At 50.4% G+C, this 57,671-nt stretch carries 50 protein-coding genes (1 of these 50 running past the window's edge); 20 read left to right on the top strand and 30 right to left on the bottom strand.

Going from position 1 to position 57,671, the window contains the following annotated elements:
• From M0L20_RS21280 to M0L20_RS21265, 4 genes are all read right to left on the bottom strand, one after another.
• On the bottom strand, positions 1-1,097 hold the 5' portion of the coding sequence (locus M0L20_RS21280; protein ID WP_232558613.1) for a DUF6056 family protein. 334 nt of this gene lie to the left of the window's left edge; only the first 1,097 of its 1,431 coding nucleotides appear in the window; its start codon is at positions 1,095-1,097; the stop codon falls past the left edge of the window.
• A 10-nt stretch (positions 1,098-1,107) separates the two neighbouring features.
• Complete coding sequence (locus tag M0L20_RS21275; protein WP_248478928.1) at positions 1,108-2,040, bottom strand: DMT family transporter; 933 nt, start codon at positions 2,038-2,040, stop codon at positions 1,108-1,110.
• A gap of 58 nt (positions 2,041-2,098) precedes the next feature.
• Positions 2,099-3,175, bottom strand: coding sequence for an LptF/LptG family permease (locus M0L20_RS21270; protein WP_232558611.1), 1,077 nt, complete (start codon positions 3,173-3,175; stop codon positions 2,099-2,101).
• A 78-nt stretch (positions 3,176-3,253) separates the two neighbouring features.
• The gene (locus M0L20_RS21265; protein ID WP_232558610.1) at positions 3,254-3,907 is read right to left on the bottom strand and encodes a metal-dependent transcriptional regulator; all 654 of its coding nucleotides are present in this window, start codon (positions 3,905-3,907) and stop codon (positions 3,254-3,256) included.
• Positions 3,908-4,102: 195 nt separating this feature from the next.
• On the opposite strand from M0L20_RS21265, the gene M0L20_RS21260 reads away from it, so the two are divergent.
• The 3 genes from M0L20_RS21260 to M0L20_RS21250 all read left to right on the top strand — a co-directional run bounded on the left by M0L20_RS21260 (position 4,103) and on the right by M0L20_RS21250 (position 9,749).
• Entirely contained in the window at positions 4,103-5,437 is a 1,335-nt protein-coding gene (locus M0L20_RS21260) for an Nramp family divalent metal transporter (protein ID WP_232558609.1), read from the top strand.
• A 1,206-nt stretch (positions 5,438-6,643) separates the two neighbouring features.
• Positions 6,644-8,596 carry a KUP/HAK/KT family potassium transporter gene (locus tag M0L20_RS21255; RefSeq protein WP_232558608.1) on the top strand — a complete coding sequence of 651 codons (1,953 nt, stop codon included), beginning with the start codon at positions 6,644-6,646 and terminating at the stop codon, positions 8,594-8,596.
• A gap of 91 nt (positions 8,597-8,687) precedes the next feature.
• Positions 8,688-9,749, top strand: coding sequence for an NAD-dependent epimerase/dehydratase family protein (locus M0L20_RS21250; protein ID WP_248478927.1), 1,062 nt, complete (start codon positions 8,688-8,690; stop codon positions 9,747-9,749).
• Between the two features lie 133 nt (positions 9,750-9,882).
• On the opposite strand, the gene M0L20_RS21245 is transcribed toward M0L20_RS21250, so the two are convergent.
• The 4 genes from M0L20_RS21245 to prmC all read right to left on the bottom strand — a co-directional run bounded on the left by M0L20_RS21245 (position 9,883) and on the right by prmC (position 14,055).
• Positions 9,883-11,319, bottom strand: a complete 1,437-nt coding sequence (locus M0L20_RS21245; RefSeq protein WP_262923972.1) for a carboxylesterase/lipase family protein — start codon at positions 11,317-11,319, stop codon at positions 9,883-9,885.
• 201 nt (positions 11,320-11,520) lie between these two features.
• A complete protein-coding gene (msrB, locus tag M0L20_RS21240; RefSeq protein ID WP_248478925.1) occupies positions 11,521-12,066 on the bottom strand; it encodes a peptide-methionine (R)-S-oxide reductase MsrB in 546 nt (181 codons plus the stop codon).
• Between the two features lie 58 nt (positions 12,067-12,124).
• The gene (locus tag M0L20_RS21235) at positions 12,125-13,099 is read right to left on the bottom strand and encodes an AAA family ATPase (RefSeq protein WP_232558604.1); all 975 of its coding nucleotides are present in this window, start codon (positions 13,097-13,099) and stop codon (positions 12,125-12,127) included.
• Between the two features lie 107 nt (positions 13,100-13,206).
• Positions 13,207-14,055, bottom strand: coding sequence for a peptide chain release factor N(5)-glutamine methyltransferase (gene prmC, locus M0L20_RS21230; protein ID WP_232558603.1), 849 nt, complete (start codon positions 14,053-14,055; stop codon positions 13,207-13,209).
• A 126-nt stretch (positions 14,056-14,181) separates the two neighbouring features.
• Between prmC and ribD the strand changes: the two genes are divergently transcribed.
• Positions 14,182-15,192: a bifunctional diaminohydroxyphosphoribosylaminopyrimidine deaminase/5-amino-6-(5-phosphoribosylamino)uracil reductase RibD gene (ribD, locus tag M0L20_RS21225; protein WP_248478924.1), complete on the top strand. Its 1,011-nt coding sequence runs from the start codon at positions 14,182-14,184 to the stop codon at positions 15,190-15,192.
• Between the two features lie 59 nt (positions 15,193-15,251).
• Here ribD and M0L20_RS21220 read toward each other — a convergent pair whose 3' ends face one another.
• Together M0L20_RS21220 and M0L20_RS21215 are read right to left on the bottom strand one after the other, a co-directional pair.
• Positions 15,252-15,758 carry a hypothetical protein gene (locus tag M0L20_RS21220; protein ID WP_248478923.1) on the bottom strand — a complete coding sequence of 169 codons (507 nt, stop codon included), beginning with the start codon at positions 15,756-15,758 and terminating at the stop codon, positions 15,252-15,254.
• A gap of 14 nt (positions 15,759-15,772) precedes the next feature.
• Entirely contained in the window at positions 15,773-18,727 is a 2,955-nt protein-coding gene (locus M0L20_RS21215) for a TonB-dependent receptor (RefSeq protein WP_248478922.1), read from the bottom strand.
• A gap of 486 nt (positions 18,728-19,213) precedes the next feature.
• Here M0L20_RS21215 and M0L20_RS21210 point away from each other — a divergent pair, with 486 nt between their 5' ends.
• The gene (locus M0L20_RS21210) at positions 19,214-20,644 is read left to right on the top strand and encodes a tetratricopeptide repeat protein (protein ID WP_248478921.1); all 1,431 of its coding nucleotides are present in this window, start codon (positions 19,214-19,216) and stop codon (positions 20,642-20,644) included.
• A 3-nt stretch (positions 20,645-20,647) separates the two neighbouring features.
• Here M0L20_RS21210 and nagA read toward each other — a convergent pair whose 3' ends face one another.
• The 5 genes from nagA to M0L20_RS21185 all read right to left on the bottom strand — a co-directional run bounded on the left by nagA (position 20,648) and on the right by M0L20_RS21185 (position 24,506).
• Positions 20,648-21,826 (bottom strand): N-acetylglucosamine-6-phosphate deacetylase, encoded by a 1,179-nt coding sequence (nagA, locus tag M0L20_RS21205; protein ID WP_248478920.1) that lies wholly within the window; start codon positions 21,824-21,826, stop codon positions 20,648-20,650.
• Between the two features lie 55 nt (positions 21,827-21,881).
• Positions 21,882-22,166, bottom strand: a complete 285-nt coding sequence (locus M0L20_RS21200; protein WP_232558597.1) for a putative quinol monooxygenase — start codon at positions 22,164-22,166, stop codon at positions 21,882-21,884.
• Positions 22,167-22,249: 83 nt separating this feature from the next.
• Complete coding sequence (locus M0L20_RS21195) at positions 22,250-22,996, bottom strand: shikimate dehydrogenase family protein (RefSeq protein ID WP_248478919.1); 747 nt, start codon at positions 22,994-22,996, stop codon at positions 22,250-22,252.
• Positions 22,997-22,999: 3 nt separating this feature from the next.
• Complete coding sequence (locus M0L20_RS21190; RefSeq protein ID WP_232558595.1) at positions 23,000-23,653, bottom strand: DedA family protein; 654 nt, start codon at positions 23,651-23,653, stop codon at positions 23,000-23,002.
• A 91-nt stretch (positions 23,654-23,744) separates the two neighbouring features.
• Complete coding sequence (locus tag M0L20_RS21185; RefSeq protein WP_232558594.1) at positions 23,745-24,506, bottom strand: phosphosulfolactate synthase; 762 nt, start codon at positions 24,504-24,506, stop codon at positions 23,745-23,747.
• A gap of 131 nt (positions 24,507-24,637) precedes the next feature.
• Between M0L20_RS21185 and M0L20_RS21180 the strand changes: the two genes are divergently transcribed.
• The 6 genes from M0L20_RS21180 (at position 24,638) to recG (ending at position 30,524) form a co-directional block, all read left to right on the top strand.
• The gene (locus tag M0L20_RS21180) at positions 24,638-25,087 is read left to right on the top strand and encodes a PaaI family thioesterase (protein WP_232558593.1); all 450 of its coding nucleotides are present in this window, start codon (positions 24,638-24,640) and stop codon (positions 25,085-25,087) included.
• Between the two features lie 102 nt (positions 25,088-25,189).
• Positions 25,190-25,507 carry a 50S ribosomal protein L21 gene (gene rplU, locus M0L20_RS21175; RefSeq protein ID WP_232558592.1) on the top strand — a complete coding sequence of 106 codons (318 nt, stop codon included), beginning with the start codon at positions 25,190-25,192 and terminating at the stop codon, positions 25,505-25,507.
• A gap of 70 nt (positions 25,508-25,577) precedes the next feature.
• A complete protein-coding gene (gene rpmA, locus M0L20_RS21170) occupies positions 25,578-25,892 on the top strand; it encodes a 50S ribosomal protein L27 (protein WP_232558591.1) in 315 nt (104 codons plus the stop codon).
• Positions 25,893-26,037: 145 nt separating this feature from the next.
• Positions 26,038-26,640: a NifU family protein gene (locus tag M0L20_RS21165; protein ID WP_248478918.1), complete on the top strand. Its 603-nt coding sequence runs from the start codon at positions 26,038-26,040 to the stop codon at positions 26,638-26,640.
• Positions 26,641-26,813: 173 nt separating this feature from the next.
• Positions 26,814-28,238: a DUF5723 family protein gene (locus M0L20_RS21160; protein ID WP_232558589.1), complete on the top strand. Its 1,425-nt coding sequence runs from the start codon at positions 26,814-26,816 to the stop codon at positions 28,236-28,238.
• A 177-nt stretch (positions 28,239-28,415) separates the two neighbouring features.
• On the top strand, positions 28,416-30,524 hold the full coding sequence (gene recG / locus M0L20_RS21155; protein WP_232558588.1) for an ATP-dependent DNA helicase RecG: 2,109 nt from the start codon (positions 28,416-28,418) through the stop codon (positions 30,522-30,524).
• A 113-nt stretch (positions 30,525-30,637) separates the two neighbouring features.
• Here recG and M0L20_RS21150 read toward each other — a convergent pair whose 3' ends face one another.
• The gene (locus M0L20_RS21150; protein WP_248478917.1) at positions 30,638-31,675 is read right to left on the bottom strand and encodes an aldehyde dehydrogenase family protein; all 1,038 of its coding nucleotides are present in this window, start codon (positions 31,673-31,675) and stop codon (positions 30,638-30,640) included.
• A gap of 134 nt (positions 31,676-31,809) precedes the next feature.
• On the opposite strand from M0L20_RS21150, the gene M0L20_RS21145 reads away from it, so the two are divergent.
• The 6 genes from M0L20_RS21145 (at position 31,810) to M0L20_RS21120 (ending at position 37,476) form a co-directional block, all read left to right on the top strand.
• A complete protein-coding gene (locus M0L20_RS21145; protein ID WP_232558586.1) occupies positions 31,810-32,160 on the top strand; it encodes a 4Fe-4S dicluster domain-containing protein in 351 nt (116 codons plus the stop codon).
• A gap of 330 nt (positions 32,161-32,490) precedes the next feature.
• Positions 32,491-33,648, top strand: a complete 1,158-nt coding sequence (locus tag M0L20_RS21140) for a porin (protein ID WP_248478916.1) — start codon at positions 32,491-32,493, stop codon at positions 33,646-33,648.
• A gap of 68 nt (positions 33,649-33,716) precedes the next feature.
• Complete coding sequence (locus M0L20_RS21135) at positions 33,717-35,051, top strand: ammonium transporter (RefSeq protein WP_232558584.1); 1,335 nt, start codon at positions 33,717-33,719, stop codon at positions 35,049-35,051.
• A 200-nt stretch (positions 35,052-35,251) separates the two neighbouring features.
• Positions 35,252-35,668: a GNAT family N-acetyltransferase gene (locus tag M0L20_RS21130; protein ID WP_248478915.1), complete on the top strand. Its 417-nt coding sequence runs from the start codon at positions 35,252-35,254 to the stop codon at positions 35,666-35,668.
• 33 nt (positions 35,669-35,701) lie between these two features.
• Positions 35,702-36,073: a DUF3471 domain-containing protein gene (locus M0L20_RS21125; RefSeq protein WP_232558582.1), complete on the top strand. Its 372-nt coding sequence runs from the start codon at positions 35,702-35,704 to the stop codon at positions 36,071-36,073.
• Positions 36,074-36,162: 89 nt separating this feature from the next.
• Positions 36,163-37,476 (top strand): PQQ-dependent sugar dehydrogenase, encoded by a 1,314-nt coding sequence (locus tag M0L20_RS21120; protein ID WP_232558581.1) that lies wholly within the window; start codon positions 36,163-36,165, stop codon positions 37,474-37,476.
• Positions 37,477-37,570: 94 nt separating this feature from the next.
• Here M0L20_RS21120 and M0L20_RS21115 read toward each other — a convergent pair whose 3' ends face one another.
• Both M0L20_RS21115 and M0L20_RS21110 read right to left on the bottom strand, forming a co-directional pair.
• On the bottom strand, positions 37,571-39,256 hold the full coding sequence (locus tag M0L20_RS21115) for a hypothetical protein (protein ID WP_248478914.1): 1,686 nt from the start codon (positions 39,254-39,256) through the stop codon (positions 37,571-37,573).
• Complete coding sequence (locus tag M0L20_RS21110; RefSeq protein WP_248478912.1) at positions 39,246-39,854, bottom strand: RNA polymerase sigma factor; 609 nt, start codon at positions 39,852-39,854, stop codon at positions 39,246-39,248. The genes M0L20_RS21115 and M0L20_RS21110 overlap by 11 nt, the downstream gene beginning before the upstream one ends.
• Before the next feature lie 172 nt (positions 39,855-40,026).
• Here M0L20_RS21110 and M0L20_RS21105 point away from each other — a divergent pair, with 172 nt between their 5' ends.
• Entirely contained in the window at positions 40,027-40,785 is a 759-nt protein-coding gene (locus M0L20_RS21105; protein ID WP_248478911.1) for an SGNH/GDSL hydrolase family protein, read from the top strand.
• Positions 40,786-40,865: 80 nt separating this feature from the next.
• On the opposite strand, the gene M0L20_RS21100 is transcribed toward M0L20_RS21105, so the two are convergent.
• The 4 genes from M0L20_RS21100 to M0L20_RS21085 form a co-directional block, all read right to left on the bottom strand.
• Positions 40,866-44,012: an efflux RND transporter permease subunit gene (locus tag M0L20_RS21100; protein ID WP_248478910.1), complete on the bottom strand. Its 3,147-nt coding sequence runs from the start codon at positions 44,010-44,012 to the stop codon at positions 40,866-40,868.
• Positions 44,013-44,070: 58 nt separating this feature from the next.
• Positions 44,071-45,222, bottom strand: coding sequence for an efflux RND transporter periplasmic adaptor subunit (locus M0L20_RS21095; protein WP_232558576.1), 1,152 nt, complete (start codon positions 45,220-45,222; stop codon positions 44,071-44,073).
• Between the two features lie 362 nt (positions 45,223-45,584).
• Positions 45,585-46,214: an NUDIX hydrolase gene (locus tag M0L20_RS21090; RefSeq protein ID WP_248478909.1), complete on the bottom strand. Its 630-nt coding sequence runs from the start codon at positions 46,212-46,214 to the stop codon at positions 45,585-45,587.
• A gap of 78 nt (positions 46,215-46,292) precedes the next feature.
• Complete coding sequence (locus M0L20_RS21085; RefSeq protein WP_248479164.1) at positions 46,293-47,885, bottom strand: NAD(P)/FAD-dependent oxidoreductase; 1,593 nt, start codon at positions 47,883-47,885, stop codon at positions 46,293-46,295.
• A gap of 209 nt (positions 47,886-48,094) precedes the next feature.
• On the opposite strand from M0L20_RS21085, the gene M0L20_RS21080 reads away from it, so the two are divergent.
• The gene (locus M0L20_RS21080) at positions 48,095-49,303 is read left to right on the top strand and encodes an acyl-CoA dehydrogenase family protein (protein ID WP_232558574.1); all 1,209 of its coding nucleotides are present in this window, start codon (positions 48,095-48,097) and stop codon (positions 49,301-49,303) included.
• A 47-nt stretch (positions 49,304-49,350) separates the two neighbouring features.
• On the opposite strand, the gene M0L20_RS21075 is transcribed toward M0L20_RS21080, so the two are convergent.
• The 5 genes from M0L20_RS21075 to M0L20_RS21055 all read right to left on the bottom strand — a co-directional run bounded on the left by M0L20_RS21075 (position 49,351) and on the right by M0L20_RS21055 (position 53,060).
• On the bottom strand, positions 49,351-49,734 hold the full coding sequence (locus M0L20_RS21075; protein ID WP_232558573.1) for a VOC family protein: 384 nt from the start codon (positions 49,732-49,734) through the stop codon (positions 49,351-49,353).
• Entirely contained in the window at positions 49,731-50,150 is a 420-nt protein-coding gene (locus M0L20_RS21070; RefSeq protein ID WP_248478908.1) for a DUF3224 domain-containing protein, read from the bottom strand. Before M0L20_RS21070 ends, M0L20_RS21075 begins: the two co-directional genes overlap by 4 nt.
• A 25-nt stretch (positions 50,151-50,175) precedes the next feature.
• The gene (locus M0L20_RS21065) at positions 50,176-50,628 is read right to left on the bottom strand and encodes a GyrI-like domain-containing protein (protein ID WP_248478907.1); all 453 of its coding nucleotides are present in this window, start codon (positions 50,626-50,628) and stop codon (positions 50,176-50,178) included.
• Positions 50,629-50,757: 129 nt separating this feature from the next.
• The gene (locus M0L20_RS21060) at positions 50,758-51,723 is read right to left on the bottom strand and encodes a helix-turn-helix transcriptional regulator (RefSeq protein ID WP_232558570.1); all 966 of its coding nucleotides are present in this window, start codon (positions 51,721-51,723) and stop codon (positions 50,758-50,760) included.
• 50 nt (positions 51,724-51,773) lie between these two features.
• Complete coding sequence (locus tag M0L20_RS21055) at positions 51,774-53,060, bottom strand: WD40/YVTN/BNR-like repeat-containing protein (protein ID WP_248478906.1); 1,287 nt, start codon at positions 53,058-53,060, stop codon at positions 51,774-51,776.
• An 80-nt stretch (positions 53,061-53,140) separates the two neighbouring features.
• On the opposite strand from M0L20_RS21055, the gene M0L20_RS21050 reads away from it, so the two are divergent.
• On the top strand, positions 53,141-53,452 hold the full coding sequence (locus M0L20_RS21050) for a GNAT family N-acetyltransferase (protein ID WP_248478905.1): 312 nt from the start codon (positions 53,141-53,143) through the stop codon (positions 53,450-53,452).
• Positions 53,453-53,485: 33 nt separating this feature from the next.
• Here M0L20_RS21050 and M0L20_RS21045 read toward each other — a convergent pair whose 3' ends face one another.
• The 3 genes from M0L20_RS21045 to rho form a co-directional block, all read right to left on the bottom strand.
• Positions 53,486-54,187, bottom strand: a complete 702-nt coding sequence (locus M0L20_RS21045; RefSeq protein WP_232558567.1) for a hypothetical protein — start codon at positions 54,185-54,187, stop codon at positions 53,486-53,488.
• Positions 54,188-54,243: 56 nt separating this feature from the next.
• On the bottom strand, positions 54,244-55,152 hold the full coding sequence (locus M0L20_RS21040; protein WP_248478904.1) for a sterol desaturase family protein: 909 nt from the start codon (positions 55,150-55,152) through the stop codon (positions 54,244-54,246).
• A gap of 129 nt (positions 55,153-55,281) precedes the next feature.
• Entirely contained in the window at positions 55,282-57,573 is a 2,292-nt protein-coding gene (gene rho / locus M0L20_RS21035) for a transcription termination factor Rho (protein WP_248478903.1), read from the bottom strand.
• Positions 57,574-57,671: the final 98 nt, after the last annotated feature.

The following is a 57,671-nucleotide window of genomic DNA, read 5'->3' as shown; positions in this document are numbered from 1 at the left end:
TGCGGATGGATGCGGTCGCGTAAAACGGCTACCCAAAGCGTCAGGTTATACCCCCAACTCAGCCAGAACACTAAATTGATGAGGTTAACCAGCCGATAGGCGGGTGCTATGCCTACTGCGTAGAAGTGCAGCGAAATCAGTACCAGTACCGTTGCCGAACCATGCAGCAATGCGAGCAAGGGGTGTAAGCGCAGGTAAGCTGGTAAAGGCCGGTTAGCCGTAAGCCGGTAGGCGATAGGAATGTACAACAGCGATAAGGGGAGCAGAGGAGTTAGAAAAATCTGACGCGTCACGTACCCTACCGCAAATCGGAGCGACGACAGCAACGTAAGCGGAATATCCCGGCTGTTGGGGTTCGAGCCCATCCGAACGGCATTACCCGGTGCGGAGATCAGGTAGTAACAACCAATGGCTCCCACAACCAGCAGCGTCAGCGTCGTAAACGATAAGCGACGACGCTGGATCAGTTCGCCCAGTGCCAGCAAGCCCAGGACCGACATAACCATAACCATGCTTGTCTCGCTGGAGCCAATAATACCCAGAATAAGCAGGCTCTCGACGGCTATATAGCCGATGTGCCAGCCAAAACCGCTTCGTTTGTGCGCGAGTAGTGTGGCTAACAAAAATAGCAGAAAAACGCTGGACAGACTGTAGCAGGCCATTCCCGCGTACCAGTACAAATATTCGGATAGGCTCGTCAACGTGGCGACAAAGCCCACAAAAAGACCGGCAGCTAGTGCTAGTTTGACCGTGGCATCAAACGGGTTGTGTAGCCACTGACTCGCGAAAGCGTAAAAACTTAGTGCCAGTAACGCCAGCAAAACAATGGGGTAGATCTTGTAACCAGCGTACCAGCCAAAGGTCAGCGGGCTACCATGAACCAGAAAGTTGTGAAAAAAACGACCGCTCCATCCGTCATAATAGATTTGCTGTGATTGCCAGAAACCGTATCGCATCGACGTATTGGCAAAACAATAATCGTCGGTGGGTGAGGGGTGATTGTAAAACGACAAGGCAATCAGCGGCAACGCAATGACAATCGAAAAAAACAAAAGCAAGAACGAGACAGAACGCGCCAGTGGCGAAGATGTAGTCATGAACAGGCTATTAAAGCGGTGTTGGCTGTTGGGATTTTACTTTTCTGGGACGGTTGTTCCAGAGAGGGTAAGCGACCACGGCCGCCAGGATGACCAGCGTACCCAAGTAAAAGCCTGCTGTCATGCGTTCGGCGTTGCCGAAAATCAGTACAGCGAGTAAAATCCCATACACCGGCTCCAAATTTACAGTTAAAACGGCCATATACGGTGAAAACTTACGCAACAGCCGTACCCCAACCGTATACGCGTATACCGTACAGACCAATGATAGGATCAACAGCCAAAGCCATTGCAAGGGTGTGTGCGGTACGTATTGAATCGGAGGATTGGCTTCGAGGGGGTCGGCCATCCGGGCAATGAACCACAAACCAAGCGCCCCGACGGAAGCTCCGATCATCTCGTAAAACGAAATGACCAGCGCATCGTATCGTTGCGTGAAACGGCTGTTAATGATCGTAAATAATGACGACAACATAGCCGCAGCCATAGCCACGACCAGACCCGCTATTTTGTCGAACTCAAATTGAAAGATCAGGTACAAACCCGCCATAACAACTCCACCCAGCACAACCTCAATCAGTTGGATGCGTCGGCGCAGGATTAGCGGTTCCAGCAGACTTGCCCACAAGGAACTGGTGGCCATACCGGCCAGACAGACCGACACGTTTGACAGTCGGGCCGCTGCGAAAAACAAAACCCAGTGCAAGCCAATAAGACCGCCGGTTGCCAGCAGTCGCCAGCGGTCGGTAGAAGAAACGTGCAGATTCTGGCGACGGACCACCAGTACAATTCCTAATCCGAGTACAGCCAGTAGGGTTCGGAACAAAACGACCGCCGACGAATTGAGGGGTTCCAGAAGCTTGCCCAGAATGGCCGTGAAGCCCCAGATCAGCACAATGAAGTGAAGTTGAAAATAATCGGTAAACGTGGGCTTTTGGGACATAATGAATAGGCGGGAGAGGGCCGTTCTGAGAGTCAAAACGGGTTCTTCCCGCGCATGATTACCTCGGAATTGTATTATACAGAAATACGCCGACGACCGTAAAAATAGCATTTGGCAGCCAGACTGCCACAACCGGATTCAGGTTGCCCGATTCGGCAATCCCCTTCGCCAGCATGAAAAACAAAAGATACGTAAAGGCCAGGAAGAAGCCCAGCGCCACCTGCCAACCCACGCCCCGGCGGCTTTTACGCGCCGACATGATGACGCCAATTACCGTCAGGATGATAATGGCAAACGGGCGCGTATCGCGGCTGTACTTCTCCAACAGGTAGGTTTCTACACCGTCCGAACCACGACTGACGAGTAAGTCGATGTGTCTGTTTAACTCCGGACGAGTCAGTGTTTCGTATAGGTTGAAATCGGAGCCGAAATCGTCGGGCTTCAGATTGAGCGTGGTATCCAGTCGGGCACCGGGCGTCAAGGTTTCCTGTAAGCCGTTGATCGTCCGAATTTTATAGTCGTACACGCCCCACTTCTTTTTCTTCTTATCCCACTCAATGTGATCGGCGGTAAGTTTTTGCTTTAGCTCATTTCCTTCAACGCGTTCCAGCGTGAATCGATAACCCGTATTACTTTGGTTGTTATAACTCTCCAGATACGCGTAGGTATCGGGCGCAATCTTGATATGAACATTGCGACGGGAGTAGGTGAAAGCGTCGTTGATGTATTTTATCTCGAAGTTAATTCGGGTTTTATTGGCCTTCGGAATGACGTAGTTGACCATAAAATACGTCACTACTGCCAGTATCGACGCGCCGAGCACGTACGGAAACAGCAAACGAATGAAACTGACACCACTGCTCAGAATTGCGATAATCTCGGTGCGGGCGGCTAACCGTGAGGTCAGGAACACGGTCGCAATAAAGACCATCAGCGGGCTGATGTAGTTGGCCCAATAGGGAATAAAATTAAGGTAATAACTCCCCAAGATTTCGCTGGCGGGGGCATTGTTCTTATGGAAATTGTCCACCTTTTCGGTGTAATCGATCATAACGACAACCAGCACAATCACCATCACCACGAAGAGATAGGTTTGCAGGAAACGTTTGAGTATATACCAGTCTAACAGTTTCATCGTATAGGAAGTCGGCTTCTTTGAAGCGACACAGAACTTAGCTTAGCCTTTCGGTTTCTTACAACCGACATTGCACAATTAATTGACTAACAAATTTCGGGCAACTTCGTGACTGACAAACACCGGTCGGCCACCCGTAATCTGAAGTAAAACCGATTTGTCGAAGGCGTTGATTTCCGTCACAGTCACCAGACAGCCAAGCGTCAGTTGGGAATGATCGAGGTGCTGCAAGAACTCGGTCGAATGTTCGAGCACACCCATCAGTCGGACACCCTCGCCCGCAACCACGTCCGACAATTTTCGGTAACCGGTCTGGGGCATGTGTCCAGCCGGAGTCGGAATTGGATCGCCGTGCGGGTCAAACTTCGGGTTACCCAAAAACGCATCCAAACGGCTCACCAGTTCGTCCGAGCGAATGTGTTCCAGTTCTTCGGCGATGTCGTGCACTTCATCCCAGCCGAAGCCTAGCTTCTCAACCAGAAAAACCTCCCAGAGCCGGTGCCGTCGGATAATTTGCAGCGCCAGCCGTTCGCCTTCGTCTGTCAGCCGGACACCCTGGTATTTCTTATAATGAATCAGTTGCTTATCCGCCAGTTTGCGCAACATGTCAGTCACGGAAGCCGCTTTAGTGGCGGTCATTTCAGCCAACGCATTCGTGCTTACCTCTCCTTCCTGACGGGTGGCGAGGTAGTAAATGGTTTTCAGATAATTCTCTTCGGTAAATGACTGCATAACGATAGCTACCTAGTAGAAACGGATAAGTAGCATGGAACAGTTTAAAGGCAAAGATAGTTTTTATGTTAAACTTTCTAAAAATTTAGACAAGTCTAAATTTTTATTTCAACAATGCTTATATTTGAATGTTATAGCTGTAGCCAGTAAAACATTTCGGGTTGGCGACAAGTATCCATTAGTGTATCGAATAAAATGGAAGCAACAAATACACCCATGAAAGGATGGCAGCGAGCCAGTACAGACAATTCTCTGCCGGATGTTCATAGCTCCGTTCACGTTCCTAAGAACAGTGGTTTTTTCAGGACGTTGATGGCTTATTTCGGGCCGGGGCTCATGGTGGCGGTTGGTTATATGGACCCCGGTAACTGGGCAACCGACATCGCAGGGGGCGCTCAGTTCGGCTATCGGTTGCTGTCCGTTGTGCTGATTTCAAATCTGTTTGCTATTCTGCTTCAACACCTTTCGCTCAAATTAGGCATTGTTACCGGACGGGACCTGGCGCAGGCGTGTCGGGATCACTATAGCCGTCCGGTTGCGGTTGGCTTATGGGTACTAGCCGAAATTGCCATTGCCGCTACCGATCTGGCCGAAGTAATTGGCTCTGCTATTGCCCTGAACCTGCTATTCGGCTTACCCATTACGGTCGGTATTCTTATAACGGCGCTTGACGTACTGCTGTTACTTTACTTGCAGAACAAAGGATTTCAGACAATCGAACGAATCGTGGCCAGCCTTATCTTCCTGATTATCGGATGCTTTGGTTATGAGTTGTTTGTGTCGCGACCTGCCGTCGGTGATGTGCTTAGCGGGTTACTCCCTCGTACAGAAATCGTTACCAATCCCGCCATGCTTTACATTGCGATTGGTATTCTGGGGGCTACGGTAATGCCGCATAACCTTTACCTGCATTCGAGCATTGTACAGACCCGCGACTTTGGCCGGGATGACGAAGGACGACAAACCGCTATCAAGTTTGCCACGATTGACTCGACCGTTTCGCTGTTCCTGGCGTTTTTCATCAATGCGGCTATTTTGATTTTATCGGCGGCAACGTTCCATTTTTCGGGAAACCAGCATGTTGCTGATATTACCGATGCGCATCGGCTGTTAGACCCCATCCTGGGCGTTAAACTGGCTGGTATCCTGTTTGCTGTAGCTTTGCTAGCGTCGGGTCAGAATTCGACGCTGACGGGTACCCTGGCCGGGCAGATCGTCATGGAAGGCTTTCTGGAGCTACGGATCAAACCTTGGTTACGTCGCCTTATTACGCGTCTAGTTGCTATCGTACCTGCTCTGATCGTCGCTATTCTGTACGGCGAGCAGGGAACTTCGGAACTCCTGGTATTTAGTCAGGTAGTTTTATCGCTTCAGTTAAGTTTTGCTGTATTCCCGCTGGTGTCGTTTACCAATGATAAGCTGAAAATGGGTCGTTTCGTAAATCCTGGCTGGGTAAAAGTCGTCTCCTGGGTCGTGGCCGTTATCATCATGGGGTTGAATGGATATTTGCTTTGGGATACCCTGTTTTAAGCATACCGTTTTTCGGATAATTAAAGCGGCACAAAAGGCGTAGATCAATCTGCTTTTTGTGCCGCTTTGGGTATGGACTTTGTGCTTGGCCGTTTACAAAGTAATCGATTGTTGGTTCTCCGGTTGGGCTAATTTTAAGGACCTGATGCATGACAGCACATCAGCGTTCGGGCCGAATGCTCAAAAAAATCATTTCAGCGAGGATGATTTTAGGCAACTCAAACCCAACGACTCACTGGGGGCTATTTACAATGAGTCACTAAACGATTTTATGTCCGTTGCTTTTTTGCCTTCCTACGGCCGGCTGTTTATTCCATTATTTTTTGGCTTGCTGGTCGTCGTATTGATGCGAAAAGTACTTTTTCGGAGGAACCAGCCGCCTGTGTCCTGGCGCATCGGTGAATGATCGTTCGATGGAGCCGGCAAATGACGAATTGATGACTGGTATTTTTGGGAGCGATTTGGCTGATGAGCAAAAAAGATCAGGGCTTTCGCAGCGGCTGTACCACGCTTACTTCTTGCGTCACAAAGAAACGTCGTACAACCGACTGCGAAAGCCCTGAATGTATGGTATACGATTTTTAGCTTCGTTTGGATTTATCATCTTCACTTCCGAGTAACAATATAAAGAAAAATATTACTTTAAAGCCAGTTAAACTCTATTTATCAATTTTTTGGCATCGTGGCGCTTCACATCAACTGATTTGAAAGAGTATGATAGCGCTTTGTGCTGATTGTATAGAAGCTATTAGTGGATACGGAAACGCTGATCGGATGACGGGACGATAGGTAGTGTCGACTAGCAATTGATTGCGTAACGAGTTAAAAAAGAGACGATTCGCTCATGGAACGAATCGTCTGCTCAAACACACCTAATTAAACAAAACCTATTGTGTAAATGGGGATTCCATACATACGGAAAAGTGTGTTTTTTGGATTTGTCTAAAGGCTACTTTTTGCATGCTGCTTTGGTAGACTAGTGTATCGGTAGTGCGTTGAACTAGCTTGGAAAAGGGGCATGAACAAGGGGTTTATGGGTTGCCAGCGCTGATATAGTTTAAACTCAAACAATAACTTAACAGTTAGCTTTACGCCAATCGAACAAATTAGCAACTTTCCGATCAACCAGCGTTGATGAATCTAAACAACGGCTATCTTTGCCCCGTTTTGACCCGCTCGTAAAATGACCAGGCGAAAGCCGATCTTATGGAAGATAAGAAGCATTTAGACACTGTCTCGGCTGCCGGTTTGCTGGTAGCAATGGGAATTATTTACGGTGACATTGGCACATCACCGTTGTACACATTAAGAGCCATTATTGGAGCGGGAAATGTCATTCAGGCCGACGTCGTTCGGGGGGCTCTTTCCTGCGTATTCTGGACACTCACTTTACAAACAACCGTTAAGTATGTAATCTTAATTCTACGAGCTGATAACCGGGGTGAAGGAGGAATTTTTGCGTTATACGCCTTGGTTCGGCGGCACGCTCGCTGGCTAACGCTGCCCGCTATCATTGGTGGTTCGGCCCTGCTTGCCGATGGGATCATTACCCCGCCTATATCGGTGTCGTCAGCCGTAGAAGGGCTTCGGCTGCTGTATCCCGATATAACGGAAGAACTAATTGTCAAGATTGTTATTGCGATTCTGACGGTTTTGTTTCTGATTCAGGCGTTTGGAACAAGCGTTGTCGGTACGGCGTTTGGCCCGATCATGCTGGTCTGGTTTGTGATGCTGGGAACACTCGGGCTGGTTCAGGTTGCGCAGGCACCCGGTATTCTGGCAGCGCTCAACCCTTACTACGCCTGGTGGCTTTTGTCTGAATATCCGGGTGGCTTTTGGTTGCTGGGTTCCGTATTCCTCTGTACGACGGGGGCTGAAGCACTGTATTCCGATATGGGTCACTGCGGACGCGCCAATATCCGGGTTAGCTGGATTTTTGTCAAAACGTGCCTGATTCTGAATTATTTTGGGCAGGGTGCCTGGTTGATCAGCCAGGAAGGGCAAGTGCTGAAAGATCGTATTCCTTTTTACGAAGTAATGCCGCCCTGGTTCCTGACCATTGGTATCGTCATCGCTACAGCCGCAACGGTTATTGCCAGCCAGGCGCTTATCAGTGGTTCGTTTACGCTGATCAGTGAAGCCATCCGGCTGAACTTCTGGCCGAAAGTCCGGCTGCGTTACCCAAGCGTTCAAAAAGGGCAGCTTTATGTACCAAGCGTCAATCTCTTGCTGTGGGCTGGTTGCGTTGGGGTTGTGCTGTATTTCCGCGAGTCGTCAAACATGGAAGCGGCTTACGGGCTTGCTATCACACTGACGATGCTGATGACGACACTGCTGATGTCGTATTACCTGTACACAAAGAAGTACCAAGCCTGGGGCGTTGTGCTTTTCCTGACCGTTTATCTGGGTATCGAAGGATCATTCCTAGTCGCTAACCTGATCAAATTTCCGCATGGTGGCTGGGTGTCGCTGTTGATTGGCCTCGCCATTGCCAGTGTAATGTACATCTGGCTACAGGCGTTCCAGATCAAACTTCGACTGACGGAATACGTCCGGATCGATCACTACGTACAGGCTATCAAAGAGCTTAGCCGCGATATCAGTATTCCTAAATACGCGACGCACCTGGTCTTTATGAGCAACGCGGCCCGTCAATCGGAGATCGAATCCAAGATTATTTATTCGATTTTCCAGAAACGGCCCAAGCGTGCTGATATCTACTGGTTTGTCCACGTCGATACCACCGACGATCCGTACACGATGGAATACAAAGTGAATACCATCGCGCCCGACGACGCTTACAAAGTGACGTTTAAACTCGGATTCCGGGTCGAGCAGCGTATCAACCTGTTCTTTCGGAAGGTTATAGAGGACATGGTGAAAAACAAGGAAGTGGACATCACCAGCCGGTACGAATCGCTCCGGGGCCAGAACGTTATTGGCGACTTCCGGTTTGTCGTGCTGGAAAAATTCCTTTCCTTTGAAAACGAACTGCCGTTTCGGGAGCGGTTTATTATGAACCTGTACTTCAACATAAAAGGCTTTACCACGTCAGAAGACCGCTGGTTCGGTCTCGATAGTAGCTCGGTAAAAATTGAAAAGGTACCGTTGGTCATTCGTCCGGTCGAAAACGTCAAACTCAAACGAATCGCATCCTAAGTTTACAGTTCATGACTTGTTGCGTGGCCATCCGTACAGTCGTATAGAGGCAACCGAACGTCGTGAACGGTAAACCGATAAACAGTAGATTATGAAAATTCTCATCACCGGCGGGGCCGGCTTTGTTGGCTCATCACTGGGCATTGCACTCAAGAAAAATTACCCTGATTATCAGATTTTTGCTCTCGATAACCTGAAACGGCGTGGTTCGGAACTGAGTCTGGCGCGGTTGAAAGCAGCCGGAATCGAGTTTATCCACGGTGACATTCGCAGCAAAGAAGATTTTGATTCACTACCTGCGGTGGATACCGTTATTGAAGCTTCGGCCGAACCGTCGGTACTGGCAGGTCTGGATGGAACGCCGGACTACCTCATCAACACAAACCTGTTTGGTACGGTCAACTGCCTGAACTACGCGCTCAAGCACAAAGCCAATTTTGTTTTTCTGTCAACGAGTCGCGTTTATCCGATCAAAACCATCGAAACGCTGAACTTCGATGAAGCCGACACCCGGTTTGTGCTGACGGACGATCAGCCGGTTGCTGGCGTATCATCACGCGGCATCGCCGAAAACTTTCCGCTGGACGGGGCTCGGTCGCTGTACGGCACAACCAAGCTGGCGTCGGAGTTGCTGATTCAGGAATACAACGAATTTTATGGCCTGAAAACGGTCATCAATCGCTGTGGCGTACTAACCGGCCCTTGGCAAATGGGCAAGGTGGATCAGGGTGTGATGGTACTTTGGATCGCCAAACATTACTTCGAGCAGCAACTGGCGTACATCGGCTACGGCGGTACGGGTAAACAGACCCGCGATATGCTCCACATCGATGATCTGTACCGGTTGATCGACTGGGAATTGCATAACCTGGATAAAGTAAACGGTGAAATCCTGAATGCGGGTGGTGGTGTCGAAAGCAGCGCGTCGTTGCAGGAACTAACCGAAATCTGTCAGGAGGTGACCGGAAAAACGATCCCGATTAAAGAAGTTGCCGAAAACCGCGCGGCTGATATCCGGCTTTACATCACCGATAACACGAAGGTAACGAACCTCACGGGTTGGAAACCGCAACTCGGTATCCGCGAGATTGTAACCGACATTCACGCGTGGCTCAACGAAAACCGGGCGGCTCTGGAGCCAATTCTAAAGTAATTGAGAATCTCTGCAAAGAACAATGGCTAGACCTTTTATAAGGGTCTAGCCATCTTTGTTTAAGAGGAAGGTCCGAACCAGTGAGCTTAGTGGCTAATGGTTTTCGAATACAGAAAATCAAGTACTTCGTTGCCTAGTGCTTTTGCGCTATCGGTTTATCGCCAAATAGCATAATGTCGGCGTTTGTAACCGTATACGAAGGCCATTGGGGAAGGTTTGAGCCGTTCGGATTACCAGTTTTGGCAAAGTTCACCCAGTACGAAGATAGTTGGTTGGCGAGTTCGCGGTCGATAGCTTGCCAGGGCCGCTTTAAAAACGCTAGATTGTTTAGGGCGTAAGCTACCTCGGCGGTGTGAAACGCACCGTATTGAAGAAAGTTTCCCGTAGCCGGTGGCTTGTGGGCAAAATGATAAACGTACACCGGTGATTTTCCCGTTTCACTCTGCATCTGGGCCAGTTTATACGTTGGTAAGGCATACGTCAAATCGCGATGAAGCGCGGCTTGTGAAGCACCTGCCTGTTCATCGGTAGAGGCCGGGTAGTAGCGCAGAACGTCATCTGCGAATGCACCGTACTGCCGTTGTAAATCCCGCCGAAACTCGTCTTGTTTACGATCCGTTGGTGCCCCGCCGTCGTCGGCATTCCAGCCTGTCAGCAGCGGGACTTTCGTCTGTTCACCTGACCCAAAAATGGTTGCTATCGATTGAGGTAGCACATAGCCGTCGACAATCGGGCCAAAACGTTCCTGCACCTGTTGAAGTAACTCCTGAGCGGGTATCGCTCGTAGCTTATCAGGAGAGGACGCGTGTAGGGCTGTGGCTACGGTTACACCTTGCTCTTCGGCTTTTAAAAGGCTGGTTGTGTTGATGGTTGAATTAGCCAGTACACTTGAACCACTTTCGGCGATGGCTTTGTGAAACAATCCCCGAGCCAGTGGAGAAGCCAATAGACAATTGACGCTTCTGGAACCCGCCGACTGGCCCGCGATGGTTACGTTCGCTGGGTCGCCCCCAAAGGCCGCGATGTTTCGCTGAATCCACTGTAAGGCCGCAATCTGATCCAGCAGACCGTAATTGCCTGACGTTTTAGTCGAAGACTCTTTGCTCAGATCGGGATGGGCAAAAAACCCGAAAATGCCTACCCTATAGTTTATAGAAACAAAAATTACACCTTTTCGGGCCAGCGCTTCGCCATCGTAAATAGGAACGGCGCTTCCCCCGCTGCTGAACGCTCCGCCATACAGCCAGACGAAAACCGGGCGTTTCTCGCTGGAAGATTTGGCTCCTGTCCAGACGTTCAGGTACAGACAATCTTCGCTGATGGGTTCAGCCGGAACGAGAAATTCCGGGGTGTACACACCAAAAGGTGCTGGTGTCGGCTGCATCGGACTTGGGCCAAAATCGGTACAGGCTTTGACGCCTTCCCACTTAAGTGCTGGTTGGGGCGGTTGCCAACGTAGATTACTAATTGGTGGAGCCGCAAACGGAATCCCTTTAAAAGCTACGAGGGCGCTGTCTGCAGTAGACATTCCTGAAATCAGCCCGCTTTCTGTAGCGACTTCATGCCGCATTTGAGCAGTGCAGACGGTAGAAAGGCAGCAGAAGGAAAAGAGACCCATTAGCCAGAAAGGACGGGTAACGCGCCAAAGTAAACATTTATCCATGTAAAGAAATAAGAACACTCGCTAGCCAGACAAATTGCAACGGCTTAACACTCCTTGAAGGAGCCAGTGCTATTAGTGCAAATGTTAGGCCAAAAGGTGACTTGTGGACTATTTCTTTGCGGCTTCGTTTCGGGCAGCTCGTTTCATGTCTGCTTGAGTAAACACAAGCGCCACGCCGTTCATGCAGTAGCGAAGACCGGTTGGATCGGGACCGTCGTTGAAAACGTGACCCAGGTGCGCATCGCAGACAGCACACCGAACCTCTGTGCGCCCGCCATCAGGTTCGGTGTACAGTGCGTTCTGGACGATGGGCGCGTAGAAACTCGGCCAGCCCGTTCGCGAGTCAAACTTGGTCAGCGAGGAAAAAAGTGGGTTGTGGCAACACACACAGCGGTAGATTCCCGGTCGGTGTTCGTAGGTTAGTTCGCTGCTGTTGGGCCACTCGGTACCGCGTTCGCGAGTCACGTCGTACTGGGCGTTCGACAGGATGGACCGCCATTCGGCGTCGGACTTTTCAACCCGTCGGCCATCCGGTGATGTTGTTCCGACGGGCGGTTTACGTTGAGGTCTGGGCGTAGCCAGAAAGCGTCCGTACAGCCATAAACTGCCCGCCGTCAGCAAGGCTACTAATAAAAACAGCTTGTTATGCTTCATTCAACGTTCACCCTTACGGAGCAGTATGATTCCAGAACAGCATCCGTGTCGTAAGAGTTTAGCGTCCAATCGCGACTTTCCGCAGAATCGAATCAATCACCTGCAAGGTCGTAACGCCGTCGGCTTCCGCTTCGTAATTCAGCATGATCCGGTGATTAAAAACGTCGGGTGCCAGTTCCTTAATGTCCTCCGGCAGTACATATTCGCGTCGGTCGAAGTAGGCGAGGGCTTTGGCCGCCAGATTTAGGTTGATGCTCGCACGGGGCGACACGCCAAACTGGATGTAGCGGGCTTCGTCGCGAAGATTGTATTCCATGGGTCGGCGGGTCGCAAAAACCAGTTCGATGATATAGCGCTCCAGCGTTTCTGAAATCGTTACGCCGTTGATTTCGTCGCGGATCGCAGCCAAATCTTCTTTGCCCAGTACCGATTGCACTTCGTAGTCGAAGTTCATGTTCGACATCCGGCGCATCACTTCCAGTTCTTCGTCTTTGTTCAGGTAATCGACGAACACCTTCATCATGAAGCGGTCAACCTGCGCTTCGGGAAGCGGGTAGGTCCCTTCTTGCTCGACCGGGTTTTGCGTGGCCAGCACCAGAAAGGGACGGTCAAGGATAAAGGTTTCTTCGCCGATGGTTACCTGTTTCTCCTGCATGGCTTCGAGCAAAGCCGCCTGTACTTTAGCCGGAGAGCGGTTTACTTCATCGGCCAGGATCAGGTTAGCAAAAATCGGTCCCTGCTTGACCTCAAACTCCGCCGTTTTCTGGTTGAAAATCATTGTGCCGACCAGATCGGCGGGTAACAGATCCGGCGTGAACTGAATCCGCTGAAAATCAAGTTCCAGGACCTTGGCGAGTGTATTGATCGTCAGAGTCTTGGCCAGGCCCGGCACCCCTTCGAGCAGAATATGTCCGCCCGTGAAAAGGCCGATAAGTAGCCGGTTGAGCAGCCGTTCCTGCCCAACAACCACCTGGCTCATTTCGTGGAATACCTCGCGGATTTTAGTATGGTACGTGAATGATGTCGCTTGCATCGGTATGCGTCTGACGTTTGCAGTGTATAAGGTTCGGGAGCGGTACGTTTCTGATTCGTGATCTCGGCTACCGAAAGCTAAAAACTAGTCAACTGAAAACCTAATCGCTAGAACGTAGCCCGAATGCTCCGGTCTTTGCCGTGAATATCCTTGTAAACCTGAATTTTGCTAAAGCCACGGTCGGCAAATACCTGCCGGGTCGCTTCACCAAACCGTTCGTTTATTTCAACGTAACACGCGCCATCTTTCGTCAGATGACGAACGCAGAAATCAGCTACGGCTTTGTAAAACACCAGCGGGTCATTGTCTTCGACAAATAGGGCCAGATCGGGTTCGTAATCCAGCACGTTCCGGTTCATATCGGCCGCTTCCGAACGAGTGACGTAAGGCGGATTGCTGACGACACAATCAAATTTACCGACGAAATCGGCAGGAATCTGCAAAATGTCTTGTATCTCAAACGACACGTCGGCGTTCAAATTCTGCGCGTTTTGTTTGGCAAGCGCAAGCGCTTCGTCCGAAACATCCCAACCCGTGACAACGGACTGCGGCAGAAAACGGGCCAGCGTAACCGCGATACAGCCGCTTCCGGTACCAATATCAACAATGGGTACATCGTCGGTACGGTCGGCGAAATCGTGCATGATCAGCCGAACGAGGTCTTCCGTTTCAGGTCGGGGAATCAGTACATCCGGCGATACTTCAAACTCAAGACCGCAAAAGATCGTTGTGCCGATTACGTGTTGAATAGGCTCCTGCCGGTTCAGGCGTTCGAGTATTCTAAACCAGTCGGGTTCCGTGCGATTGGGGGGAAGCGGTTTGTCGGTCAGTACGTCGGTCTTGCGCAGGCCGAAATAATGATCGAGCAGCATAAACGCCATTTCCCGCGCTTCTTCGGGCGGGTAGGCTGTAATATTCTTACTTAAACGTTGATAGAGTGGTTTGGCGGTGGCCATTGGGTTAAGTCGCGTAATTTTGCGTAAAACTAAAGAAGTTTGCGGTTTCTCGTCCGAAGTAGCGAGACTAATCCAATCGTATAACGATAAACGACCAACCATAAGTTACCAACTATGCATCAATTTATGCGTCGCGCACTCGAATTAGCCACGCTTGGCCGAGGGAAGGTAAGTCCGAATCCAATGGTTGGCTGCGTGATTGAACACGACGGGCGCATTATCGGCGAAGGCTGGCATCAGCGGTACGGCGAAGCCCATGCCGAACGGAACGCCATTTTTTCGATCAAGCCCGACGATGAATACCTTTTGCCCGAAAGTACGGTTTACGTCACGCTTGAGCCTTGTTCGCATTACGGAAAACAACCGCCCTGCGCCGATTTACTCATTGAGAAGCGCGTTAAACGGGTTGTCTGCTGCAACGATGATCCTAACCCATTGGTAGCGGGTCAAGGGTTTGAAAAGCTCCGGAAGGCTGGTATCGTGGTTGAAACGGGTCTTCTGGCTGAGTATGGTCGGGAGTTGAACGCCCGGTTTTTTACTTTTTTCGAGCAGAAGCGACCGTACATTATCCTGAAATGGGCTCAAACGCCTGATGGATTTATCGCAGGTGCTGGTGGCGTTCCCGTCAAAATAAGCGGTGATTTGTCCCATCGGCTGGTTCATCGGTGGCGATCCGAAGAAGATGCGATTATGGTTGGTACAAATACCGCCCGTACGGACAACCCCCGCCTGAACGTCAGATTGGTTCCGGGACGTAATCCCGTCCGTATCGTTATCGATAAATCGCTTCAACTAGCCGATAATCTACACCTGTTCGATCAATCGCAACCGACGCTGGTCTATAATTTTATCAAGACTGATACGGTTGGGCAAACAAGATCCATTCAGTTGCTGGCCGATCAGCCGCTTTTACCGCAACTGCTGGCCGATCTGTACGAACGAAGGGTTCAGTCGGTGCTGGTTGAAGGAGGAACGGCCTTGCTGGAATCGTTTATCGAAGCGGGCTTGTGGGACGAAATGCGGGTGTTTCGGAGCCACGGTATGTTACAGGAAGGCATCACTGCTCCCAGGGTTCGGGGTCGGCTTATTGAAACGGAACGAGTGGGCGAGGATCAGTTGACGATCTACAGACCATAAGGCTCAACCAATCTGGAAAGAAAAGGGGCTGTCTTGATGACAACCCCTTTTTATTGATTTTACTGCTGCGCAACAGGTGCGGCATTCGCGCCGATATTACCGCTAGCTACCAGCGTTGTCCCGGCCATGATTTTAACATTCGCATTGTAGGCATTCAGCTTATCGTAAAAACCAGCTTCGCTGATGGTGAAATACTTATTGCTCGAAAATTCACCGGTAGCACCGCTGATGGAGTCGAGTGGTTTCAATACCGTCGCCGTACTTTCCGTGATTTTTCCCTGATAAACGGACGACGTGTAAGAAGCCCCGGCAGTAGTGTTGTACAGTCCCACCTGAACCAGTGTAACGGATGGGTTGTACTTATAAAAAACGACCCGTCCGTAGATATTTTTGCCGTCTGTAGACGATAGGGTATACGCCTTGTAAGTCGATACGGTACCGCCACCGGGAGCCGCGTTTAGATTGGGTTCGTAGCTTTTCTGTTCGCACGAACCCAGAAAGATGGTCAGTGAACAGACGAAGCACAGCAGAAGACCCGCGCTTTTTAGTTTACGAAAGTAAGTCATGATGGAGTGAATGATTAGAAGTTGAACATCACGCGGCCGTAGTAATAGGCACCGTTTGAACCCTGCTGGTTGTTGGAGTACAGGTAAAAGCCTTGGTTCTCCGAACGGAGTATATCAGGATACCGGTCGAAGATGTTGCTGCCACCAATCGAAAGCTTTAGATTCCGGGTTAGATCGTAGCCAACGCTCAGGTCGAAAATGGTTTGCGCAGAGAACGTTTGGTCGTAATAGTTGCCGTTATCGTCCGACGAGATCGACCGTTCGGTGACGGAGCCAAAATAAGTGCCGCGCAGCATGACGTTCACTTTGTTGAACCGGTAGCTAGCCGAGCCAATCAGCTTGGTTCGTGGGGTTCCCGTTTCAAACTGACCGATAACATCGCGGCTCAGGTACTTCTCGACCACTTGTTCGGGGTTGAGGTTCGCTACCTTCAGATCGAGGGTTTTGCGGCTGAGGATCGTGTTCTTGCTAAAAATAGCCGCCAGCGTAAAGTTCAGGGTTTTGTTCCGACTCAGGTTGTACGTGTAGTTGCCCACAAATTCGATACCGCGCGAACGAACGTTGGCTCCGTTGACGAAGAACTGCGCTTCGCCACCGCCGATAACCTCACCGTAGTTATTGCCCACTTCCGATGCATTGAAATAGCTGGTGCGGAAAATGCGGTTGTCTACGTCGATTTGGTAGGCATCAACCGTTACTTCGAAACCACGTGTTGGCTGATAAGTCATGCCCAAACCGTACGTGCGTGAATTTTCCTGACGCAATCCTTTGATACCTAATACACGTGCCGCCGTGCTGTTAGTGGGGTAGGTCGTTACGTCCAGGGGTTGAGGAACGCCATTGGCATCGGGAACGAAGGCTGTTGCGGTATGAGTATAGTTCAGTTCCTGAAGCGAAGGAGCTCGAAAACCACTGGCGATGGAAGCCCGCAGGGTAAGCTTGTTGCTGAGCGAATAGCGAGCCGCCAGTTTACCAATCGACACTCCCCCAAAATCCGAATAGTTTTCCAGACGAACCGCTGCGGCCACCAGGAACTTGCGGGTTAGTTCGAGTTCGGCATCCAGATACGCAGCCATGGTCGTCCGGTATTCATTGCGTTCATTCTTTGGACCAAAACCCGCGAAGCACTGACAGTTCGACGATAAATTCTTAACGGTCACTTGCTGTCCTGCGTACACTTGCAGCGGTAGTCCAGTGGCATCGACAATGGGAACGCTGCTGGCGTTTTCGAGCGGTTTACCATCCGGCCCTACGAGGGCTCCAGCCTTGGTTACTGTCAGGATACCCGCGTCGCCGTAATTGTAGCTTTCGTCCTGACCTTTCAGAATCTTGTAATTTTCAATGCGCATCTCCGCGCCAAAGGCGACGTTCAGGCCGTTCATGATGCCTTTGAAATACCGCGAAAAATCAAGGTTGGTCGAATTCTGCGAAAACTGGTGCGTACCCAGGTACATGTTGACGGGGGAGTTGGAACCCAGCGAAGCGTTCATGGTATTGACCATACCAATACGCATGGCATTCCGTCCGAACGTATTGCTGAAATCAACGCTGAATTCACCCACTTTACTTTTTATCCCCGTGGTATTGGAAAAATCAGACGTGTTGGAGGTCATCTGTGGTCGGAAGCCGTTGGGGTAAAGCAGGTAGTTGAACCGGTCCGTCTGCGAGGGTCTTCTAAAATAGCAGGAGTAGCCCTGCAAGTATTTGTACGAAGCGCCCCCAAAGCTGTACAGGGTTGTATTCGGACTAATCTCGTAACCAGCGTTGTAGAACGTGCTGCCCAGCGTAACGGCTGGCATACCCGCGTATACGGCAAAGTCGGCCTTTGTCAGACCCCGTGCGCTCATCAGGCCATCCTGGGTTTGTAGGGCGGCAATCTGCGTGGTGTTGCCCGCAGCCTGCGCCGAGATCAGTTCGGGATTGGTAATGATCGGGTTGCCGTACTTGTCGGTCCTTAAGTTGCTCAGGTAGGTGTTGTCGTAAAACCCCCAATCGTTCACAAAAGGGCGTAGCGTAGGTCGGCGCTGGGTGATTTGGCCCGAAATGTTCAGGTAGCCCCGATCTGCGATTTTAAAGCCATAGTTCGCGTCGAACTGATAATTGAATCCGTCCGGTTTACCGGCGTTGGTCAATGCTCCGGCGCTACCGCCCGAATTAAGGTAACCTCCACCGGTCAGGCTACCGGTTAATTTGTTGGTTCCTTTTTTAAGGATGATGTTGACCACCCCCGCTACCGCATCAGAACCATACTGAGCGGCTGCACCATCGCGCAGGATTTCGACGCGGTCAATCGACGCAGCCGGAATGGTCAGCATGTCGACCGAGGTTGAAGGACTGCCCACCGCCGTTCCCGTAATCAGCAGGGCCGATGTATGGCGACGCTTGCCATTGATAAGTACTAGAATCTGATTCGGAGCCATGTTGCGCAACTGAACCGGATCGACGTGTGAGTCGAGGTCACCCCCCTGCGACCGGATGGCGTTGAAACTGGGCGCCACATACGCCAGCATTTGCGCCAGATCCATCTGCGGCAGTTCGCCCATTATATCCTTGATCGAGATGACATCGACCGGCACAGGCGTTTCCAGAATGGTGCGTCCCGTATTGCGGGTTCCCGTGACGATTAGCTCCGTCAACTGCGTCGCATCTTCATCCAGGGTTACTTTAAAAGTGGTTTCGTTGCCTACCTTAAACTCTTTTGATTTGAAGCCAATAAAGCTAACAACCAGTACGTCGCTGGGGCTGGCTTCGAGAGAAAACGTACCCTGATTGTCTGTAATAGCCCCTTTTCGGGAGTCTCCTTTGACTAAAACATTGACGCCTTGTAAAGCTTCTGAATTAACACTGGATGTGACCTTACCCGTTACGCGTTTGGTTTGTGCCAACGCAGCAACAGGTGCTATCATGGATAGCGTTAGCGCCATACGTAGCAGGGAAAGGAAGCCACGCTTGAGTAGTTTTCTTTTCATAGATAAGAAAAATTGAACGGATAAATTGGGTTTGAATACGTGTACTGAATCGTAATAGCGTGCTGACTCGCGGCTTGACCAAACGAGTTCTGAGCCAGCTGTTGGCCGCCTTTTAGCCATCAGGCTGCTCAACTATTGGAACAAATAACTAGTATAATAATTTGTTAAAAGTCGAATATATAAATTATAATAAGTAAAAAACAAAAATATACATAATAAAATTGTAAAATATTTGAATAGTGAAGAATATGATGGTACGTATGCTATTTGATCCTGCATACTTGGCGGTAGCTGTATTTATACTTAATTTTAGGACGGTAAAACTTTGGGAGATCAAGAAGGGTCATGTCGCCCGATTGTGTCTAATCGTATTCTACCTATTAGTCTGTAGCTACCAACTAAGAATCCTTTTTATAAAATTTCGCTTGCGATTATCCGTAGTTCTTCTATCTTAGTTTGTACTGATCAGCAGAATCCCTATTATTTATGCGCTCTATTTTCTACTTCCTCTTACTGGTTAGCTGTGTCCATACGGTTCAGGCACAGAACGCCCGGACCATCGAAGAAGCTTCCCATTTTATAAAGCTCGGTAATACGTTACGCATGGTTGACCGGTCGCAGCAGGCGATTGATCTGCTGTTGAGAGCCTTACCCACTGTTCAATCAAAAGACAACTATCTGGAAGCCATCGCTTACGAGAATTTGGGCTATGCGTACAGCGATCAGGAAAACACGCAGGCGTCACTACGCTACTTTCAGAAGGCCTACTATTTGTATAAACAGTTGAAATTTGGGGCCAGCGAGGCCGCTATGCAGCAACTCATTGGAGAAATATCAGGCCGGGACATGTATGCCGGAATCGATGTCGGAGCCTCCGGGGTGAAACTGGCGATTTTTCGAACGACGTACGAAAACGGCTTTTACAAAAAAGAAGTGAAGCTAAGGCCAAATGCGCCGAACGTAACGTTGGTGAGTGGGTCTGCGCAGGCGTTTCTGGCGGGTCAGAACGTAATGAAAGCGTACCTGGACTCCATCCGAATGTATAAAGTACCCGCCGATCACATCTACATTGCCTTTAGTAGCGGGATCAACGAAACGCTGGGCAAGACACCCGGTAAGAAAAGCAAGCTTCACGAACTTTTCTCGGATCTGATCAAGAACCAGATGCCCCAAAGTGACAGTTTGATAATTGATTCTACGCTGACAGCCGCTCGGGAAGCTGAGTTGTTTATGATTGGTTCAGTACCCCGCAAATTATGGGGATCGACCTCGTGCATGGATATCGGAAGTGGTAACACGAAAGGAGGATACTATGATGCGGATCGACGGTTTCACTCCATCAGTATGCCCTTCGGTACCAAAACATTGGCTAATCTGATTGATAATAACCGGTCGCTGCCAATCGAGGATTACAAAAAGGAAGCACAACGCGTGCTTAAAATGGTTGCTGATACGGCGTTGAATCTCGAATTCAACACGACCAGTCCAGGCTTACAGCAGCGTAAAACGGTGGCATTGGGCGGGGGGATTGCCTGGGCCATGACGGCTTATCTGCATCCCGAACGAGCAGGTACGACGGCAGTACCGCTGACAATCGGTGATGTTCAGCGGTTCGCTCAGTTGGCGATGACCAATTACCAGGGGTTGATCCACCCTGATCTAACAAATCTGACCGATCCTGTAGTACGCCAAAAGGCAGAAGCGGATGTAAACAATGCCCAAAATCAGTTCAACGAAAAGCAGATCATTGCCGGTGCCTTATTGCTGGAAACGGTTTTTCGGGCGTATGCGAACACATCCATTACCAAGCGATTCGTGTTTATCCGGGATTCGGACATCAGCTGGGTAACGGGTAAATTCGTCGAAATGCTCAATCAAAACTACGAGCGGGCTGTTGCCAGCGAAGCACGTCAATAGCGATTATCGCGCTGTCGAAATGGCCACACCGGACGCCCAGACGCCTTTCACCAGCAACGATTTATCCAACCGAATTAAATTAGCTACGTAGTTCGGCTGAATCCGGCCCAGCTGGCTGCCCATACCAATCAATTGGGCCGGAATTACCGACGCCATCCGCAGGGCGTTGACCAGGGGAATATCGGCCTGCTCGACGGCGACCCGCACGCAATCAATCAGCGTGATAGCCGAACCGGCGAGTTTGCCTTCGTTATTGACGTAGCGGCCTGGCCCGTTCGGATCGGGTTCAAAATGAACAACGAATTCACCCAGCGAAAAATCGGGACGGGGTGGATTGGCGAACAGAGCGTCGGAGATCAAAAACAGCCGCTCACCCAGCAACCGATACGCAATGCGGATCGCAGCAGGATCGCAGTGGTAACTGTCGGCAATGATGCTCGAATGCACGTGTTGATCGTCGAAAATAGCGCCAACAATACCCGGTTCACGACTTTCGAAGCCCCGCATCGCATTGTACAGGTGCGTTGCCAGCGGGAAGCCATCGGCAAAAGCGCCCATCGCTTGCTTGTACGTTGCGTTGCTGTGCCCTAGCGACAACAGCATATTTACATGCTTTAAGCGGTGAATCGTAGCCAGTTGTTCGGGCGTCAGTATTTCGGGAGCCAGCGTCAGAATCCGGATAACATCCGCATTAGTGCTGAATAAAGCCTCTAACTCGCCTTCGGCGGGAGTACGCACAAAAGCCGGGCTGTGGGCACCTCGCTTGATTGGATTGAAGTACGGCCCTTCGAGGTGAATGCCCGGCACGCCATACGGATTTTCGGCTCGAACGGTCTGCACAGCCGCCATCGCCTGTTGCATGACGTCCAGTGACGTCGAATGAATCGTGGGGAGTAAGGTCGTGGTGCCGTTACGAGCGTGTGATTCGTAAATGTGCCGAACGGTTTCGGGCGTTGGTATATCGTTCAAAAAGAGGTTTGAACCGCCGTATAACTGCAAGTCAATTAGTCCCGGAATCAGGTAATCGCCAGCCAGATCGACGACCGTTTCTCCGTCATCGTTGGCCTTGAGAACCGTATCGGAAACTTCCAGAATATGCCCATCCGCTATACGAACCGATGCGCCTGGTAGAAATGATTCGCCGGTAAAAACCGTAGCGTTCTGAAATGTAATTGCCTGCATGAACGCGAAAGTAAGTCACTAGCCCGGAATACCCGCCAGAATCTTACTATTGCGCTTATTTTTCTACTTTAATCAGCTCTACCGGACCTGCCAGCCAGTTTTTAGCCAGTTCGCCAAACGCTTTCATGTGCGGCATCTGATCATGAGCCATAAGCCCTGCCGTATCGGTCCAGAGTTCATGCATGATAAATTTGTCGGGATGCTCAGTGCTCTGGAATAGTTCGTAGAACAAGCAGGCCTCTTCCTCCCGAACTTTCGGAACAAGTTCCGATAAGCCGTTCCGTAATTCAGTTTCGAAACCCGGCTTCGCCGTAATAATCGCAAAAACGCTGAGTGCCATGTCTTGTTAATTTACTGAGTCTGAGAATTGATTAGCCGATTGACGAATGCAAAGCTAGTGTTGCGGCAGAATAAGTCAATACGTTATTGCTGCCAGATCGCCCAGGCTTTTTCGGCTTGCAGGACGAGCATCTGATAACCGTTCATAACCGCAGCCCCGCGTTCCAGTCCATGCTTCATAAACTGGGTTTCGGCCGGATTGTAAACCAGATCATATAGTAAATGCCGGTCTGTCAGCTTATCGTAGGGGAGGGCTGGTGCTTCGTTGGTATGCGGATACGTACCCACTGGCGAGCAGTTGATAATAAGCGCATAGTCACTGATCAGTTCGGGCAATTCGTCGTACGACGCGTTATCAGCGGTCTTCGTTCGCGATACTGATCTGTAGGAAATGCCTAAGTCGCTTAAAGCCACCAGCACCGCTTTTGACGCGCCACCTGTTCCTAGTACCAATGCCTGCAAACCGTTCGTGGAACGTCCTAGCGAAGCCAGCCAGTCAGTTACTGATTGTCGAAAGCCGTAATAATCTGAGTTGTAGCCTGTTTTCGTTCCGTCGGATTCGAGTTTAATGACGTTGACGGCACCCACCTTTTGCGCTGAAGAATCCAGCCGGTCGAGGTAGGGTAATACGGCTTGTTTGTGGGGAATGGTCACGTTTAGACCCCGCAAACCCGGCATCGTAAGCAGATCGGGTAGCGAGTCTCCAACGTCAGCCATCTCGAATAGGTCGTAGCGGCTGTTTTCGATACCTTCACGGAGAAATTTCTCCGTGAAGTACCGTTGTGAAAATGAATGGGTGAGCGGAAAGCCGATAAGACCGTAGCGAGTCATCTTTTAAACAGTAGGGCGGCTTGCTCGTTTTTTGAGCGCTCCAAAGATGATAGGCAGTATGGACAAGCCAATGATGCCAAATACGACAAGTTCAAAGTTTTTCTGAACGATCGGGAAATTGCCGAAGAAATAACCCAACAGCGAAATGCTCGTAACCCACAGGATGGCACCGAAGATGCAAAACCGAAGGTAGGTTCCGTAGTTCATGCTACCAGCTCCGGCAACAAACGGCGCAATTGTCCGAATGATGGGAATAAAGCGAGCCAGAATAACGGTGCGACCACCGTGTTTGGCGTAGAAATTCTCGGTTTCGGTAATGTACTCGCGTTTGAAGAAGAGAATACGCTCCCTGGATTTGATCCGACCTCCCAGAAACTTACCGACAAAGTAATTGACGTTATCGCCCATCAGAGCGGCTACGATCAGCAGCGGAATGATGACCCATACGCTTAGTTCGTTGGTCGGACGGGCGGCTAGGGCTCCGGCTGCAAACAACAGCGAATCGCCGGGGAGCAGTGGCATAACGATGAGCCCGGTTTCCGTAAATACAATCAGGAACAGGATGGCGTAGAGCAGGACACCGTAATCGTTTGCCCATGCGTCAAGGTAACGATCCAGATGAAGCAGGAAGTCAATGAGCGATTTGATAAGTTCCATAGAACGAGGGATTCCGTTTGCTGTTTTGCGACCTTCCGTTCAGAGACAGGTAGTTACTGTACGCAGTGAACGGAAGACGATAACTGAAAAATTATTTTTCTAGAAAATGCATAAAGGTATCACCCCGTAAGCCCAGGCGAATGGTCTCGAGCGGGATCACTTCGTGGGGCGCAATATTACCCAGATTAACGTTGGCACCAAGCAGTTTGACAAACCAGACCTGCTGCTCTTTCTGCGGAGCTTCCCAGAGAATGGATTCAAACGGTACCTGCGTCAAAATCTCTTCAACCAGTCCTTGCCGAACTTCGCCACTCGAGCGGAACAGGCCGACGTTGCCGCCTTCGCGGGCTTCACCGATTACCTTCCAAGCACCGGCTTGCAGTTCAGATTTCATCAATTGAATCCACTTGTAAGGTGGGATGATCTTGGCTTCGTCTTTCGAGCCAACTTCCGACAGAACCGTCACCTGCGTAGCCAACTGCCGAATGTATTCGCATTTCTGATCCTGAACCATGTCGATGGAACCGTCCGATACTTCGGCATATTCCATTTTGTACTTATCCAGAAGCTTGCGGTAGTCGTCAAACTGGTTACGAACGACGAAGGCTTCGAATAGTGTCCCTCCGAAGTAGACTGGTATGCCAGCCGACCGATACAGATCGAGCTTTTCCTGAAGTTTGGGGGTAACAAAAGAGGTTGCCCAGCCCAGTTTGATAATGTCTGCGTAGTCTGCGGAGGTGGACAGAAAGTCCTCGACTTCGCGCAGGCTTAGTCCCTTGTCCATTACCATTGTCAGCCCGCTTTGGCGCGGCTTAGGGGTACGTTCGGGAATCTGCGTAAGCGTATAATTCATTCCGAGTGATCAAATAGGCATGTTATAAAATCGCCCAAAAGTAGCACAAGTCCTGGTAACCTCCCAAGAAAGTACACAAATAATAGCGTCAATTGAGGTTGTGGCTTAGTTTCGTACTATTTTTGTTGGATATGGACAATTTAACAAACCCTCGTCTCGATTTCTTTCGTTCGCAGATTGGCAACGATATGCGTCATAGTATTTCGCCAATGGGCCGTTGGCTGAAAGGTACAATCCGGGCCGCTGAGTATGGCCGGTTGGTGGCCGACTACCTGATTCGGGAAGATCTTACCAATCCGGCAGGCACACTACATGGTGGAGCGGCAGCTGCTATTCTGGACGATCTGGTCGGGGCTGCCGTGTTTACCCTCGGTCGTGAGTATGCCTATACATCCGTCAACTTGAACATTGATTTTCTGCACGCAGCCCGGCTAGGCGATACCGTTACGGCAACGGGTCAGATCATTCGCGAAGGCAAAAACATTATTCACGGCGAAGGGCGAATTGTTGCGGCTGATGGCAAACTAATTGCGAAATGTGCTACTAATCTGATTCAGACGTCGTTAAAACTGCCCTTTTAGGTGCTGTACGCTTGAATCATGCAAAAAAGTAATCACGGATCACTTGCGACTGATACGGAAAAGCTGTAATTTCGCACCTCATTTCCAATTTCATACACAAACATGTACGCAATCGTAGAGATCGCAGGGCAGCAATTCAAGATCCAGAAGGGTCGTTCTATCTATACCCACCGGTTAGAAGGCGACGTGGACGCTGCACTTGCCTCCGACAAGGTGAAAGTTCTCCTTGTTGACAACGAAGGAAGCATCACCGTTGGTGCTCCAACCGTCGCTGGGGCGACAGTATCGGCCAAAATCGTCGAACACCTGAAAGGCGAGAAAGTTATCGTCTTCAAAAAGAAGCGTCGGAAAGGCTACAAAAAGAAAAATGGTCACCGTCAGTACCTGACCAAAGTATTGATCGAAGATATCACTCTGTAAAGTTGACAGTTATTTAGTTTACAGTTCATCCCTGTAAACCGAAAGCTCACAAACTGAAAACACTAAAAAAATGGCACACAAGAAAGGTGTAGGTAGTTCCAAAAACGGCCGTGACTCGATCAGCAAACGCCTGGGCGTGAAGTTGTTCGGTGGCCAGTCGGCTATCGCCGGCAATATCATCGTCCGTCAGCGCGGTACGAAACACCATCCCGGCAAAAACGTCGGTCTGGGTAAAGACTATACGCTGTTCGCGCTGGTTGATGGTACGGTAAAATTCCGTCCTGGCCGCAACAGCCGTTCATATGTTGACATCGTTCCTGCTGGTCCATCAGCAATCGAAACCGTCCCTGTAGCTGCGGCTCCTGCTGAAACGGTAGAAGGTTAGTCAACCTCCTCAATACAGAAAACCCGTCTGGCTATTCAACCAGACGGGTTTTTTTGTGGGCAAAAACTAAAAAATAGCCGTCGCTGTTACTACCCTACGAATCACCGGCTAAATGCCTTTATACTATACCGAAAACGCATCACTCATGAATCCTACGCTGAGTCGTCCCGTATCCATCTTTACCGAAGGAAGTCCTAACCCGAACTCGATGAAGTTCGTCGTCAATTTTGAACTCGTCCCTTCCGGATTGTCGTTCGATTACGCTTCCGCTGGCGATGCCCTTATTGATGGCAAAGCATCACCCTTGACTGTAGCGCTCTTTGGCTTCGATTTTGTGCGTCGGGTGTTTATTGCCGGTAACTTTATCACGATTACCAAGGATGACGAAACCGATTGGGACGAAGTAATTTTTGAAGTTAAGTTTTTCCTGAAAGAATATTTCGGTGCGCAGAAGCCCGTTTTTGCGCAGCGGACGATGGACACCAATACCACAAAACTTGAGGTAGATTCTGAGACTGTCCAAAAAATTAAGGCTGTGCTGGATCAATACATCAAACCTGCCGTTGAATCGGACGGTGGTGCCATTAGTTTCTACTCGTTCGATGAGCCGAGCGGTACGGTTAAAGTGCTGTTGCAGGGATCATGCAGTGGTTGTCCTTCATCGACGCTCACGCTTAAAGCCGGAATTGAAAACTTACTGACACGCCTGGTACCTGAAGTAAAACTGGTTGAGGCAGAAGGTGTATAAGTAATCGTTTGTATTTAGTAAGACCGTCAATTGGTAACTGGTAGTCAATACTATCGCTACTATTGACGGTCTTTTCCTTTACCACTAGATCAAAATAAATGCCCCAGGAATAAACTGACGTGGCGAATAGACGTTTACTTTGCAGCACGCTCTGCCATTCAAACCGTGACTAGATGAAGTATTCGTTTGTATTACCAGTATTTTTGCTGGCTGCTACGGCCAGTTTCTCCCAAAATCTTTTAGGTATATCAACCAGCCGCTACGGTGGCACCAACCGGTTATATATTAATCCGGCTCTAGCCGCTGATTCGCCTTCCAAGTTTTACCTGAATGGGGTAACGGGTGTTGCTCATGTAAACAACAATTACGTTCGATATCAGGCACCCTTCTCCATGTTGCGCTTAATCAGCGGAACAGTACCGGCTCAGTATAAAAATTCGGATGGCTCACTGCGCTTCGATGCTTCCTACACAAAGGAAATCCTAGACGGAGCGCCTAAAAACGGAACAATCCTGGGTGAAATTCGGGGTCCTGCCTTTCTGATAAAGACCAGCGAGCGGGCCGCTTTTGCGGTGACAACACGCTTTCGGGCGGTAGGGCAGGTGATAGGGGCACCCGAAGAATTGCTTTCTGCCTTTCGATCTAGCCTGGTCGATAATGCCTTGTATAGCATCCCTAATAGAGACAACAAATTCAGTGCGAACACCAATACCTTCGCGGAGTTAGGCTTTACGTATGCCGGAACCATTTGGGAAGGCGACGGACAGAAACTGCAACTCGGCGCAACCGCCAAACTGCTGCTCGGCTACAACGCGCAGCATTTGATCAATCGGGGTATGGATTACCAAATCATCCCCGACCCAAACAACCCGAACAGTGCGCTGCTGGAGGTTAATCGGTTTGATGCTACATTGGCGTACACCAGCTTTTTGCAGGGCCGCAGCCTGAATCCCCGTACTCTGTTCAGCAATGCAGCGCCGGGTAAAGGGTTTGGTCTTGATCTTGGGCTAACGTATCGCAGTCAGTATGACGCCGATAGTCCGGCTTTACAACTGGGCCTGGCCCTAACCGACATTGGGGGATTGTCTTATACGGGACAGGAGTATAAGTACTCCGACATCGGGCAAAACCCGGTTTTGTTTCGGAGCAGCGATTTCAACAATTTGAACGGTGTTGAAGACATCGCGCGCGTCATTCAAACAAAATTCAACACGGGCCGTAATCCTGATAGAACGAGTTTTCGTTCCGGGCTGCCCACATCGCTTAATCTGACGGCTGATTATCAGCTTCCAGACGGCTTTGGTATCAACGTAACGTACTTGCAGGACGTTCGATCACAGCAGGCGCTTGCTACGCACCAGCCATCGCTAGTTGCTGTAACTCCCCGTTACGATGCGCGCTGGCTGAGCTTGTCCGTGCCCGTATCCTATCTGAACCGTGGCCTGTCGGTAGGAGCATCCGTTCGGGTTGGACCAGGCTGGTTGGGAACCGACAACTTTTTGGGTTTGCTGGGAAGCAGCGGTAACGGTATTCGACCACGGGGCCTGGATATTTACGCCGGTTTTGCCTTCGGTATTGGTCGGGCCGATGAGGAATAGCCAGTAGACTCATTAACAGCGCATTCGTAAAATCGGTTGTTTCAAAGTCCAGGAAACGCCTGTAATACCTGAATTCTACAAAACAGGTTACTATTCTTTTTCGATCAGAAATGTTTAATTTTGGTTAAATCCAGTCCGGACGCCGGAATAATTGGGTGAATCAAGACCGGGTCTGCTATGACCGAACGTACAACTTTTTTTGACACACCGCTTCTTTACCTCAAAGGGCTCGGTCCGCAACGGACAGAACTCCTCAATAAAGAATTGAATTTATTTACCTTCGGGGACCTGATTCAGTATTACCCGTTTCGGTACGACGACCGAACGCGTTATTACACGATCAGCGAACTGATGGACTCGATGTCATCTGCGCAGATACGCGGACGGCTTCGCGACTGGTATCTGGAAGGCGAAGGCCCGAAGAAGCGACTGGTTGGTACCTTTACCGACGGTACCGGTTCGATGACGCTCGTCTGGTTTCAGGGAATTACGTACATCGAAAAAACTCTTCGACGTGACGGTGAATACATTGCATACGGTAAACCGCAATCGTTTAACGGACAGTTTAGCATCGTCCATCCCGAACTAGAAAACGCGAATACGGCTGCTGAGCATGAATTAGGCTTTTTTCCCGTCTATAACCTCACCGATAAACTCCGTAAGCGGCACCTCGACAGCAAGGCGATTGGCAAAGCGATGCGGATACTGCTCGAACAGGCATGGCCCCATATTCACGAGACGCTTCCCGACGCCCTAATCCAGCAGTACCGGCTTGTAGGAAAGCGTGAGGCCATGTGGAACATTCACTTACCTCAGAATCAGGGTTGGCTGAAACAGGCGCAACGACGGTTAAAGTTCGAAGAACTGTTCTATAATCAACTTCGGCTGATCAAAAATAAGCTGATTCAGAAAGAAGAATTTCCCGGACAGATCTTTCGCGACACGTCGCTGATGAAGCACTTTTATAACGAGTTGCTACCTTTCGAACTGACGGGGGCACAGCAGCGCGTTATCAAAGAAATTTATACGGATTTTCTGACGGGAAAGCAGATGAACCGGTTGTTGCAGGGTGACGTGGGGAGCGGAAAAACCATCGTAGCCTTTATTGCCTGTCTACTGGCGATTGGCAACGGTGCCCAAGCCTGCCTGATGGCTCCCACCGAAATCCTGGCCGATCAGCACTACAACGGACTTAAACCCTTCGCCGATGCGATGGGACTAAACATCGGCATTCTGACTGGCTCGACCAACAAGAAACGCCGGGTTGTGTTGCACGAGGAGTTGCAGGCCGGGAAAATGCACATCCTCGTCGGGACGCACGCCTTACTCGAAGATGCAGTACAGTACAAAAATCTCGGCTTGTGTATCATCGATGAACAGCACCGCTTTGGGGTAGCGCAACGGGCTAAACTCTGGCGTAAGAACGAAACCGTACCTCCGCACATCCTGGTTATGACGGCTACACCTATTCCGAGGACGCTGGCAATGACGCTGTACGGTAACCTCGATGTTTCGATCATTGACGAATTGCCAAAAGGGCGAAAACCCATCAAAACCGTCCACAAATTCGATAAACACCGTTCCGAAGTGTTTGGCTTTATGCGGCAGCAGATCGAACTGGGGCGGCAGGTATACGTCGTATATCCGCTGATCGAAGAGTCAGAAAAGCTCGACTACAAAGATTTGATGGATGGCTACGAGAGTATGCAGCGCGCCTTCCCGCGTCCGAAGTACGAGATTGGTATCCTTCACGGTAAAATGCTGGCTTACGAAAAAGACGACGAGATGCAGCGGTTTATCAAGCATGAAACGCAGATTCTGGTCGCCACTACGGTGATTGAAGTAGGGGTCAACGTACCCAATGCCAGCGTTATGGTCATTGAGAGTGCCGAACGCTTTGGACTGTCGCAGTTGCACCAGCTGCGCGGGCGCGTTGGGCGAGGAGCCGAACAGTCGTATTGTATTATGATGACGGGCTATAAACTTAGCAGCGACACCCGCACCCGACTCGAAACAATGGTTCGTACGAATAACGGTTTTGAAATTGCTGACGTAGACCTGCAATTGCGTGGACCCGGCGATCTGACGGGGACCCAGCAGAGTGGGGTCATGGATCTGATGATTGCGGACTTGGCAAAAGATGGAGCGGTGTTAACAGCTGCCCGCGAATCGGCACAGGCTATTTTACAGGAAGATCCCGAACTCGTATTGCCCCAGCATGCGCCGATCCGGAATCACCTCGATGGCTTAAAACAAACGGAAAACAATTGGGGCCGAATCAGCTAGCTAATGCTGATGTGTCCTGAAGCTTTTAATCGGCACGGTTTTCCTGGCTCAATTAAATCGTTTTCAGTGCGTGAAGCATTCAAAATCACACACTGAAAACGATAAAAAGCAACTTATAGTGACGTCAGGAAGGCCATTGTATCAATGCCATCGGCGTAGTCGCTCAAGCTCGGACGTTGTGTCTGCCCAAATGCTACCGTCGGCAAATCCGTATGGCCAGCGAGCCAGTTTTGCGCTGAGGCAATTACCTGGATGCGATCTGCCCGTTCCTGAAACCACGTCATTGCGTCCGCCTGCGTGCGATACGTCTGGTAGTAAACAACGGAAATGGGCGAAACGAGCCCCTCGTTTTCGGTCAGCAACAGATAGCCGTTGTCAAGATGAGGAACCGCATTGATCAGATAAATGGACTTGTTGTAGTCGTAGTTGTTCTGGTATTTGTGGTTGTTCAGAAACGTTCGCGCGTTCGGCTCTAAAGTGCGCAGTAAGGGCGTAAAGTCATAGTCTTCGGGCACTACCAGGGTCGAAACATTGCGGCATCCCAGCCCGTAATAGTCAGAAATGTCGCTTCCGAGCTTCTCGAAGTCTCCTTCTGTCTCCGCACCCGTCAGTAAGGCTACGGAGGTCCGATTTCTGCGGATGATGCTCGGCTTTTTAGAAAAGTAGTAGTCAAAATAGCGAGCGGTATTGTTACTTCCCGTTGCGATATACGCGTCCGCTGCATTAAGCCGCTCAACTTCATCGATATAATCCGAAAAAACAGGGTTAATGTCTTTTATTTTTTGTATTAAATAATGAATTAATACAAAATCTTGGGCACTTAACTTAGCGAGAAGCCGATGGCCACTGATTAGCACGCAGAGCAAGTCATGGAAGCCAACCGCCGGAATGTTACCCGCCATGACAACACCAATGGAACGGGGCGAGGTGTTGGGTTCGCTTGGATAGCGATTAACCCACGCGTTTAGTTTATCGGCTGATAAAAACTCATCCGCTATGGCTTTCAGCGCATTTATTGTGTTCGCAGGAGTAAACCAGTTATTCTTGTGGTAAGCCCGCTGAGCGATTTCCTCTAACTCGGGCTGGGCTTCGGCAGCGCGTAGATGATCGCCTAAAGCCACGAACGTTTGCAGGCGTTCTGATTGAAGCATGAAGTAAATAAACAAATGGAATACACCATCAACTAAAGTAATGAATTTTTAGTTTTCCCATAACCTTTAAATAGTTATATTTGTTGTTCAATTCAGGAAGATAAAAGTTCATCGCCAATAAATCTGTACTGCTCATGGCAATCATGATCACTGACGAGTGCATCAATTGTGGTGCCTGCGAACCCGAATGCCCCAATACAGCCATCTACGAAGGTGGTGTTGAATGGACTTGGGGCGGAGGAACCGAACTAACCGAAGTCGATTTCGGCGATGGAACGGTTGTAAGCGGCAAAGCGCCACAGGCTCCCGTCTCTAATGAGTTTTATTATATAGTAAGTGACAAATGCACCGAGTGTGTCGGCTTTCATGAAGAGCCACAGTGTGCAGCCGTTTGTCCGGTAGATTGCTGCGTCCCCGACCCAGAGGTCGTTGAAGATGAAGAAACGCTGCTTTCCAAGAAAGCCTGGTTACACGCAGAAGCCTAACTAGTAGCAATTCTGCAAGCGAAAAGCCCGACTGGTTATCCAGTCGGGCTTTTATGTTTCTAGGCCGTATCCTAACTGAATCAATCTTGATGATTCCTTAGAAAATAATATTTGGTCTACAATGACTATAGCAGAATATGTTATAAAGAGACAAAAAGTAGTAAAATGGAGTATTTTGCTTCTAAAAATTATAATAATTTGAACAAAATAACAGAAAAACTAAAAAATTGCCTCTTTGTTTGCTAAAATCTCTTGTATTGAACGAATTATATGATAAAATTTGCTCCCAGTTAAACTACAACAGATCCACTACGCTACCAAAGAAAAAGCATGAAAAAAATACTTTTACTTATTAGTTCTTTGTTTGTTAGTTGGGGCACATACGCTCAGGATTCAACGTCCACTACGCCGGGGAAATTCACGTTCTCGGGGTACATGGATACGTACTATTTTGGAAACTTCAATAATCCTAAAAGCCAGTCAAACCTGGGTCTAACTAAAACAGGGGCTGGTAATGCGCGCGCCTTCGACCAAAAAGCGGGTCAGTTCGGAATTGGCTTGGTTCAGGCTAAAGCGACATACACAGCTGATAAAGTAGATGCGGTTATCGACCTGGCATTTGGACCATTCGCCGATCTTGGTAACTATGGTAATAATGTTGGGTTGCTCGGTACTGCCGGATCAACCGCACTGGCGATCAAACAAGCGTACATTGTTTTTAAAGCGTCCAGCAAATTATCGTTTACCGCTGGTCAGTTCGGTACGCATATCGGTTATGAGGTGATCGACGCACCCGTCAACTACAACTATTCGCTTTCGAACCTTTTCAACAACGGTCCTTTCTATCACATCGGGTTAAAGGGACAGTATACCTTCAGTGACCGGGCGTACTTGATGCTGGGCGTTGTCAACAACGTCGATAACCTGTTCGACAACAACAAGAAGAAGGGGTTGATTGGACAGTTCTTTTTCTCGCCGGTTGTAGGCTGGAATGTCTATTTGAATGCTATTACGTCGAATGAAGCATCGCAAAACACGGACGCTGTAAACGCAGACAACGCAAGCTACTCGCTGTTCGATCTGACGACTACCTACCAGGTTACCCCTAAGTTCTATCTGGGCTTGAATGCTGCTACTGGATCGCAGAAAGGTGACTATCAGGGCGTTGGTGGCCCTGCTACGTCGAAGAGCTGGGGTGGAGTAGCCGTGTATTCGAACTACTCTTTTACCGACAAGTTTGGCCTGGGTGTTCGCTACGAGACATTTGATAACAAAAACGGCGCCCGCGCATTAACGGACGCTGCTGGTGATGGTGCTAGTGTCAACTCAATCACGTTGACGGGTAATATCAACGCAGCAGACGGCCACATCCTGTTCAAGCCCGAACTACGGATTGACGCCTACAATGCGGATAAATTCGAGAAAAACGACGGATCGCTTACGAAATCACAGACGACGCTGGGGATGGCTGCCATCTTTAAGTTCTAACGGTAACTCTGTTTTCTTAACCCAAACGAATACGATAATCTTAGTACAACAAAAACCCCTCAATTGTCATGCAAAAGCCCAATTACGTACCTCTAATTCTCCTGGGAGCTTTCGCCATACTCGGTGTGCTTCCCGGCTTTAACAGTGTTCCGACCCAGATCGTAACGGAAGGCATCAACTCTGGCGATACAGCCTGGATGCTTGTTGCTACGGCGCTTGTTTTGTTGATGACACCCGGCCTGGCGTACTTCTACGGTGGGATGGTCAACAACAAAAACGTAATCTCGACGATGCTACAAAGCTTTATCGCGATGGGTGTTATCAGCATATTATGGGTGGTTGTTGGCTTTAGCCTAGCCTTCGGTTCATCGATTGGCGGTATTGTCGGCAATCCAATGGATCACTTCATGTTCAAAGGCGTACTCGACGGCAAGCCCTGGTCGTTAGCGGCAAGTATCCCACTGGTCGTCTTTGCTTTCTTTCAACTGAAATTCGCGGTAATTACGCCCGCTCTGGTAACAGGTTCGATGGCTGAGCGCGTCAATTTCCGGTCGTACGTATTGTTTATGATCCTGTTCAGCCTGTTCGTATATGCTCCCTTGGCACACATGACCTGGCATCCAGAAGGTATCCTGTTCAAAATGGGCGTTCTTGATTTTGCCGGTGGTACGGTTGTCCACATGTCGGCAGGCTGGGCTGCTCTGGCCGGTGCCTTGTACCTGAAGCGTCGTAAGTCGCACCTCGAAGCCAGCTATTTCCCACCAGCCAACATTCCATTTGTGTTGTTAGGTACGGGGCTGCTGTGGTTTGGCTGGTTCGGTTTCAACGCCGGTTCGGCAGTAGGCGCTACGCCACTCGCTGCTTCGGCTTTCGCTACGACGAACACGGCTGCGGCTGCGGCTGGTCTGGCCTGGGTTCTGTTCGATGCTGCTAAAGGCAAGAAAGTATCGGCGCTTGGTTTCTGCATCGGTGCGGTTGTCGGTTTGGTTGCGATTACGCCAGCGGCTGGTTTTGTTACGGTTCCTACGTCGATCTTTATCGGTACGGTTGCTTCTATTATCTCGAACTATGTGGCTCACCTGCGCTCGAAATCAACGCTCGATGATACCCTCGACGTATTCCCTTGCCACGGTGTTGGTGGTATGGTTGGTTTAGTAATGACGGGTATCTTCGCTAGCAAAGGGGTAAACTCAGCCGTAGTGGACGAAGGGTTGGCATTCGGTCAAACGACCTTGTTCACAAACCACATGATTGCACTGGTTGGCGTTTCGATATTTGCCTTCGCTATGTCGTATCTGATCTTGAAAATCACGGATCTGATTCTGCCACTGCGTGTGTCTGAAGAAGATGAGAAGTCAGGTCTGGACGTTAGTCAGCATGACGAATTCCTGATCGAAGCATAAGAAACAACGACAAATCCACAGGCACTCTGTCTGGCCGTTACGACCGGCAGCTTTACTGTGGTTTTGTTGTACTCATGGAGCCGTTCCCGCTTGGGGGCGGTTTCCTGCTTTTATGGGGGTAAGGAACAAGGCTACATCAAGCTCCAGAAGATGCGCTTTGCCAAATGATTGGTAGCTTGCAGGCCCTTGATTATAAACAGATGACTGATACCTTATCCATTCGGGCAATCACACCCGAGCAAACCTACCCGCTTCGTCACAGCGTGTTGTGGCCTGACAAACCCCTCGATTACGTAAAAGTAGACAACGATTCGGAAGGCTATCACGTTGGCGCATTTCTTCACGACGATTTAGTTGCTGTAATTTCCTTGTTTGTGGACGGTCAGACCGCGCGTTTCCGAAAGTTTGCCGCGTCTCCCGCTCATCAGCGCCGGGGCATTGGTACTCAATTGCTGAACCACACGATTGCCGAAGCCCGTCGGCTGGGAGCTACGACACTCTGGTGTGATGCCCGGCTCGATGCGGCTGATTTTTACCGGCGTTTTGGCATGAAGGCCGTTAGTGATGTGTTCTACAAAGGTCCGATTCCGTACGCCCGTTTTGAAATGGTTTTATAATCAGTTAGTTTACCTGAACTAACCCTAAAAACCATGAAAACAACATACTTCTTCCTCCTGATCGCTGGATTAACCCTGTCGCTGTGCGGTTCTTCGTACGCCCAATCAACGGCTGCGGTTGCCGATTCAATCCGCTTGAGTGAATATACCGGGACGTACACATTTACGAGCGGAAGTCCAATTGAAAAATTTACCGTTACGGCTCAAAAAGGGGACTTAATGGGCGAAGCGAATGAATTTGGGAAAAACCGGCTCGTAAAACAGGCAAAAGAAGATACCTATCAATCGACGAGTTCGTACGGTTCAGTTATCACATTTATTCGCGACGTGGCGACAAAAGCCGTGACAGGGTTGACGCTAGCCGCTCAAGGTACCGAGCTAACGGCCAAGAAAGAGAATCCGTAACTAAACGATTTCATTATGAGTTTAACGAGCATACTCTTACGATAAGTCTTAGAAAAGGCTTTGGAAAAACGAGAGGCTAAAACTCAACAATGAAAACACTTATTGTGACGACGGTTGCCATGACTGCTTTGTTTGCAGCCTGCAACTCAAAAAAAGAAAGCAATACAGCCGCTACCGACGTAGCCACTGCCGACACGACGATCACTCTGCCTGCTCCGTACGCGACAAAATCGACGCAGCATTTTAGTAATGTTATTGGCTGGCCGCAGGGGAAAACACCACAGGCACCAGCGGGTTTTGCCGTAACAGAATACGTTAGTGGTTTAGCGAGCCCTCGCTGGATTTACGTAGCACCGAACGGTGATATTTTCGTCGCTGAAGCCAATACGGAGCGTAAAGGAGTCAAACAGGCAATCAAAAACATTGCGGTAGGGCAAAGTAATTCGGAACGCTCGGCACCGAGTGCCAACCGGATTACGCTCCTGCGCGATACGAATAAAGATGGAAAGCCCGAAGTAAAGGAAACATTTTTAGGCGGGCTGAATCAACCCTTTGGGATGCTGGTGCTGGGCGATCATTTTTATGTCGCTAATACCGACGGTATCTGGCAGTACCCGTATAAGGCTGGGCAGTCAAAAATGAGCAGTCCAGGTAAAAAGATCCTAAACTTGCCCGCCGGTGGCTATAACAATCACTGGACACGCAATCTGCTGGCCAGCCCCGATGGCAAAAAGATCTATGTCTCTGTTGGATCGGGAAGTAACGTGGGCGAACATGGTATGGACAACGAAGTTCGGCGGGCCAATATTCTGGAGATCAATCCAGACGGGTCGGGTGAACGAATTTTTGCCAGCGGCTTGCGTAACCCGGTGGGTATGGACTGGCAACCCGAAAACAAGACCCTGTACACGGCTGTTAACGAACGCGACGAGTTGGGTGATGAATTGGTCCCGGACTATCTAACGAGCGTCAAAGAAGGGGCTTTCTACGGCTGGCCTTATTCCTATTATGGTCAAAACGAAGATCCGCGTCGGAAAGGTGAGCGCCCCGATCTGGTGAAAAAAACGGTTGTTCCCGATGTACCACTGGGTTCGCATACCGCTTCGCTTGGCTTAGCTTTTTACGATGAAACCGCGTTTCCGGAAAAGTACCGCAATGGTGCATTTGTTGGGCAACACGGTTCCTGGAACCGGTCGACGTTTTCGGGGTATAAAGTGGTATTTGTGCCGTTTGCGAATGGTAAGCCGGGCAAACCAGAAGATTTCTTAACCGGATTTATCACAGCAGGTAATGACAAAGATGTTTATGGCCGTCCAGTAGGAGTCACGGTAGCACCAGACGGAGCCTTACTAGTTGCTGACGATGCCGCCGGACGGATATGGCGCGTAGTCGCATCCAAGTAAAAAAACTGGTCTAAAAAAAGAAACGCAACGTAAGCGCTTACGTTGCGTTTCTTTTTTTACTGACTTAGTCGAGTCGCTCTGGCCTTCTCACGGCTTAAAACTGATAAAATACCCTGGCCCGTAACCCAATGGTCGTTGCCTGCTGACAACCTGGATCGGGTTGCAGTGGTGTCGTAATAAGCGGCCCAGCCTGCGCAGCCCAATGTTTTGCCTGCCACTCAACGCTTGCTCCAAATGTCACGTTATTCAGCAAATCCATCGGACGAATGCTTTTTCCGTCAATTTTTTCGTAACCCATCTTGAACGGCAATTGATGGTAGAAGCTAATAAACTGTTGATTCTGTAGCGTTAGGTCCGTACCGATGGTGGGTAAAATCGTGAGAGACTGGGATACAGGAATCCGGTAGCTTAGATTGATGGGAAGCTGAATTCGTTTGGTATACAGTTGAATGCCGAAAATCTCAAACCGGGGGTCAAAACCACGGCCATATTGCTTCCGAAAATCCTGCGGATTACTCTTGTCGAAATCAAGAATGCTCGGAAAGAAACTTGTTCCAAATTTAGCCTGACTCAGCCCTATTCCCAGGCTCCAGTGCTTGAATGCTATTACTTCAGCGTAAGCCCCTATGCTCTGCGCCTGCGTATTCAGGTCCGTTCCAAGCCCCGCTCTAAGCTGAAACGGAATTGGCCGAACACGTTGAACGACAGGAGCTGATGACGCTTGGCCGCTTACTACTGTTGTTCTAGCCGGGCGCATACGTCTTGCCCGTTGTGCCAGCACAGCGTCCCAATGAATGGTATTCAGCTGCAGCGGTAGGGCCGACATCGGTTCGAAAGCGATTGCCGATTGAGCCGCGTCGGCTGATCCAGTGGCGGGAGGGGCGTTGGATGTTGCCGATTGGGTTGGTACGTTTCCGTTATCTGCTACAGGGACATTCCCCGTGTTAGCGACCGAGCCGTTGCTGCGCGTTGTTGCTCCCGACGATTCGGTCAAGGCGACTTGCTGGCTAGCAGCATCCGATGGGGAAGTTTTGTCCGGGCTCTCTGAAATTCGCTCCTGACGCTTAGCCGGAGAAGTTGCGTTGGAAAGCACCTTTTCCCGTTTCTCGCGGTACATACCCGCACCAGTAGGCTGTATCGCGCCTGTCGTTGCCTCGTCAAAATGAGTCGAACCTTGTCGTGGCTTGTCATTTTGAGACAAACTACCAGACTGCGTCGTCAGGTCTGACGCGTTTGTTCTGGCTATTGGCTCGTTTGACGATTGCCGTCTTTGCTGATTGGCTAGTTGAACGTTATCCGTAGCGCGAAGCCGTGTTGGGGAAGCAGGTACGGTTATATACCGATCAATGTATACGGTATCTCGCTTCACAGTTGCCTCACTCGGTAACGTTGTACCAGCGGGGTGTTGATTTTGCAGGGCAAGCTGCTCCGATTGAGCACCGGTCGATCCTGACGCCAGGCTAGGCTGATCCTGGTCAGGGGCGTTATTGGTTGGTGTGTTAACTTTCTGGTTTACTTGCTGAAGTGTTTGATGTAGATGTTTTAATTCATAGTGTTGCCAGATAGTGGTCGATAAGAAAATAGCAGTACCAACCAGGCCAGCAGCGGCCAGCTTAGCCGTATATCCCGCAAAAGGATGAGCGGAAGGAGTGGGTGCGCCGGGCGAAGGGCTTGCCTGGTTTAAGGACGCCTGCATCCGTTTCCAGTCTCGCTCTGAAAATTCAGGTCGAATGCTATCCAGCTTTCGTCGGATACTATCGGCAAATCGATCAGTTTTCATGATAGGGTAATGGGGCCTTTGGGCCGGTCTTAGCGTGGAATGGATAAGCTTGCCGAATCATTTGCTGTAGTTTCTGGCGCGCACGCGCATAGTTGGAGCGTACTGTAGCTTCATTGTGCGATAGAATGCCCGCAATTTCGTGAAGGCTATATCCGTCAACGACATGCATCATGAACACCGTTCGGTAAGTTGGCGTCAGCTGTTGCACCAAAGCCAGAATCTCGTCGGCGGCTATCTGGTCAACGATGTCATCGTCAAAAGGTACGTCTTCGCCTGATTCCAGATTAGAATGTTGTTCTAGTTGGTGATTCCGCCGGTAATGACTAATGGCTGTGTTGACCAATATGGTGCGCAGCCAGGCCTTGAAGGGTTGTTTTTCGTCGAAGCGATCCAGATGTTGAAAGACTTTCAGGAATCCTTCATTTAAAACATCTTCCGCTTCCTCGCGGCTCGATGTATAGCGAAGACATATACTCTTGGCATACCCGAAAAACTGCTTGAAAAGCGTTCGCTGCGCCCGCGGATCATTGGCACGGCAGGCCTGAATGACGCTGATAAGGTCATGTTCGGCAAACGAGGATGATTTCTTGAAAAACAACGTTTGTTCCGATTAGAGTGAGTAGGCGCATATACGTATTAATACGCAGTGGGGTAGTAATTCGTTGCACGGGTTAGCCAAAATAATATCTAAAAATTTAGCTGGTAACTGCCACACTCATCAATTCAGGGGCGTATGGATAGAAAAAGGCACACGGGTGTCACATCGTACGATGAAGATACTGATCATTGGTGACCGGCATGTTGGAGGATACGGCCTTTCTGCCGGACAAATTAGTTTTGTTGGCCATTTTATTCGGCAAATAAGCCAGACTGGCCGAGCGGTTTCGGTAGAAGCGTACGCCCAGTCAACATTGGCTGCGGTTCAGATGACTATGAGTCAGCTACCGCTGGAACACTATGATCTGATCATGGTGCAGGCGGGTCAGGGCTGTGTGGACCATCCGGCTGGCCTGGAATCGGTATTCGTCCGCGATACGAGTCGTGTGCCTGACGTTTCCGGAGATCTGGTACTGCCTGACTGGCTCTTGCCAACCATTGAAAAAAAGCCAGTGGGGCTGATCAAACGAACCGCCGAGGCCGGGCAGTTCCTGTTGATGCAAGGTATGGCTACACTCGGAGTGCTTCCCCGGTTGTTTACGGTTCGGCACGAGTTGACCGATTTACTTACGTTGCTGAAACCGTATCGCCATAAAGTAATACTGCTTAGTCCGTTCCCGCATCCGCAGCCCGTCTATCGGTGGTTACGGCAGCAGGGACGGGCTTTATTTATGCGGTCGGACGTACGGCAATCGTTCAGCGTTTTTGACTCGGACGCCGTAATTCAGCCCCGCGAAGAATACTTTCTGACCGGTACGACAAACACTGGCTACCTGAATGCGGTTGGACATGAACTGGTCGGTCGTGCTTTGTTTGATTTTTACCTGGCTGCGCCAACCATTGTCGCTATTCATACGATTCGGCGGAGTTAAAACGGACATTAATTAACCTATGAGAAGTAAAAACCCCGGCAGATTTTATCCGCCGGGGTTTTTTGTGCGTGATGCATTTTTTAAAGTTGCACTTCCATCTCTTCGGGCTTTGTCGTGTCTCCCGTTGGTCGACCATCCGGTTGTGGTAATGGACGTTGGTGCGTTTTCTCTTCTGAAACGTCTTTCCGACGAGTCATATACGTATAAATTACTGGTACGACGTAGAGCGTAAGCACGAGTGAGAACATCAGACCGCCCACAATCACAATACCCAGTGGAATACGGCTCTTCGATGCCGACCCAAGCGCTAATGCGAGCGGTAATGCGCCAAACGCAGCCACGAGCGTTGTCATCAGGATAGGTCGTAACCGCATAGCCGCGGATTCGGTGGCGGCTTCAAACTTATTCTTGCCCGTTAATCGTTGCTCGTTCGCAAATTCGACAATCAGAATACCGTTTTTAGTGACCAGACCCACGAGCATGATGATACCGATCTGACTAAAGATGTTCAGCGTCTGATTGAACATCCAAAGCGAGAAGACAGCCCCGGCCAGCGCCAGCGGTACGGTAATCATAATAATCAGTGGATCGACAAACGAATCGAACTGGGCGGCTAATACCAGATAAACCAACACCAGCGCTAAACCAAAGGCGAACAAGGTATTCGATGAACTTTCGGCGTAGTCGCGCGAAGGGCCGGAGAGCGCCGTCTGGAACGTTTGGTCAAGCGTACGATCGGCAATGGCATTCATAGCCGCTACCCCATCACCAATGGTTTTGCCGGGAGCTAAGCTAGCCGATACGGTGGCCGACTTAAAGCGATTGTAGTGGTACACCTGGGGTGGGCTGCTCACCTCCTGAAATTTCACCAGGTTGTCCAACTGAATTAGCTGACCCTGATTGGAGCGAACGTAAAACGAAGCCAGATCGACGGGTTCGTCGCGGTCGGCCCGGTCAACCTGCCCAATCACCTGATACTGCTTTCCGTTCATCAGGAAGTACGCCAGACGACGGTTACTCAGGGCCAGCTGCAACGTCTGCGCCACATCCTGTACCGAAACACCGAGGTTGGTTGCCTTTTCGCGGTCAATGCTGATGTTTAGCTCCGGCTTGTTGAATTTCAGGTCAACGTCGTTGTTCTGAAACGTTGGATCTTTGGCGACTTCGTCCAGGAAGACTGGTAGTTTCTCCCGTAGCTTTTCAAAGTTCAGGTTCTGGATAACGAACTGAACGGGCAAACCGCCACCCCGACCGACTTGGATCGTCTGGTCCTGCGTAGCAAACATACGCGCTTCGCTGAACTTCTTCAAGTTCTTGGTCAGGTAATCGACAATCTCCTGCTGCGAACGTTTGCGTTCGGAAGGCTCAACCATGTTGATCATCACGAACGACGAGTTTACCGCGCCTGCTCCCGAAAAACCAGGTGCTACGACGCTGAATGCCAACCGTGTTTCGGGGATGGAGTCGAGGACAAGCTGCATCACGCGGTCGGTAGTTGCAGCCTGCGACTCATAGCTTGTGCCTTCCGGCGACGTAATCGCAATACGGGTACGGCCACGGTCTTCGAGCGGAGCTAATTCGGATTTAAGCAGCGAACCAATGCCAAAAATAATTACGGCGCACGCACCAATCATGACGAAAGCCCAACCCCGTTTGCGCATGAAACCATTGAGCGAATCGCGGTACGACTGGTCAAGCCATTGGAAAAAAGGCTCCGTTTTCTTGTAGAACCAGGAGTCTTTACCGTGGTTTTTGCTCGTCAGTTTTACGCTTAGTACCGGGGTGAGCGTCAACGAAACAAAGGCCGAAATCAAGACGGCACCCGCGACGACGATACCAAATTCGCGGAACAAGCGACCAACGAAGCCCTCCAGGAAGATAATTGGCAGGAATACGATCGCCAACGTAATCGATGTGGCTAATACCGCAAAGAAAATCTCGTTAGAACCTTCACGGGCGGCTTCCTTGGTATCCATGCCATCTTCAATTTTCTTGAAGATATTTTCCGTGACCACGATCCCGTCATCGACCACCAGACCCGTTGCCAGTACGATACCGAGCAGCGTTAGTACGTTAATGCTAAAGTCCGCAACGTACATGATAAAAAACGCTCCGATCAGCGATACAGGAATATCAATCAGCGGGCGGAAGGCGATGAGCCAGTCACGGAAAAAGAAGTAGATAACCAATACGACGAGCACAAACGAGATGATCAGCGTTTCGCCTACTTCCTCAATCGCCCGGCGGATGAATGTACTCCGGTCGATACCCACATTAACAAGAATATCGCTGGGGAGGTCTTTCTTCAGTTGATCGAAGCGTTTGTAAAACTCATCGGCGATGCTCACGTAATTGGCGCCAGGCTGCGGAATGAGCACCAGAATAACACCGACTGCCCCGTTCTGCTTCGATAGCGTTTCCTCATTTTCAGCGCCTAACACTGCACTACCAACATCCTTGAAGCGAACGATCTGGTTAGCCGTCTGCCGAAGGATCAGGTTGTTGAAGTCTTCTTCTGTTGTCAGGCGACCAACGGCTTTTACCGTCAGCTCTGTATTGTTTCCGTAGACCTTACCACTGGGTAGTTCGACGTTCTGAGCCGTCAGTGCACTCTGAATGTCCTGTGCGGTCAGCCGATAAGCCGATAACTTGATTGGATCGATCCAAAGCCGCATAGCCTGGCGCTTAAGACCGTAAATATTGGCCTGACTTACGCCCGGAATCGTCTGCAAACGCTCCTGAAGTACGTTCTCGGCGTAATCCGATAATTGGGTCGGGTTACGGGTCGTACTTTGAACGGTCATGAAAATAATCGGGTCCGAGTTGGCGTCGGCTTTGGTTACTACCGGAGGGGCATCAATATCCTGCGGGAGCTGGCGCTGCGCCTGCGATACCTTGTCACGAACGTCATTGGCCGCCTGTTCGAGGTTGGCGTCCAGATTGAATTCAACGGTAATCGTACTGGCTCCCAGCGCACTGTTGGACGAGATGGTCCGGATACCCTCGATACTGTTGAGCGATTTCTCGATGGGCTCGGTTATCTGCGACTCGACAATATCAGGGTTCGCACCGGTATAATTGGTCCGTACGGTGATCACCGGCGGGTCAATCGCCGGATACTCGCGTACACCAAGGAAGGTGAAGCCGATAATACCGAACAGGACAATGACAATGGACATAACCATAGCAAAGACCGGTCGGTTCAGGCTTAATTCGGGCAGACTCATTGCTGGTTGAGTTTATATTTTAGGGTTTGGCATTTACCGGTTGCCATCGGCTACTCGATTAATTACTGGCTACTTTAGGGCTGTTACCGGGTAGGGTCACTACGCGGCCAATCTTGACCGGAGCATCCTGCTTAAGAAACAACAAACCCGTTGTTGCAACGGTATCTCCGGCCTGGACACCCGACAGAATCTGGATGGTTCCGGCCGTACGGATTCCGGTTTTGACGTCTTTAAACTGCGCCTTTCCGTTCTTAACGACAATAACCTGATTGGTACGCGTCTGAGGAATTACAGCCTGTGTGGGCACAACCAGACTACGTTCATTCTGAATGGTTAGCGTCACACGGGCAAACGTACCGGGGCGGAAGCGAGCCGTTGTGTTGTTAACCTTCGCCCGAATACGTAGGTTACGGGTTTGCTCTTCAACTCCGGGTTCTATAGCGTAAACAACGCCTTGGCTGGATTGGTTGCTGCCGTCTACCTGGAAAGATATCTCGCTACCCGGATGCACCGACTGGCCGTATTTTTCCGGGATCGAAAAATCAAGTTTAAGCGACGAAACCTGTTGCAATCGGGCAATCAGCGTATTGGGCGAAACGACCGCTCCCGAGCTGACGTTCCGCAAACCGATGACACCCGTAAAAGGCGCTCTGATTTCGGTACGTTGCAGGTTTGCTCTCACCAACTCGATATCGGCCAGCGACGACCGTAGGTTTGTTGTTGTAATGTCAAATTCCTGTTGGCTTATGCCGCCCCGTTCCAAAAGTTGCTTGTTCCGCTCTTCCGTTCGGCGGGCATTGTCGGCCTGAGCCTGAAGTTTCAACAACTGTGCCCGTAGATCGGCATCGAAAAGTTTGACCAGTAAATCTCCTTTTTTGACGGGTTGGCCTTCCCGAATGTTTAGCTGAGTAATGCGCGCGGAAATCTCAGGGTAAATATCGACCTGTTCGGCTGCTAGTAGCGATCCGCTGGAGACAACATCTTCCTGTAGGTTTTTCGAAATCACAACAAAGCCACTAACGGTAGCCGGGCCGCCACCGCCGGGGCCACCTTTGCCCCCTGGTCCTCCTTTTTCGGAGCCACCTTTTCCAGCGCTGCCTCCTCCAGGACCACCTGGGGTAGCACCGGGAGCAGGATGTAATACTTTGTTATACACAATTATCCCGCCGAGCACAAGAACGACGAGACCGATAGCAATCCATCTTTTCACGGAGTAGTAATTTGCAATAAGGGATTTAATTTCTAACGGTGGAGATACCGTGTTTGTTACAAACTACAAAGCTATCAATGTTGACGACTATAACAATCGGCAGTAGCCTGTATATGAGCTTACTTTATGGACAAGAGTCACCTTTATTTTCGTGAGTAGTACCGTCTGGTATCCGTAGAAATGCTTATGAAATCGGTGGCGTCGCTGTTATCTTAAAAGACGTCCGTTATGATAATGAGCTAGCTATTACCGAACGATCCCGAAGGGGTTGATCAACCAACCGGGCTGCCTTTCCGAAAAATACTTATTACTTGTAAAAATGAATTCGTTGAAAAAAATTGTGCTAAATCGATTAAGGTAGGCTACGAGGCCATAACCATCAGCAACTCGCTTATCATCATGGCAGTGGCTCCCCAAACCCGGTGCCCCTGAATTTCGTAAAAAGGAGCGTCAACCAGTACGCCACGTACTTCGATCTGACTGTCGCCAACGATTGTTTCATCCAGCAGCGTTTCCAGATCAACCTGGATCACGGCTTCGACTTCGCGAGGGTCAGGATAAAAATCGGGCCGGTAAGGAAGCATACCGACAACGGGTTGTACGTAGAAATTGCTCGGTGGAATAAACAATTCGGTCAATAAGCCCAGCACCTTTACGTCCGTCACCCGAATGCCTACTTCTTCCTGGGCTTCCCGCAAAGCCGTCCGGGTAAGATTCTCGTCGAAGCGTTCCATTCGGCCACCGGGAAATGCCATCTGCCCGGCATGAACGCCATCATACTGCGGTCGGAGAATCAACGGCAGGTAGATCGAGTTCTGATACGGATAAAAGCAAATCAAAACCGCACTTCGTCGTGTTCGTTCGTTAGGTCTGATACCCAGGCGATAACGAGCTGATGATGCCATTTTCTGATGGGCCATTTCGCCGGGTAACGGTTTCTGCAATCGCTGGCGGAGCTGCTCAGTAAAGGTATGGAACGAAGTGTCGATCATGGTTTGCGTTACAGTTTATAGCGTTTTGTCTGTGGGTTATACGCGGGGCGTCAACCACGATAACCCACGAACGATACGCTATAAACTCGTTTTATATAAGTGTACAAGCTGCTCGGCGCAGCGTTCGCCATCCATAGCCGCTGAAACAATGCCGCCCGCGTAACCAGCCCCTTCGCCACAGGGAAACAACCGCCGAACCTCTACGTGTTCACAGGTATCGCGGTCACGCGGAATCCGTACCGGCGACGAAGTACGACTTTCAACACCGATTACCTGACCGTTGTTACTCAGATAACCTTGCATTTTGCGACCAAAATCACGCAATCCCTGACGCAGGGGCTGCGCAATATGGTCGGGCAATACCGCGGCCATATCTACCGAGGTTAGGCCCGGCTGATACGACGTGGATAGCAGGTCTGTTGACACGCGTCCATCCACAAAATCGGCCACGCGCTGGGCAGGAGCAACCTGTGACGGCTGGCTACTGTCTTTGCTACCCATTCGACATGCCCATCGTTCCAAATCCTGCTGCAAAGCCAGCCCGGCCAGTGGGCCTTCGTCGGCATAAGGTTTCAGGTCCTGATCCATAATCGCAACGACCAGCCCTGAATTGGCGTACTTAGAATCCCGGCGTGATGGCGACATCCCGTTGACGACCAACTCGCCCGGAGCCGTAGCCGCTGGCACAATAAATCCACCCGGACACATACAAAACGAAAAAACACCCCGATCTACCCCATTGAAACGGGTTTGTGTTACCAAACTGTACGAAGCTGCGGGTAAGTAGTCGCCCCGGTCGGGTCGGTGGTACTGAAACTGATCAATCAGACTTTGCTGATGCTCAATGCGAACGCCCATTGCAAACGGCTTTGCCTCAATCAGGACATTCCGGTCTTGCAGCAGGTAGAAAATGTCGCGTGCGGAGTGCCCGGTTGCCAGAATAACTCCGATGCCGGTTAAGGCTTCTCCCGTTGCCGTAACGACGCCTTTCAGCTCACCTTTCTCCAGAATAAGGTCGGTAACTTTCGTGTCGAAGCGAACTTCGCCACCGGCGTTGAGGATGCTTTGCCGAAGGTCGGCTACCACGTTGGGAAGCTTGTTGGTACCAATATGCGGGTGAGCATCCACCAGAATTTCTTCGGTGGCTCCGTGGGCCACAAAAATTTCCAGGATGCGACGGACATCACCCCGTTTGGTGGAACGAGTATATAATTTACCGTCTGAATACGTACCTGCTCCGCCTTCGCCAAAGCAGTAGTTCGACTCTGGGTTAACGATATGGTCTTTATTGATGGCCGCTAAATCACGTCGGCGAGTGCGAACGTCACTGCCGCGTTCTAGGACAATAGGTTTGATGCCCAGTTCAACCAGGCGTAAAGCGGCAAACAGACCCGCCGGTCCCGCGCCAACTACAATGGCCTGTGGAGCGCTGCTGACATCTACTTTCGGCTTTTTGTAGGCGATGAGTGGGGGCGGGGTTTCACTAACGAACACGTCCGTATCGACGTGAATGCGGATTTGCCGTCCACGCGCATCAATCGACTGCCGCCGTTTGCGAACAACTGCCGAGCTATCGGTAGAAATCTTTAACGAGCGCAGCACCTGCTCCCGAAAAGCGGCATCGTCGTAGGCGTGTTCCGGTGATAAAGTAATAGAAAGTTGGTGAATCATGAATTCGTAAGGCCGGTTTTTATCCGGCAGATGGTTCACAAAAATAAGGGAAATTGCTTCCTGGTTATGTAACAGGCAGGTTTACCTTTGGGTTCGTTCTACGGAAGCGGTTACTTTACTCTGTTTACACGCCTGTTTTTCTATCGCTGATAAATTGGCAAAAAACGCTAAGCATGCCAACAAGCGGTAGTTTTTTGAGTTGTTGCAGTATGCAGCCAATAACCACCACCCCTCCCCGAAATAAGGTAGATCCGTTTGAGTCACCTGACTTTTACTGCCTTGACGATCTTCTGATGGCCGAACATAAGCTGGTACGTTCGGCAGTACGCGATTTTGTAAAGCGTGAGATTACGCCGATCATCGAAGACTATGCGCAACGGGCTGAATTTCCGGCTCAGCTGGTTCAGAAATTTGGTAAGATCGGCGCGTTCGGAGCCACAATCCCGACGGAATTTGGGGGCGGTGGCCTGGATCAGATTTCGTATGGCTTGATGTTGCAGGAGATCGAGCGGGGCGATTCGGGCATGCGCTCGTGCGTGTCGGTCCAGAATTCGCTGGTGATGTATCCGATCTACACGTTTGGCTCGGAGGAACAGAAACAAAAATACCTGCCTGGACTAGCCAAGGGCGAAATGCTTGGCTGTTTTGGTCTGACTGAAGCGAACCATGGTTCGGATCCGGGCAGTATGGAAACGAATTTTATCGAGCGAAGCGATTATTACCTGCTAAGTGGTTCCAAGCTATGGATCACCAACGCGCCTTTTGCGGACATAGCGATTGTTTGGGCCAAAAACGAACAGGGAAAGGTTCGGGCGCTGATCGTAGAGCGTGGTATGGAAGGGTTCTCCACGAACGAAATAGGGAACAAATGGTCGCTTCGGGCCAGCAGTACCGGTGAATTGATTTTCCAGGACGTAAAGGTGCCGAAAGAGAACTTGCTGCCGGAAGCGTTTGGGCTGAAAAGTGCGATACGGTGCCTGGATCAGGCTCGTTACGGCATTGCCTGGGGAGCACTTGGAGCGGCTATGGAGTGCTACGAAGTGGCTCGTCGGTACGCCCTTGACCGAACGCAGTTCAACAAGCCGATTGCTAGCTTTCAGTTGGTGCAAAAAAAGTTGGCCGAAATGCTGACGGCCATTACCCAGGCGCAATTGCTCTGCTGGCGACTGGGTATGCTTAAGAACGAAGACCGGGCGACCAATGCTCAAATTTCGCTGGCAAAGCGTAACAATATTGAAATTGCCCTGCGCGTAGCGCGTGATGCCCGCCAGATTCTGGGAGCGATGGGCATTTCCGGCGACTACCCGATTATGCGTCACCTGATGAACCTTGAATCCGTCAGTACGTACGAAGGTACGCACGATATTCACTTGTTGATATTAGGGGCGGAGATCACAGGTATTCCGGCGTATAAATAACCGGATTGTTTGCGCCAACGGCCAGACGGCTGTTGGCGCAAACGTCATTAGGCTTTGCTCGGTGGTGCGTAGGTGACGAGGTCAATGCCAACACCGTTTGGGTCAACGATAGCAAAGTGGCGGTCGCCCCAGGGTTCGTCGCGAAGATCGATCGCCAGAGGAATACCTAAGTCTTTCAATCGCTTGTATTCTGCGTCAACGTCATCCAGTTCAAGGGTTAGGAAAACGCCTTTCCCGCCGAAAGAAGGCTTAAACAGATCTTGCTGGGAAGGATGGTCTGGTAACAGAAAGGCCAGTTCTGCTTGCCGGTTCGGTGTGTGCAGTAATACGTAGAATTCATTTTCGAACGTAACGCCGAAATGGAGTATGTTACAGTAGAACTGTTTAGTTTCTGGGAGCTTGTCGGTAATGATGCCAGCGTTCAGTTTCATCGTAGTTGTTGTTTAACAGCAGGGGAATCAAGATCGTAATCAAACGTAACCGTCGACGATTGTCCAGAGGGCGTGATCAGGTAACCGTGTCCTCGTAATCCAGCCAAGTCGCCCGTACCGCTGCCGGGCAGAATTGTCAGTTCCGCCCGGACCGTGCCATCTTCGGATGTGCCTCTGCCCTGAACGACGAAACTCCCTGACCGATTGCCGAGCTTACCGATAACGCGTTCCAGCAGCACAAAGGCGTACGAATTATCAGTGCGGTACATCACAAGGTATTCTTCCCAGCTTTCGCCTTCGATATCGCCTTCGAACCGATTTCGTACCCAGGTTTGCGTAAGTGTAGGCGCTCCTGCCAGTTCATCGTACGATTCTTCTTTCCGGTATTGATAGGTGCGCTGTGCGGTTGCTTTCATGAATAGGTCAAGTTCATTGGGTGATTTACGCAAGACCAATCTGTACTTCCGTGACGTTATGGGGCGGCTGTTCCAGATTCATGTTCAGGTACACTTCCCGACAAATGCCGTTAGGCTGGTTGCCTTGTTCGAAAACGGTGGACATTAGACGTCGGTATGTTTCGGGAAGATTCTCCCACGGACCTACATGCAGCGCAGCCAGGCAATGAAACGGTTCCCACCGCTTAAAAGCAAATCCGTCAGGCTGTCCGGTTGCTTTGCTGACCGGTAAGGAAATCTCTAGCCTGAACACCGTATCGGGATTGCCATCGACGCCGTAGTAGGACCAGTACACTGGCCCCATAATGTCGAGGCCGAGCCGGTTTGCTTCTCGGTAGATACCCTGTGCCGTAACATTCCAAAACCGATGAAGCTCCTTTAGTGTGGTGTTTGTGGTATAACACAGCGTAGTCATCGGGGGCGCTTGTTTCGTTTGCATAGCCGTTTGTTTGGTGACGAAGCAAAGAAAACAACACCCGGTGACAGCCGTATGTCAGTAGGATTCAGAAGCGCAGCACTATCTTGCTGATGGTGTAAAAAGGAAGTGTCAGCATTGAACGGCTTTAGGTTAGGTCAGTACAGCTTGCGCAGCATAATGGTCTCTGACTTCTTCGGCGAGCGTGTGCATCAGTGTCAGCAGCGAGTCGGGCTGCTCGATTGTAATAGTCGTTCCAAAGGTAAGGAGCCAGCGGGCCAGCCCTTCCAGATAGGGCGTATTGAGGTGAATCCGGACGTATTTGCCCAGATCTTCCTCGGCGTCAAAGCCCCACGTATACTTCGACTCATGGATAAAGCGGGCCACGGATTTGGGGAATACAAGCGTAACGTTAATGACCGGCATATCGCAGCCACTACGTTCCCGCTGGATGTACTCCTGCAACGACAATCGTTCGTGACGGGCAAACCGCTGGCCGGTATCCGTCATGGATCGAATCCGGTCAAGGCGAAAATCGCGGTAATCCTGCCGTATGCGACAAAAGCCAATCAGATGCCACGTCAAACTGTAGTGATACAAGCCAACCGGTTCTACTTCGCGCTTTGTTTCGGTATCGTTGTACAGCGAATGATAATGCAGATCAAGCACGTGGTGCCGGGCGATTGCCTGCTGGATGGTGGAAAGTAGCCCGTCCGCATACGGTGGACGCGCCGATGGTTTCGACACATCGACATTAGGAGCCAGGTCGTCGAGATGCTCCTGATCGGGACGCTTTAGAACTGATTTTATCTTGAATAGGGCCGAATCAAACTCGGTTCGTACCGATTGATCCGTCCATTTTTCGATCAGCTTGGCGGCCAGAAGCAGCGAACTGGCTTCGGCGTTGGTGAACATAACGGGCGGCAGGTGATAGTCTGTCAGAAAATAACCGACACCGGCTTCGGCCCCGATTGGAACACCCGCTTCTTCCAGTGACCGAACGTCGCGGTAAACGGTACGCAGACTAATGCCAAAACGGTCGGCCAATTCCTGCGCGCGTACCACCCGTTTAGTTTGTAAGTGAATCAGAATTGCGGTTAGACGGTCGAGACGATTCATACAGCGAACAAACGTAGAATCTGCCTAAAAACAAAGCCGCTGGCTTAGATTCAGACCGCTGATACGCAGAAAACTGCTTGCTCAAATTGATTTTGCTGTCGGGAAATAAAGGCGAAGTAAACGTTATCAACGAGTTTTGGAGACGCATTTACGAGCTTTATCTCGTGCTGGGTTCCGTCGTAATCAATCACTCGCGTCCACGTTTTCCCTTCATCGGTCGAAAACATCAGCAGCGACCGCGTAGAAGATGAAATGCTATTGTGCAGAACAGCCCATAATTCCGTTTTACCGGCCTCCGCCCGACGGGTCAGCATGTTCATGACCGGACTCCGGCGATACGGGTCAGGAACGATCTGCTTGGCAAATCGGTAACCATCGGTCGTGGAGACGATAAAATTGGTGCCGCCCAGGTAATCAGACCCAAAGAATACGTTGCCGTTAAGTTCTGCCATTGACAGATAGCCGCCCGTTTGGTAGTGACTCTGATTCAGCCGATGCCAGCCGTGTCCGTTCGCGTGAGCAGGCTGATCGAGCTGCGAGAGCGTTCGGTTTTGCCATACTTGTTTTTTGTTATCGCCATCCGTCAGAAACAGGCTGTTCAAATACACACTGTATTTCACCAGATGAACGTGTTTGTTGACGCCGTCACGGATCAGAAAATCGGAACGTTGCCAACTGGCTCCCTGATCGGTGGAGTAGTACACATACGCCAGATTCTGCCAGGCATTTTGCTGACGAACGACACCATATTCGCCGAGAACCAAGCGACCATCGGGTAGTTCGGTCATGCCGTTGTTGGGCAGGAAATAGCTGCTGGTACTCGCCAGCGTGAGTACGGTGGCAAACGAATGGCCCTGGTCCGTGCTGCACATCAGATCTCCGTGGGAGCAGACAAACACGTAGCCGGCACTGGATACAAATAGTGACTGAATCGGATTGGGGAATCGATATCGGCAGGTTGCCGTCTTGCCACCGTCGAAGCTGCTGTAAAGACTATGCTCATCGCCGAACAGATAACCCCATTGTTGGCTACGGGAGTTGGTTATCAGTAGTTGCCACGGTAACGCTGCTTTCTCAAGACGAACCGGTATATGAACGGGGAGCGTTTCAGGAGAGCCGGAGTCGGCATCTAACCGAAGCGGCCTATCGTTTGTAAAACGCAGGTAACCACTTTTAGGAAATAAGCCGAGCTTGTGTTTGACTTCCCAGCGCAAGTAGGAAGATAATTCTCGCCATTTGTCGGCATGATAGACACCAAGGCCAAACTGGTAAAGTTGCGTCAGTGAACTTAGGCTAGGTTTCTCGAACAGAGAACGGTGACTTGATGTAAGGTCCATACTGAGGTCGGCGATTAAACAAGTAGGCCGCTTATTCAGTAAATAGGTATACGCTAAATTTGTGAATAAATAAACCGATTATGAATCTTACCGACGCTGCTATTCGCGATAATCACCATCGTCACCGTTTTGAGATGGAAACGGACGGAAAACTATCTATTGTGGTTTACCAGAACGTTGACGACGAGACACTGGCGCTTACCCACACCGAAGTGGATCCGAGTCTGGAAGGAAAGGGCGTTGGGTCGCGTCTGGTAGAGGGTGTACTCGCTTATGCGGAGCAGCACAACCTTAAAATCGTACCCCTTTGCCCGTTCGTAGCGGCTTATCTGAAGCGGCATCCTGACTGGAATCGGGTGGTGTCGACAGCCTATAATACCAGCGATTTCTAAGCGCGTAGGGTAGGGTGCACTCTAGGCCAAACGTTATTGGGTGTCGAATCGGGGGGGATGTGTGGGAGAAATATGCGCTTTTTTAGTGACTGCTTTCCATACATCCAAAAATAACGCGGGGTAGACCGTTACACCGAAACTGTAATACGCTCCGTTGAAATTCTGGTTGATCGCGGTTTGGAAGACGGAAAACCGGTAGCCGAACTGTACGCTCAGGCCTACCCAGCGTGTGGCTTTCCACTGAGCGTAGGCACCCGCTTGGATCGGAACAAAAAAATCACGCTTGGTACGGTCAATCTGAACGTTCTGGCGAAGGTCCAGCGGAAGCGCGTAAGCAATACCGCCACCTATCTCGGCGGGTACGCTGATCATCCACCGCCGGTTGTTCGTTACATTCCACCAGTACAGCAGACTGACGAACCACATATCGGTTCGTGTGTAATAATCAAGGTTAATCCGCTGGGCGGCATCCCGACGCCAGTTAATAAGCCGGAGGTAAGTAGCGTAACTTAACCAGTAATAGCCTAACGTAAGCTGATGGCGTTTCTGCCCAAACTCAATTCCGGCGTTAATACCCCAAACGTTGACGGGTTGCCGATCTAGAAACGAATTTCGAAAATCTAGGTTGTAAGCGATCTTGGTTAATGGTCGTAGCAATTTCGCTGAATCAGTCGGTGCCAGTGAATCAGCGGGTAAACGAAGTAGGGAGTAGGCAAGTAGCAACGTAGCAAACATAACGCTCACCTAACCCAAAAACGAATGCTGTGGTTATGTCAACTCTTCAATGTTTACTAAGCGTTTAGCTCAATATGTTGATTTTGTGAAGGTTGCTGAGACTCTCGCTGTTCAGCTCGTAACTGCTTTGTGGTTTTACGCGACCCGTCGTGACTCCATCCCGGCGGTCCAAAAAGATAACCCAGCGCGTTTCCGAACGAACCGGCCCGGCGCAGGTCCTGACCGATCTCAACCCATTCGTGAAAAGCAATCCGCACCGGATTATGCGAGCCGACGTTTTTTGTCAGACCATAGGTTGGCCGATCTTTTTCTGGCTCGAAAGTACCGAACAGACGATCCCAGATGATGAGAATACCCGCATGGTTCTTGTCAAGGTAAGCCAAATCCGACCCGTGATGCACCCGGTGGTGGGACGGCGTGTTAAAGATAAACTCAATCGGAGCCGGGAGCTTATTGATGTGTTCAGTGTGAATCCAGAATTGATACAGCAGACTAATCGACTGCATGGTCATCACGGCCACCGGCGAAAAACCAATGAGTGGCAGCCAAATCCAGAAAAGAAAGGAGCCGCTGAGCGTTCCCGTCCAGGTTTGCCGTAAAGCCGTACCCAGATTGTATTTCATCGATGAATGATGGACCACGTGCGATGCCCAGAAATAACGGCTGCTATGGCTGATCCGGTGAAACCAGTAATAGCTCAAATCGTCGGCAAAAAACAGAATTGCCCACGACCACCATTGGGTCATATCAAACGTGAACAGCCGAAACTGATAAACCAGCGAATAGGCCCCAAAGACAATTACTTTTCCGACGAAGCCGACGATCACGTTCCCGATGCCCATTGCCAGGCTGCTGGTCGTATCTTTTAGTTCGTAGTAATCCTTTTGCTGAATGGCCGTAACAACGACTTCCGCAACTAAAAGAAGCACAAAACCCGGAATCGCTAATTGAATAAGATCTTTCATTGGTACTGTGGATTTTGTGCAAGTTAACGACCCGTCTGGACGTTGTCAACTGGCATAAATAGCAGAGGCCCAATGCCTAAAGAGAGTTCTCTTTTATGCATTGGGCCTCTGCACTTCGTGATAAATCGCTTACCGGTTCATCGAGATAAGGAATTCTTCGTTGGTGCGCGTGCCTTTCATCCGCTCAAGCAGGAAGTCCATTGTTTCCATTGGGTTCATGTCGGCCATGTGCTTACGCAGAATCCAGACGCGCTGTAGCGTTTCTTTGTCCAGCAGAAGATCTTCCCGGCGGGTACCCGACGCCAGTACGTCGACCGCTGGGTAAACGCGCTTGTTGGCAAGCTTGCGGTCGAGCTGGAGTTCCATGTTACCCGTGCCCTTAAATTCCTCGAAAATTACTTCGTCCATTTTCGAGCCCGTATCAATGAGCGCCGTCGCAATAATCGTTAGCGAACCGCCATTTTCTACGTTACGGGCCGCTCCAAAGAAGCGTTTCGGACGGTGCAGTGCGTTGGCGTCAACACCACCGGACAGGATTTTACCCGAGGAAGGAACGACTGTGTTATACGCACGGGCCAGACGAGTGATGGAGTCGAGCAGAATAACCACATCATGACCACACTCAACCATGCGTTTAGCTTTCTCAAGTACCATGCTCGATACTTTAACGTGCCGATCCGCCTGCTCATCAAACGTCGACGAAATGACTTCTGCGTTGACGCTACGCGCCATGTCGGTTACCTCTTCGGGACGTTCGTCGATCAGCAGCACGATCAGATACACCTCCGGGTGGTTCTTCGTGATGGCGTTCGCAATCTCTTTGAGCAGCACCGTTTTACCCGTTTTAGGCTGTGCCACAATCATACCGCGCTGTCCTTTACCAATCGGCGCGAACAAATCGAGTACGCGCGATGAGTAGTTTTCAGGACGGTTGCTCAGGTGAAGCTGTTCATCCGGGAATAAAGGAGTCAGGTATTCGAACGGGATCCGATCGCGGATTTCCTCGGTTGTTTTACCGTTTACGGTCGATACCCGAAGCAACGCAAAGTATTTTTCGCCTTCTTTCGGCGGACGAATTGCTCCGCGAACGGTATCGCCTGTTTTCAGGCCAAACAGCTTAATCTGCGAAGGGGATACGTAAATATCATCGGGGCTAGCCAGGTAGTTATAATCGGCTGAACGCAGGAACCCGTAGCCACCATCCTGCATGATTTCCAGAACTCCTTCGTTATCAATGATACCGTCGAATTCCCGGATGTGCTGATTGTACTGGCGACGAATCCGGTTCTGGTATTCCTGGGCTTCCCGCGAAGCCGCCTGAACCTGAGGTTGCTGCTGTTGCGTCTGAGGCTGACCGGGTTGTTGCGCTTCGACCGCCGTTTCGGGCGATTGCGGGGCTGTTTCCGTAACGGTTGCTTCCGATGCAGCCGTGGGTTGCATGTTTGCGATGTTATCGTCCGAGACAACCGTTGGCGTCAAGAATTCATCCTCCGTGTGGCCGTTGAAATTCAAGGCTGTTTCGTCAGCTACTACCCGTTGATTGCGAGCGCGTTGGTCACGATTGCCGCGATCGTTTGATCCGTTGTCGCGCTGGTTGAAATCCCGCCGGTTTGAATTGTTATCGCGTTGTCCGCGCTCTGGTGTTGCTGCGTCTCGCGAGCCACGATCCGGGGTTGCTGTTTCGCGTGGGTTCCGCTCGGTCGTTCCGGCATCCCGTTGATTGTCTAGACGTGGGCGGTTGCCCGTGTCCCGCTGACCTTGACCGGATGGCGCTCCATCGGGCCGTTGATTCCGTTGCCGGTTGAGGTCAGAGCGGCCATTTGCACCGTTATTTCGATCGTTTCGCTGGCCTGGTTCCGTTGAGCGTGCTGCTGGGTTACCGTTGTTGCGGTCACGTCCGTTTTCGTTCTGGTTACGAACGGGTTGTTCCGTTGGCTCGGTATCCGTAGTTACCGGAGCCGCTGCCTCGGCAGGAATACTCTCCGGCGACTGGTCTAAGGGCTGCGTATCAGTCGGAAATGTTCCTGGTGTCGTCTCGATAGCCGTTGTATCAACCGCTGCCGTCATGCCATCTTCGGGCGTTGGCGCTGGAATGTCAGCGGCATCAACATCGCGCCGTACGCGCTGGCGAGTGCGTGTGCTGGCTGGTGTCTCAGCAGTAGGAGCCGTTTCCGGCTGATCGTTTTTTGGTGCCTCTACGGGCGTCGTGGCGGCTTTTGTCCGCCGACCGCGCCGTGGTGCTTCTTCAGCCGGAGCCGTTTCTTCGGTTCCTTCCGGGCCTGGGCGTTCCGACTGTTGTTTTATAATTTCGTAAACGAGTTTCTCTTTGGTGTATTTGGCAATGTTACGAATGCCAAACTGCTCGGCAATGGGCTGAAGCTCCGAGAGAAGCTTCTTATCTAATTCTTCTTTCTTAAACATAGGGTGCAGGTTCAATAAACCTTTAAAAGCCGTTCGTACGGGAATAGTGAAAAATGGAGTTGATCGAGTGCCGGGGGGAGTTATCAGGGCGGCTGTCT

The sequence above is a fragment of the Spirosoma liriopis genome, from assembly GCF_023196085.1.
Classification (GTDB): domain Bacteria; phylum Bacteroidota; class Bacteroidia; order Cytophagales; family Spirosomataceae; genus Spirosoma; species Spirosoma oryzicola.
Note: the sequence above shows the minus strand (reverse complement) of the source record. Positions and strands in the feature narration are given on the sequence as shown.

What these genes read in the sequence shown, in the direction of transcription:
- nagA (WP_248478920.1), bottom strand. Translation starts at nt 21,826, where the DNA reads ATGCAGGCAATTACATTTCAGAACGCTACGGTTTTTACCGGCGAATCA.
- M0L20_RS21150 (WP_248478917.1), bottom strand. Translation starts at nt 31,675, where the DNA reads ATGCTTCAATCAGAACGCCTGCAAACGTTCGTGGCTTTAGGCGATCAT.
- prmC (WP_232558603.1), bottom strand. Translation starts at nt 14,055, where the DNA reads ATGGCCACCGCCAAACCACTCTATCAACGTTTAAGTAAGAATATTACA.
- M0L20_RS21235 (WP_232558604.1), bottom strand. Translation starts at nt 13,099, where the DNA reads ATGCAAGCGACATCATTCACGTACCATACTAAAATCCGCGAGGTATTC.
- M0L20_RS21195 (WP_248478919.1), bottom strand. Translation starts at nt 22,996, where the DNA reads ATGACTCGCTACGGTCTTATCGGCTTTCCGCTCACCCATTCATTTTCA.
- M0L20_RS21165 (WP_248478918.1), top strand. Translation starts at nt 26,038, where the DNA reads ATGAATCCTACGCTGAGTCGTCCCGTATCCATCTTTACCGAAGGAAGT.
- M0L20_RS21050 (WP_248478905.1), top strand. Translation starts at nt 53,141, where the DNA reads ATGAATCTTACCGACGCTGCTATTCGCGATAATCACCATCGTCACCGT.
- M0L20_RS21260 (WP_232558609.1), top strand. Translation starts at nt 4,103, where the DNA reads ATGGAAGCAACAAATACACCCATGAAAGGATGGCAGCGAGCCAGTACA.
- rpmA (WP_232558591.1), top strand. Translation starts at nt 25,578, where the DNA reads ATGGCACACAAGAAAGGTGTAGGTAGTTCCAAAAACGGCCGTGACTCG.
- M0L20_RS21055 (WP_248478906.1), bottom strand. Translation starts at nt 53,060, where the DNA reads ATGGACCTTACATCAAGTCACCGTTCTCTGTTCGAGAAACCTAGCCTA.
- M0L20_RS21145 (WP_232558586.1), top strand. Translation starts at nt 31,810, where the DNA reads ATGGCAATCATGATCACTGACGAGTGCATCAATTGTGGTGCCTGCGAA.
- M0L20_RS21080 (WP_232558574.1), top strand. Translation starts at nt 48,095, where the DNA reads ATGCAGCCAATAACCACCACCCCTCCCCGAAATAAGGTAGATCCGTTT.
- rho (WP_248478903.1), bottom strand. Translation starts at nt 57,573, where the DNA reads ATGTTTAAGAAAGAAGAATTAGATAAGAAGCTTCTCTCGGAGCTTCAG.
- M0L20_RS21140 (WP_248478916.1), top strand. Translation starts at nt 32,491, where the DNA reads ATGAAAAAAATACTTTTACTTATTAGTTCTTTGTTTGTTAGTTGGGGC.
- M0L20_RS21255 (WP_232558608.1), top strand. Translation starts at nt 6,644, where the DNA reads ATGGAAGATAAGAAGCATTTAGACACTGTCTCGGCTGCCGGTTTGCTG.
- M0L20_RS21130 (WP_248478915.1), top strand. Translation starts at nt 35,252, where the DNA reads ATGACTGATACCTTATCCATTCGGGCAATCACACCCGAGCAAACCTAC.
- M0L20_RS21275 (WP_248478928.1), bottom strand. Translation starts at nt 2,040, where the DNA reads ATGTCCCAAAAGCCCACGTTTACCGATTATTTTCAACTTCACTTCATT.
- M0L20_RS21070 (WP_248478908.1), bottom strand. Translation starts at nt 50,150, where the DNA reads ATGAAAGCAACCGCACAGCGCACCTATCAATACCGGAAAGAAGAATCG.
- M0L20_RS21250 (WP_248478927.1), top strand. Translation starts at nt 8,688, where the DNA reads ATGAAAATTCTCATCACCGGCGGGGCCGGCTTTGTTGGCTCATCACTG.
- M0L20_RS21210 (WP_248478921.1), top strand. Translation starts at nt 19,214, where the DNA reads ATGCGCTCTATTTTCTACTTCCTCTTACTGGTTAGCTGTGTCCATACG.
- M0L20_RS21100 (WP_248478910.1), bottom strand. Translation starts at nt 44,012, where the DNA reads ATGAGTCTGCCCGAATTAAGCCTGAACCGACCGGTCTTTGCTATGGTT.
- M0L20_RS21135 (WP_232558584.1), top strand. Translation starts at nt 33,717, where the DNA reads ATGCAAAAGCCCAATTACGTACCTCTAATTCTCCTGGGAGCTTTCGCC.
- M0L20_RS21180 (WP_232558593.1), top strand. Translation starts at nt 24,638, where the DNA reads ATGGACAATTTAACAAACCCTCGTCTCGATTTCTTTCGTTCGCAGATT.
- msrB (WP_248478925.1), bottom strand. Translation starts at nt 12,066, where the DNA reads ATGAAGCATAACAAGCTGTTTTTATTAGTAGCCTTGCTGACGGCGGGC.
- M0L20_RS21060 (WP_232558570.1), bottom strand. Translation starts at nt 51,723, where the DNA reads ATGAATCGTCTCGACCGTCTAACCGCAATTCTGATTCACTTACAAACT.
- M0L20_RS21105 (WP_248478911.1), top strand. Translation starts at nt 40,027, where the DNA reads ATGAAGATACTGATCATTGGTGACCGGCATGTTGGAGGATACGGCCTT.
- M0L20_RS21245 (WP_262923972.1), bottom strand. Translation starts at nt 11,319, where the DNA reads ATGCGGCATGAAGTCGCTACAGAAAGCGGGCTGATTTCAGGAATGTCT.
- M0L20_RS21115 (WP_248478914.1), bottom strand. Translation starts at nt 39,256, where the DNA reads ATGAAAACTGATCGATTTGCCGATAGTATCCGACGAAAGCTGGATAGC.
- rplU (WP_232558592.1), top strand. Translation starts at nt 25,190, where the DNA reads ATGTACGCAATCGTAGAGATCGCAGGGCAGCAATTCAAGATCCAGAAG.
- M0L20_RS21090 (WP_248478909.1), bottom strand. Translation starts at nt 46,214, where the DNA reads ATGATCGACACTTCGTTCCATACCTTTACTGAGCAGCTCCGCCAGCGA.
- M0L20_RS21120 (WP_232558581.1), top strand. Translation starts at nt 36,163, where the DNA reads ATGAAAACACTTATTGTGACGACGGTTGCCATGACTGCTTTGTTTGCA.
- M0L20_RS21045 (WP_232558567.1), bottom strand. Translation starts at nt 54,187, where the DNA reads ATGTTTGCTACGTTGCTACTTGCCTACTCCCTACTTCGTTTACCCGCT.
- M0L20_RS21065 (WP_248478907.1), bottom strand. Translation starts at nt 50,628, where the DNA reads ATGCAAACGAAACAAGCGCCCCCGATGACTACGCTGTGTTATACCACA.
- M0L20_RS21185 (WP_232558594.1), bottom strand. Translation starts at nt 24,506, where the DNA reads ATGAATTATACGCTTACGCAGATTCCCGAACGTACCCCTAAGCCGCGC.
- M0L20_RS21125 (WP_232558582.1), top strand. Translation starts at nt 35,702, where the DNA reads ATGAAAACAACATACTTCTTCCTCCTGATCGCTGGATTAACCCTGTCG.
- ribD (WP_248478924.1), top strand. Translation starts at nt 14,182, where the DNA reads ATGCGTCGCGCACTCGAATTAGCCACGCTTGGCCGAGGGAAGGTAAGT.
- M0L20_RS21265 (WP_232558610.1), bottom strand. Translation starts at nt 3,907, where the DNA reads ATGCAGTCATTTACCGAAGAGAATTATCTGAAAACCATTTACTACCTC.
- M0L20_RS21220 (WP_248478923.1), bottom strand. Translation starts at nt 15,758, where the DNA reads ATGACTTACTTTCGTAAACTAAAAAGCGCGGGTCTTCTGCTGTGCTTC.
- M0L20_RS21215 (WP_248478922.1), bottom strand. Translation starts at nt 18,727, where the DNA reads ATGAAAAGAAAACTACTCAAGCGTGGCTTCCTTTCCCTGCTACGTATG.
- M0L20_RS21085 (WP_248479164.1), bottom strand. Translation starts at nt 47,885, where the DNA reads ATGATTCACCAACTTTCTATTACTTTATCACCGGAACACGCCTACGAC.
- M0L20_RS21190 (WP_232558595.1), bottom strand. Translation starts at nt 23,653, where the DNA reads ATGGAACTTATCAAATCGCTCATTGACTTCCTGCTTCATCTGGATCGT.
- recG (WP_232558588.1), top strand. Translation starts at nt 28,416, where the DNA reads ATGACCGAACGTACAACTTTTTTTGACACACCGCTTCTTTACCTCAAA.
- M0L20_RS21270 (WP_232558611.1), bottom strand. Translation starts at nt 3,175, where the DNA reads ATGAAACTGTTAGACTGGTATATACTCAAACGTTTCCTGCAAACCTAT.
- M0L20_RS21160 (WP_232558589.1), top strand. Translation starts at nt 26,814, where the DNA reads ATGAAGTATTCGTTTGTATTACCAGTATTTTTGCTGGCTGCTACGGCC.
- M0L20_RS21075 (WP_232558573.1), bottom strand. Translation starts at nt 49,734, where the DNA reads ATGAAACTGAACGCTGGCATCATTACCGACAAGCTCCCAGAAACTAAA.
- M0L20_RS21040 (WP_248478904.1), bottom strand. Translation starts at nt 55,152, where the DNA reads ATGAAAGATCTTATTCAATTAGCGATTCCGGGTTTTGTGCTTCTTTTA.
- M0L20_RS21200 (WP_232558597.1), bottom strand. Translation starts at nt 22,166, where the DNA reads ATGGCACTCAGCGTTTTTGCGATTATTACGGCGAAGCCGGGTTTCGAA.